This is a genomic window from Myxococcales bacterium (assembly GCA_016703425.1).
Classification (GTDB): Bacteria; Myxococcota_A; Polyangia; order Polyangiales; family Polyangiaceae; genus JADJCA01.
Window position 1 is genome coordinate 749244 of sequence record JADJCA010000002.1, and the last position, 56220, is coordinate 805463.

Consider the following 56220-nt stretch of genomic DNA (forward strand, 5'->3'; position numbering starts at 1 on the left):
ATGCCGAACCACCTAAAGGACAGCGACGTGAGGTGGGCGCTGCGCCATCTGAATGAGTTCGGCGACACCGACCTTTTCCCGCGCCCGTTCGAACTCGGGATCATGGCTGAGAACCAAGCGAAGGTCATTGCGCACGTCCGCGCGCTCGACCTGCCGCAGTACAAGTGGAGCGAGCCGCGTCGCGCACTTGTCCTAAAAGACGAGCTTGCGTTCCGTTCCGCCACCCAACTCGATCCGTTGGACGCGGTCGTCTTCGCTGCCCTGATCCGGCACGACTGCAAGCGCCTCGATGCCCGTCGTGGCGACGATCATGAATCGCGCGTGTTCAGCTACGGCGTCGAGCCTCGCGCCGACGGCCAGCTCTCTGGGAAAGATCGCTACCGGGAATTTTGGCAGCGGAACGCGGAACTCGCTGCCGAGCACGCTGTGGTGCTCACGACGGACATCTCGATTTCTACAATCAGATCTATCACCATACGATCGAGCAGGGCTGAGGACGCCGGCGTGTCCAGCGACGCGTTCCACGCGTACGTCAACTTGCTGAGGAAGAGCAGCGTGACCACGTCGCGCGGCATTCCGATCGGGCCCCATGGCGCGCACTTGCTTGCGGAGGTTGCCTTCGCCAGCTGGATGATCTCCTGGTGCAAGCGGGGTTTACGTTCACGCGGTTCGTCGATGACATCCACGTGTTTTGCGCCTCCAAGAAGGAAGCCCGGCTGGCCCTCTATCAGATGGTGCAGGTTCTCGATCTTGTAAAGCTGCAGCTGAATCGAAGGAAGACCAAGATTCGAACTGCGACTGAATTTCACGTGGCAACGGTGCTCGCTCTCGCCGACGAGCCCATCAATGCAGACGAGGGCGAGATCATTGCCGAACTCGATGACGCCGCGGAGGGCTATGCCTTCGTGCCGCGCCGGGTGATGACTCGGAGCTGATGGCGGCGCTCTCGCCGCCGCGCGTGATCGGCATCGTCGAGGACTACCTCGACGCCGATGACGTCGACTTCATTCGGCTGCGGCGATTCTTCCGACGGCTCACGCAAACGTGCGAGCCATCGCCGATCGACCTGATCGTGTCCCGCTTCGCGGAGCTGGCTCCGGCCGTTGCCGATGCCATCCGTTTCCTGCGCTACGCGCTGCCGTTCTACTTCGGAAACAAGGCTGCTCTCGGAGCGAAACTCCTCGACGTTCTCGAGGACCCGGTCATCGCGACCAATCCGTATCTTCGTTTGGTCGTGTTGAGCCTCTTCGCCAGCGTCGCCGGAATTGAACCACCTTACGAAGCTGTTCGAGATGTTCGACTCCTTCGACCCGATGGCACGTCGAGAGGTCATCCTCGCAGCGACGAATGCGGTCGCCGGCGCCTGGCTACGAAAATTCAAGTCGCTCGACAACCAAGACCCGTGGGGTCGACGGGCCGTGTTCCTCGCGTCGTCGACGTGGCCGGAGGACGAGCGCCAGCACTGGAAGAGGAGCTTGAAGGGGTCTTACGGGTTCTTGGACCAGCTGATTCTCGACAGCCTCCCGACCAAGAACGCGGCGAAGGTTGCGAAGCGCCGGATCGCGAAGCGGCCGAAGCGGATGGGAGTCAGCTGAGATGCCCATCCAGATCAACCGGCAGATCGTCGCGCGCTCACGTCGAGGCGACCCGGGCCGAGACCGAGGGGCGAGACGCTGGACTCGAAAACGTACGATCCGAAGAACTGGCCGGAAGCTGCGAAGGACATGGCAGCGTTCGCGAATCATCTTGGCGGCGTCATCCTCTTGGGCGCCGACGAGGACGCCCAGGGCTCGCCAATGCTTCTGGGCCTGCCGCCGGAAATTGTTACCGTCTTGAGCGAGACGTTCTACGACGCCGCCCTGAAGCGGTGTCGGCCGAGCACCCTCATCTCCTGCGCACGGATCCCATGGGACTGCGCGCGCGAGATGCTCGCCGTGAACGTTCAGGCCTACGCGGGCGGCATCGTTGGCGCCCAGTTCGGCACGCAGAACAAGAACGGCAAGTGGGACGGCGCGAACGCGTGGCGTTTCCTGAGACGAGTTGGAAAGACAACGTCGACCTTCCGCTGGAGCAAGCGACCTGCACATGTCCGCGCACGCGACGAGTCGCCATCCTGCTATCGCAGATCTGATCCGGACCAAGCGGATCAAACTCGGCGTCGGCGACCCCACGTACATCCCGGACGCCGCGAAGCTTGGTGATTTCTCGATCGAGGAGAACACGGTTCGCGTGACGCTCGTCGGCGCGCAGCCGTTCGGCGCAACCGTGCACGCGGTCCCGTTCGAGGACATCGGAGCCGTGTGGAAGGACGTGGACGGAACTTGGTGCGTTCACGTCGCTGGGAAGTTCGAGCACATCATCTTCCGCGATAACAGCCATCGTGTGCTCTACCGGTCGCGCGCGGCGGTGCAGCCGTGTCCGACATTCCCTACACCGTCTTCGACCGCGAAGACGGTCGCGTCGATAAGTACAAGCGCAGCTGGGGCTGGCGACAGAAGCGCATCCCGCCCGAGCATGCGAAGACCGCCCGCGACGCAGACCGGTGGGCGGACGCGTTCGTCGCTGAGATCGCGCGCATGCACGCCGCGCCGGGAACGTGTCCGACGATTCGCCAGCGCGCCGAAGACTGGCTGAAGCTCCGCGATGCGGACCCGAAGCTGTCGAAGTCGATCCGCTCGCAGAACGCATCGAACATGCGGCTTCACATCCTGCACTATCCAGAGATCGCGGACGTGCCCGTTGACCAACTCGGCGTCGGTGCGCTGCGCACGTGGCTCCGCAAGGTCCGCGACAGCGGCAAAGTGATCGTGACGTGGAAGGGCGGCGACGACGGCAAACGCGTCGCCACGCGCAAGCGCACGGGCGAGCCGCTCGCGCCCTATTCGACGCGCAACGTCTGCAACACGCTGTCCGCGTTCTTCGAAGACGCGCTCGCCGAAGAAGTGGCTCGTCGGCGTCCCGAGCAACCCGATGCATCACCCGGGAGGTGCGGCGCAAGATCCGGGTACGACGCTGGCGAGCGCCGGGACCGTCGTTCACCTCTCGCGCTCCGAGGCTCTCGCGCTCCTTGCGTGCGACACCGTGCCGGAGCAACGTCGCATCCGCTACCTGGTAGCGCTCACGAGCGGCATGCGCGACGGGGAGCTTGCTGGCCTGGTGTGGAGCGACGTCGACCTGGACGCGGCGACGGTGCGTGTCACGAAAGCGCTCGCGACGAAGGGCGAGGACGGTTGGGCCACTCCGAGCCGCACGAAGACGGATGCAAGTCGGCGCGTGCTGCCGCTCCACGTCGACGCGGTCGCAGCGCTAACCGCGTGGAAGGAACGCGGGTGGTCGCGGCACACGGGACAGCCGCGTGTCGACGGCGCGCCGGTCTTCCCCAACGAACATGGCGAGGCGCACCGGCCCGCAAGCGCGAAGCTCCTTCGAGCCGACCTCGAAGCGGCCGGCCTGTCGTCGCAGTACCAAGGCGAGCACGACTTCGACTTCCACGCGCTGCGCCGGACGTTCTACACGTGGCTGCGGGCCGAGGGCGCGGAGCGCGATACTGTCGAGATGCTCATGGGCCACGCCGGCGGCAGCGTCGGCGAACGCCACTACGGCGCGAAGGACATCGAGCGCATGCGTCGCGTCGTCGCATTGATCGTTCTGCACGCGACGCCGCCCGCTCCGACTCCGCTGGTGCCGAGTCCGCCGCCCGCGCCGACGCAGACCCTTGGTGCAAACCTTGGTGCGGCCGTCGCGGTCGCTCGCGCGCGGAAAGTTCTAACTCTCCGACATCATGGGGCGCGCCCGGGTGGACTCGAACCACCGACCAACGGCTTAGAAGGCCGTCGCTCTATCCAGCTGAGCTACGGGCGCGTGACCACGCTCGTATCACGGCACCGGGGCACCGACCAAGGGTCTCCCGCGTGCGCGCCCACCTGCACGTCGGTCGAACCAAGGGCACGGAAACGTGCTTCGCCCTCACTCCTCCACGCTCGCATACGTCAGCGGGCCGGCGCCGTGGTCCACGAGCTTCGCCTCGTACCAGGGGCGACGACGCACGCCGTAGAGCCCCGCGGTGCCCACCGCGAAGACCAAGCCGAAGATCCCCACCGTGAGGTTCACGCCAGCGGCCTTGCCCGCTTGCCGGAAGACGCCGCCCGGGTCGACGATGGCGACGACGTCGCCCTTCTTGATCTTCGAGCAGTAGCGCAGCTCGACCTGATCGGTGAACGTGTCGCCGGCGTTCGGCTCTAGCGTGAGCTCGCAGCGCGGATTCTTCCCCGAGAGACGCTTCACCTCGACGGCGACGGCCGTGGACGGCCTCCCCGCCCAGCGGCACGCGTGATAGCTGAGGTCCAAGAGCCCCAAGAAGAGAGCGAGTCCGAGGAAGGCCTTGCCCCGCGAAGCGGTGTGTCGCACTCTCCGCGCGGAACCGCTCGCCCAAGGGTTCGGTGGAGAGGAGCATCCGGCCCTTGGATGGCGCACGAAGCACGAGCTCCGCCGGCGCATCGCGATAGGCACCTGCGTCCGACCGGCCAACGGAGATCAGGTCGCCAACAACCCAGACGCGCTCGCCGTCCACGATGCGCGCGTGGCGTGTGCGCCGCGCGGGCCGCTTGCCGTGGACCGTCGTATGGTCGAGGCGATCGACGAGCAGCGCCTCTTCGTTCGGCTCGACGCGAATCTTCTGGCCGCGGTCGTCGACCAAGACAAAGGGCGCCACGGCGGTCTTGCGGCTCACCTCCGTCCACGTGTGACTGACGACCCTGTCGCCATCCTTGGACCGTTGCTCCTTGCCCTCCTGCATGATGGAGACCGTCATGGCCTCCTTCACATCGGGCGCGAGCTCAACGACGCCGTGTGCGACCACGCCCGGCCCCGGGACCAGTGGCTCGGAGGTGCTGCGCACCGAGGCATCGGCGAGCGCTGCGCGAGCGGCGTTCCGGCGCGCACGAGTTATCGCGACAGTGGCGAAGAGGAGCGGCAACGCAACGTGCAACGCGAGCACGATGACGTCCGCCGCCGTACCGCTCACGCGCGAGTAAGGTTCGACGACGACCGGCTCGAAGGAGACCATCCCGGCAGCCTACGCTACGGCCAAGGAAGAGGGTGCCTGGCAGGCCCGTCGAACGCACTCACGAACTCGCGCCAGCGCACCTCACGCGCTCAGCCGGTACACCATCTCGCCATTGACCATCGTCACCTCGATGACCATCGGAGGCTCGGGCGGGTAGATGCGCGCTTCCCACGCCTTCCGCGCCTCGCTCTCGTGCTGCATGAACGTCGTCCGCTCGCTGACGCGGACCATGCGCTCCTCTCGGGAGGTCACTTCAGTCGGGCGGGCGGCGTGGACGGCGTTCATCGTGTTCATCGGGAGCTCCTTGGCTTGGGTCACCGCGTCGGCGACGAAGTCCTCTTTGCAGCCGCTGGGCCAAGAAAGATCCAGCGTCAATGCGCCCTTTTGTTGCGCCTCGCCGGCGCATGCCGACCCGGCGACGTCCGAGTTGGACCGTGGGCGTACAGGGCTTCGCTGGGGTCGGGCAACCGCTCGCCAAGCGGTGCGGCAGGTCCTTGCCGGATCGGCCCCGCCGGGCGGCGGGGCAGGCCGGCGACCTCAGAGCTTGCGAACGAACACGAAGGCCGCCAGGCACATCTCGTCGAGCGTCGATTCGCCGAGGCGCACAGCCTGAGGCACCGTCAGCGACTGTTCACGCAGGCCGCGAACGAGCTTGGGGTTGCCGAGCGTGTTGTCGTACGTGCAGCGCACGAGCAGCTCGTCGCCGGGCCGGACCTTTGGCAATAAGTCGAGCGGCGCGTCGTACTGGTAACCGCGCTGCCAATCAAAGTCCCACTTCGGCACGTGCAAGAGGCACTCGTCGACCTCTTCGCCGGCGGCCGGCGAGACTCTCTTCACGCTCACGCGCTCGTCGACCCCGACGAAGTGCATGTGCGCGCCGACGTTGAGGACGCCAAGCTCGCCGACGTCGAGGCCCCGAACCTTTTCAGGTACGCGAAACGACATCGTCTCGGTATGGCCCTTCGCTTCTGCGGGAATGAGAAACTCGGGCGCCGTTGGGGGATCGTTGGGACCCGACATCAAGCCGCCCACGAGCCCGCCGCCGATGTCGCCCACGGGCTTTTCGAAATTTCCAATCAATCGCGACACCACCACGTACGCCGGCGGCGTGTCGGAGAGGCGAACCTGAAACGCCGTCGCGTCCGGCGCCGGCGAGGCGTTCGCGTGCGGGTGGTAGTGAACCTGCATAATGAAGCGCGTCCCCTTGGCCAGCGGCAGCGCCACCCCCGCGGGATATTCGATGGGGAGCGCGCCCGGTGCCCAAGCGGCGACGAGCGACGCGCCGTTGACCCGCGGACCACCGAAACATTCGTATTCGTCGGCAGGGACGGCGTCGGTCTCGGCGATGGCGAAGGCCAACGCGTGGTGCACGACGGAAGCGTTGCCCGGCACGAAGTGGACCCCCGTCAGGTAGCGATTCTCCGTGATGCCGGGGTCGAGCACGAAGCAGCGCAGCTCGTCGCGCTCCTTCGTGAGATCGAGCGCGTGGGGCGCCTTTGGCGCCAAGGACAGAGCCCCTTCGAGGCCGACCGCTGGCGGTACTGCGGCGGGCAACACTCCGGTGCCCTCCTTCGTGCCGGTCTCCGCCCAGCGCCGCAGCAACGCGACCTGACCCTCCGACAAGCGCGGATCGTCTTTGAAGGGATGTTTCGGTTTGCACTCGTCCGTCGTCTTTGCCCCCCAAGGCGGCATGAGCCCCGAAGCCGTGGCGGCGGCGATGCGCGCCGCCATGGGGGCCGCGTCGCGGTACGTGACGAGCGGGAACGGAGCGATGCCACCCGGCGCGTGGCAACCTTGGCAACGCGCGCGGAGGATCGGCGCGACGTCGCGGACGAAGGTGACCTCGCCTTCGGACGCTCCCTTAGCAACGGGCTGCGCGTCGGAGTAGCAAGCCGCGAGGACAACGAGCGGCGCAACGCCGGCCAGCCATTTCATGCGCCTCTCAGTGTGCGTCGTTTCGAGGCGCCGCGCCCCTACTTTTGCGTTAGGTCGCATGGTCGACCCCGGCGGTTCATGCGAGAGTGGAGGCGTGCGAAGGAGTTGGGTCTTCGGCTTGCTTTCGTTGGCGTTCGCGTCAGCCCCGGCGTGCGGCGCACGAACGGCTCTCACCGAGCCAGAAGCACTACCGGCCAACGACGCTTCTTCGATTCGGCCCGACGCGCGCAGCGACGGCCGCGCCGATGCGGCGACGGCTGACGCGCTCCCTGGCCTCGACGGAGCAAGGCGCGACGGCTCCATCGTCTGCGCCGACGCGGGCACCACGTTCGTTTACATGATTTCCGGTGACCGAGAGCTCTTCACGTTTTTCCCTCCCACGCGCGAGGTCCGAAAGGTCGGAGACATCGCGTGCCCGGGAACGACTTCGTTCCCCGTCTCGATGGCCGTCGACCGCAACGGGTTGGCGTACACGTTCTTCGAAGACGGCACGCTCTGGCGCCTCTTCACCGGCAACGCTCAATGCTCTGCGACGAGCTACGCGCCTCATCAGCTCGGCGTCGATCCGCGGGGCATGGGCTACGTCGCCAATGGCCTCGAGGACGAACTCTTCGTGAGCGACTCAGAGCAAGGCTCGGAAGGCATCGGCACCATCGACACGAAAGCGATGAAGCTCTCGTGGATCGGCCGCTATTCGCCGCCCGTCGGCCGTTGCGAGCTGACGGGCACCGGCGACGGCCGCCTCTTCGCGTTCTGCCTCAACCGCACGTCGGGTTCGACCATCAACGAGATCGACAAGACGACGGGCACCATCATCGCGTCCGATGATCTCGTGGTCGGTCGCCCAACCAACGGCATGGCCTTCGCGGCGTGGGGCGGTGAGTTCTGGATCTTCACCGCGGGACCTTCGGAGTCGGCCATCACCGAATACGATCCGGTCACGAAGGTGGAAACGCCGATCGGGACGATCCCCGCAAACATCTACGGCGCTGGCGTGTCGCCCTGCGCGACGCGCTAGAGCCCAAGCCGCTCGGCCGACTCAGCCGGGCGCGACGGCCGTGGCCGGAAACCAGTGCTGCGCGCCATTCGACATGGCGCATAGGTAGTGACCGTTCTGCTCTTGCACGATCGTCGCGGGGTAGCGGTTGCCGTCGGGCGCCGCGACTTGAACCGGCGCGCCGGGCGAAAAGCCGCCATATTGCGGCTGCTGCGGCGGCGCTCCGTACTGTTGCTGCGGCGGCGGCGCTCCGTATTGCTGCTGCTGCGGCGGCGCTCCGTACTGTTGCTGCTGCGGCGGCGGCGGCGCTCCGTATTGTGCTTGCAGGTGGCGCTCCGTATTGTGCTTGCGGATCGTAGCCACCCAACTGGGGAGACGGAGCCCCCGCACCGGCCGCGAGTTGCGCGAGTTGGCCCGACGTCACCAGCGTAGGCACGCCTTCGAAGAAGGCCTTCGTGCCGGCGATCTGCTTGAACCACGGCGAGATGCGGAGCGTCTGCTTCTTGCCATCGGCAAGATGGAACGTCATCGAGCGGTTGTTGGCGAAGCCGCTCACGGTCACCTTCTGGATGGCGCGCGCATCGAGCTCCTCGACCCCCAAGTTCATGGGCTTCGGCCCGCCGGACCAGAAGCTCATCTTGGTCCGAACGAGAATGAGGCGGCGGTTGGTGAGCACGACGAAGTAGGCCTTCGTCATCAAGAACAAGAGCAGACCGCCGACGAGCAGGAGCTGCATCATGAGGCCCGGCTGACGGCGCATGTACGCGACGTGAAGGACCTGCTCTCCGGGTTGCAGGATCTGCGGGAGCTGGCTTTGGAGGTATTGGTCCTGGGGCGTCATGGTGGCGCCACGCTATGCGGCTCGTCGCCCAACGTCCATGAGCGCGGCGCTCCACCGCGCAGAGTGGCAGGAAGGAGAGCCGCCGGCCATTGCCGTCGGGGCCCCCACGCGCGCCTTGCGGGCCAGAGCGAGCCCTTCCGAAGCCATTCAAGAATTGCGGGGAGGATTCGTGGTTTTTCCGGTGCGGCAAGGCGCAGGCGCATTGGGCAGAGGCGCGCGCCGAGCTTGCGGGTGCCAAAATGCGTCGATTTCTGCGGTGTTACCCGATCAGGGTCGCGTAACCTGGTGACGCCATGAGGGATGCCTTCGACGACCTGGCCTCCCGTGAGCTTGGCGGCGCCGACAAGGAGCTTCTCGCGCTCGCGGTGAAGCTCGGCCTCGCCAGCGTCGACCCGAAGCGGCCAACATTTGCACCCTGCATGCTTTTGTGGCCGTCGAAGATCGTCATCTCGACGACCGGCAAGGCCATCCTCGAGTCGAAGCCTGTGGCCGAATGCGTCGCGTACCTACGCGAAGCGCTGAGCGCGACGCCCGACGTCACCGGCTACGCCATCGTGACCGACGCGCGTCAGGCGGCTTCACCAAGCACATCAGGCACATCAGCAGCCGCATCAGCAAGCGCGCGCCAAGCGGAACGCATCGACATCGAGCTCGGCTCTACAAGCGGGGGCTTCCGCGTCACGCAAGCTCATGACAACGGCGCCGCGGAAGGTGAGCCCAATGTCTACGACCTCTTCACGAGTCCGCTCTTGACGTTGCCTACGGCTGCCGAGCTCGAACTCGTTGGACAAGCCTTTATCGTGGCAGAAGATTTTCAGACGGTCGGAGAGCTGCCCATCGCCCTTTTGGCCGATGAGGAGCCACCGACGCTGCTGCACCTCGAGCAACCGGACGGACCGGTCGATGCGGCCGCGGCCCTCTACGCCCTCGCCGAACACGTCTACGAGAGCTACGACCCTTGCCTCTACTCGCTGGCGTACGCCGCCGGCCCCGACGGGCACGCCCGCACGCGCGTCGAGGTCGGCAACGACGCGCGCGCGTTCGTCTTCGAGCAGCGCGAAGGCGCGGGCGGAGACGACGTCACGCTCAAGCTGGTGGCCCGCTCGGCCTCGCTTTGGAAGAAGCTCGCGTCGCTTCGCAAGAGCGCTCGCCCCTGACGCTGACCGTGTGTGTGGTAGCGTGGCCACCCAGTGAGACTTTGGCCTGCGGCCACCTCCCTTCTTGTATTGGCGCCCTCGCTCGCCGCGTGTTTTCTCGTGGTGTCGCCACCGGAGTTCGGCGCCCAGTGCTCGCCGACGCCAGCGACCGACGAGTGCATCGCTTGCCTTGCTGCGCGATGCCAACCGCAGCTCGATCGCTGCTGCGGGGAACGGGACTGCGGCGGCGCCATCTTGGACATCGAGGCATGCGCAAGGAGCCACGACGCGCGCTCGTGTGGCGCGCTTCGCACGCGAAGCGTCTCCTCCGATGCCGATGAGGCGAAGCTCGCGAGCTGCGCCACCACCCAGTGCGGAGGGTTCTGCATCGAACGCGTTGGAGAGAGTCTCAGCGACTGCCGTGAGTCGCGATACGGGGCCACGACGTGCAGTTGCTCTGTCGGCGGCGCGACGACGGAGCTGATCTGCACCGAGCGGACGTACCCGGGAACGGTCTGCTGCAGCTCCCCCGGCTGGCCGGGCCCGTCGTTGTCTTGCCAGTGTCGGCCGCTCGCGTGCGCCCCCACGGCGGAGGGTTGCTCCTGCTTCCTGAACGAGTACGCCACGGCGGGGCAGGCCGCGTCTTGCGGCGGCGGAGCAGGCCTCACCTGTTGCGCCGTCGATGACGCGTGCAGTTGCCGGCCGCGCCCCTGCGCGCCGAACGAGCGAGAGGTCGAGCGATGCAGCATCGCCGACGTGGACTGCGCGCCGCCCCTCCTGCGCGTCGCCTCGTGCGCGGTGCGTAAGCTGTAGGCACGAGGACCGCACCAGGCGAACGGCCGCCTCGCTTCAGCGAACGCGCTGCGCGTTGTTGTCGAGCGAGCTGGCGAAGAGCACGAGCCGGCCGACGGTAAACTCGATGGGTTCGCGATCGACCTCAAGGACGTTGCCCGGCGCGGCCGCCGACACGCCCACGGCGTTGTCGACGAGGCGGCTCGATTTCACGAGCGCGTCACCGCCGAGGAACGCCACCGCCGAACCTTGGCAGCGGCGCACGAGAACGCGCTCGGCCGAACAGCGAGCGTCTTCAATGACGAGTCCGTTGCCGGTGGGGCGTTTGGAGACAGCGACGGAGGCTGCCGTGTCGATGAGCGTGCGATCCAACGTGGCGACGGCATCTTGCCCGACGTAGACGCCCGTGCCTTCTGCCCCGACAACCGCCGACGCGACGAGCGCGAGCGTCGCGTGGTCGCCCACGTCGATGGCGCGGCCGCCATCGCCTTCGACAGAGAGTGGCTCCGCGTCTCGGTAGCGCGTGCCGGCGACGAGGGATCGCGTCAGGCTGAGCGACGAGCCGGGGCCGACGCACGAAAGTCCGAGCTGTTGGGCCCCCAAAAACGCGCTGTCTTCGGCGGTCACGCGGGCTGCGCGGATCCCCTGCACCGCTTGTCGCCAAGGCGCCTCAGCCGGGTCCGACACGATGACGGAGCGGACCAGGGAGAGCTCGCCGCCGAGGACCGTAACCCCCGTGTCGGCCACGTGCGACAGGCTCGCGTCTTCCAGCTCGATGCTCGCCCCTTCGCGTGCGACAAGGGCACCGCCCACGGGATCCGTTTGCGAAAGCTCGCTCTTGGTGATGCGAAGACGAGCCGGGGGCCCCGGCTTCTTCGTGTCGGAGCGCGTGCCGGCCTCCGCCGCGCCTAGGATCCCGCGGCCGGTGACGGAGCTCTCTTCGATCTCAACGAGTGCCCCGGCGGTCGCGAAAGCCTCCATCGCGTCCTTCGCGGTGTCGGTTCGGCCACGAATGAACGACCGCCGCACGGTGGTGTGGCTGTCGGGATCGACGGCGTACGCGCCCGACGCGTGACCCGAGATGACGCCGTCTTCGAACTCCATGCGGCTGCCCTTCGTCGCGGCGACGCCGATGGTGACCGTGCCGCCGGCAACGCCGACGCCTACGACGCTGCTCGCGCGAATGACGATGTGTCCGCCCTCATCGGCCGACGCGCCGATGTCGTTGTGGTCGAAGAAGACGCGTTCGGCGACGGCCTTCGCGTCCGTCGGCCCCACGCGCAGGCCGATGCCTGCGCCGCGGATCGTCACGTTGGAGAGCGTGAAGGTTCCGCGCCCGATGAACCGCACACCTTTCGGATGCGCCGTCGACGGCTTGAGCACCACGCGCGAGGCGCAGCGTCCGACGAGCGTGATGGGCGTGTACTGATCGAACGTGTCGTGCTCGCCTTCGTCGAGGGCCACGATCTCGCCGCGCTTGGCGCGCTCGAGGGCCGCGGCGAGGGTGCCAACGACATTGCCTGAAGGTGTCTTTCCGGGAGATACGACCCAGTTCGCGTTGGGCGGCGGAAAGGGGCGCCCGCAATCGTCGTCGACGGCAACACAGGTGGTCTCGCCGGGGCGCGCCATGGTGCCGTTCGTGCACGGCTTCGCGGGACCGATGGCGGCGATGCGGAAGCCGTCGGCGTCGCGTTGAAAGCCGTTCGGCACCGCGGCGGGGCCAACGTTGGCGCAGGCGCCTCGCTCCAGCGAGGGCATCGTGCCGGGGCCACACTCGGTGGGAGCCGTGCCCGGCGTGCCCGACGCTGTGCCGCCGGTGGATGGCGAGTTCCCGGAGCACGCGAGGAGGGAGAGCGCCACGAGGAGCAGAGGGGGGCCCAACCAAACTCGTGACGCCATCGGCCCGCGGCATAGCACGGGGGCCGCTTCGCGCCAGAAAGGCCCCTGGCCGTGCGCCCGCGTCGACGTAAATCACGCGACATCGAACCGCCCTTCGGCTCCTACGGAGAGACATGGGAAGACGGCACTCACCACGCACCTTCCAGGCCCGCGGCTCCAACCTGTCGATCGGGGTCTGGATTCGCGGCGCGGCGACGGTAGCGGTCGCCCTCGCGTGCTTGGGATGCGAGGCCGTGAACCTGCCTCCGCCGCGGGTGGCGTTTCCGTGGCAGGGCATCGCGGACGTCGCGGGGCCATCGCCGCACGTCCCCCTCGCAGCACCGGCGATGCCGTTGCACGGTGAGCGAGGCCGAGCCGCGCTCCCCTACCCGACGTCCTTCGCCGTTGTCATTCGCCCCGACGGTTCGATTTCGTTCCCGCAACACACCTCTGCAAAGCTCCGCGGCGCGAGTGTCGTTGCGGGCTCGACAGTCCTTGCGACGCTCGACGACGCAGGCAACGTGACCGGTGCTGGACTCAAGCGTCGGTACGCCTTCAACGAGAAGGGCGATCTCGTCGACGACACAGGGCGCGGAGTGCGACTCGCGCCCGACGGCCGCGTGCGCGGACTCGGAGGCAGCGTTCGCTACACGGAGGTCATGGCGTGGGTCCCGGAGACGCGCGGCGAGCGCTGGGACTACGTCGGGTGGAGAACGCTGAGCATCTTGTCGCTGCTGGTACTCGAGAACCTCATGCCCGAGACGGTGGGCCTCACGACGACGACGAACGCCAACGTTCCAGCACCGGGACACGCACGACCTCGACGCTAGGATGGCCACGAGACAGCGACGCACGAAGATTCCAATGGGCGCGGCCCCCTTTTCTCCTCGCAACACGACTCACACCCCAGGACGACGTTTGGTGACCGGATAGGCCGCTTGCGATGGGCGATTCCAGGACTACGCCCAACGCATGACCAAAACGTTCGGCGTCTTCGGGCTCGTCTTGGGTGTGGTGGCTTGCTCCTCGGGCGACCACGACATCGCGCAACTCGGCGAGGACGAAGGCGAGCTCTCGAGCAAAGCGTGCGTCGGCGCCGCGTGCCCGTCGCTCCTCCAGCTCCGAGCGCTCTTGCGCGGCGGACTCGCGACCAAGGGCGACACCCTCTATTGGCTCGCGGCGAGCGGTCAGAACGACGTTGACGGCTACCCCATCGACGAGCTTCAGAGCTGCCAGGTGCCGGCTTGCAGCACCATCGACAAACTTCGCCTCGTCTTACCCGACGGGAAGTCTATTGGTGCAAGCTCGCTCGTGGCCACCAACGGCGGCGTGTTCTTCCGGGGCGACAAACACGGCCAGGCCGACGACAGCTTCTTTTTGACGGACGGCCAAACGATAAGCGAGATCTACTCGTCGTTCGACACACAGCACGATCGGTACGCCGTCGACGCCTCCGGCCTCGCGATCCTCTCGCGCGATCGCCGCACCGATGGGTGGGCTCGCAGCAACATCAGGCACTGCGCCTTCGTGGGAGTGTCGCTGGCAACGGACTGCGCAAACTTCGCCCACAAGAACAACAACTACGTCCTCGACCTGGCGCTCTCGCCGTCACGCCTTCTCCTCACGCGCGGCACGGGTGTCGTTTCGGTGGAGCGCTCAACGCTCGCCGGTGAGCGCCGCGAACCGCTCCAGGGCGACGGTGGCATCTCGCTGTTCACCCTCGGAGAGCTCACCCTGAGCGCACAGCTCACGGTGACCAGTAGCAACGGGAAGGCCGTCCACAACACCACGATTGAACACGGCGGCACTGGCAGCTTCGGAGTCGTGGTGCCCGGCGTCTTGCGCGGCTCCACGTCGACGGCCACTCACTTCTACGTCGCTACCCACGGCGAGGGCGACGTTTGGGCAACGCAGAACCAGGGCGTGGTCGCGCGCGTTTCGGCGACGGGCGCCAAGAAGACCATCGCGACCCAGCAGAACGCGGGCGGCGTCGCTGTGGCCGGTAGCAAGGTCTACTGGCTCGATCGCGACGTGACGAACACCGGAGAGGATTGGACCGGGCTCGTGCGCTACGCGAACAAGTGACGCGCAACGGAGCCACCCGGTAGGCGCGGCGCCGGAGCGCAGGCGCCCTGCCGGGTGGGTGGCGGCAGACTACTTCGTCTTCTTGTTGTTCACGGAGCCAACGGCGCTGGCCTTCGACGTCGCCGCCGCCGCCTTCTGGTTCTTGTTCGCCGTGTCTTGCTTCTTGGCCTTGTCTTTGGCCTTCGGAGATTTGTCGCCCATGGAGGTCACCGCTTTCGATTGAGTGGAGCCGCGAGCGTACGCGCAATGGTCACTTGGCATCGGAATCTCGCTCAGGCGTTCGCACCGACACGTGCTCCTTTCGCCCCTGTCGTTGCTATCGGCTCGGTGCGTCCTGCGCGACGTCCGACGTCGTCTTCGCGGCCGATCGACGCAGGCACGCCACAGGCTCGCCGGCCCGGACGCAGCCAGGCGTCACCGCATTGCAGGAGCGCACGCACCGCCAACCCATCGGCTCGAGCGTGCACGCTAGCCATTCGCAGCCGCACTCCCCCACGTTGGCGAGCGTGCATTCCTCTGCAGTGGCCACCGAGCCGTGGTCACAGGCAACCAAGAGCAAGGCGGCCAGAAGATGCGGCGGCGCGCGGAACAAGCGAACGCGGAGCGCGTGGCCAAGCGCGGTGGCTGCGGCGCCAACTCGGTTGCGGCTGTCGTCGCAGAAGCGACGATGGGTCGAACGGAGGTGCATGCGAGCGTCGTCGGAAGCACGCGGCGTACCACCGCGAGCCAAGCGAAAGTCGCCAGCCGAGCCTTCGAGCTACTTGGGCGCCTTGTAGATCACGCCGCTGTCGTAATCGTTCCAATAGAGCGACGTGGCGTCGACGGCGAGGGCTGACGAGGTGTAGCCAAGGCCCCCGTAGAGCGTCGTCATGGCGACGGAGGTCGTGCCGGCGCCGTCGACGAGCCCCTTCTGGATCGACGCGCCGTTGACCGCGCCGACCATGTAGTAGAAGTTCACTCCATCGGCCGCGATACGCGGATAGGCGGCGCCGGTCGCGTAACGGCGCAGCGCGCCACCGTCGAGCAGTACGCTCTCGATGGGCAGGTTGCCGCTGATGCCTTCGACGAAATAGACGCGATGGCCGTCGGTGATGAGGTTCGTCGGGCCCGTTGCGTAGAGGCTCGTCGCGATGGGCAAGACGCCGCCGTCGCCGAGCGAGATGTCGATGCGACCGGTGTTCGACGGGCCGTGCTCGCCGATGTAGAGGGTGGCTCCCGACGCGACCACGCCGCTCGCATAGTTCACGATGGTGAGGGTCGCTCCGCCGCCATCGCTCGGCACCGCGGCCGAGACGGGCACCCGCCCAACGCGGCCGCCTTGTTCGCCCCAATACACGTACGTACCGTCGCTGGTGAGCTGCGTTGGCGCGCCGAGTACGAACTGTTCGGCGATGCGCTGCGGCGTCGTCGAAGCGTGCGCGACCTTGTAGAGCTCGCCGCCGCTCGTCGCGAAGTAGAAGTTCGTGGCGTCGGCGGTGATCAGCGAAGCAGAGTAGATTGAAGGGATCGTGAAGGGCGTGACGGCGCCGCCGCCAACAGGGACGCGTCCTACGCCTCCCGAGTATTGACTAAAGTAGACGTAGCCGGCCGCGACTAGCATGTTGTTGATGGCCGGGGTGCCGGTGGCGAGCGTGACGTAAGGGCCGGCGTCGACGGGGCCCGCTTCGTTTGCGTCGACTGAGGGGCTCGCGTCGCTTGCATCGACGATGGCGACGGCAGCGTCGCTGCCGTCGGGCCCGCTGGCGTCGACGCCGAGGGTAGCGTCGGACCCGGCGTCCTCAGCGGCCGCGTCGGCGGCGGTATTGCGATCGGGCACGTCCACGTCGGCGAGAGCCGCATCAAGGCATCGGCCGTCGAGGCACGCGGGCCCATTCGTCGTGTCGTCGGAGGTGCAGCTCGCAAACGCGAACGCAGCCAGGCCAGGAAGGAGCCAAAGGGCCTTGGGTGAGATGAAGCGCATCGTCAGAGGCTACCGACCTCCAACGCTCACCAAAGTGAGCATTTCGTTTGTGGGCGCGGGCCCGTGTGGCGCGCGGCTTGCTTCCCCCCAAGCGTGCTCCTCAGCGTCCAGCGTTTCGACATCGACGATCTCGGCGTGCACCGCCGCTTTTGGGGCGTCTACGCGCGAGGCTTCTGGATTCACCTCGTCCGGCAAGTGCACATGGGCGCCGACGACGACCTCATTCCGCTCCTTGGTCACGGCCGCCCGACCGAAGGGACCAACCTCGTCAGCGTTGCGCTTGAGGGACGCGGACTCGTGGGGCGCGCTGGGCATCCAAAGGTGGAAGCGGCGCCGGGTCTGCTCTTCACGTTTCCTGGACGCGCCAGCAGTCGCGTTCGGCTCGAGGCAGATGACGTCGAGTCGTTCTCGATGAACGTCGAGACCACGAACGAACATGGCCCACTGGGCTTCGATCGAGGGCGAGTTCACCCCGAAACGATGCACGCCGTCGCCGTCAACTTGTGCACGGCCATCGAACGCGCGTGGCAGGCTCCCTCGCTTGAACCGTTGGTTCATGCGGCGGTATTGGAGCTCTTCGCGCAGCTCAGGGCGGAAGGACTCCCCATGCCAAGAGAGCTCGTGCCTACACCGGTCAGCGACTCGCTCCGGCGACTCGGACGCGCCGTCGACCTGGCCCTTTCGCAGACCGGCAGCCGCGCGATGCTCGTCGACGTGGAAGGCGCGAGTGCGCTGTCGGCGCGCACGCTGCAACGTGGCTTCGCGTCGCTGTGCAAGCTGTGGGGGCAGCGCGAAGAGTCGTTCCGCGCACACGTTTCACGCACGGTATTGGCGCGGGCCTCCTGGGCGATGACGCACCCTGATGCGACGACCGAGCGCATCGCGCGCGCCGTGGGGTTTGCCTCACCGAACGCCTTTTGCCGCGCGCTCGCCCAAAGGGGGATGCCCTCGCCGGGTCTCGTGCGACGGCGATTTGCGGCGCTCGGATGATCACAGCCCGCCGCTGAACGATGGCGTCGTCGCCACTTTGGGGCCCACCTCTTCAAGGCGGATGTCGCGCACCGAGACGCTCCCCGTGGGGCCCGTCATGGCGAAGCCAAAGGCGAAGCGGACCGCCTCGTCGTCTACGTCGAGGACAATGGAGACGTCCGCCCAGCCGCTTGTTCCTTCGAGCCGCCGCTCCGCCATGTTGTCGATGGTCCAGCCGGTTGGGGTGTCGATGCGCAACCAGAGGAACGCTGACTTCACGTCGTCGGTCTGCAGCTTGGCGCGCAACCGATACCGCCTCCCCAGGATGTCGTCGCCGATGGGACGCGTGACGGTGGCGGCGCTCCAGGTCGCGCCCGTGGCCCCGGGACCTGCTGCGAGGGTCGCGACATCCCCAGAGGGCGACGTCGTCAGCGTGTAGTTCGAAGAGATCCCTGACGGCGCCCACAGATCGCTGATGTGGAGCTCGCTCGCCGGAACGGTGAACGACGGTCCAGGCGTGACGGGTGACGCGGACGCGTCCGGTGCCGCGGAGTCGGGCCCCGCGTCGTCTGAGCTTTCCGCGGTAGCGCTGAGCGCGGGGGAAGCCGGCGCGCCGGAGGCTTCGGGGGCAACGTCATCGCGCGCGCTGCAACCGAGGAAGAAGCCGAGGGAAGCGAGGACCGCGAGCCTTGTGGGATGCATGCTCCGTCTGTAGCGACACATGGCCCGGCGTCGATGATCCGGATGCGACACGCACGCTCGACGCGTTGAGCCCTCGAGGGACCACGGGCGGCGCGCCGACCGCCGAGCGGTCACCGCTGAGACAAATTGACACACATGCGCTATCAACGAGGGATGCGTCGTTGCGTTGGACCGTCGGTGGTCGCGGGGTTCGCTTTCACGATGGCCGCGGCGTCGTGCGCCAGCAGCGGCGGTCGATTCGCGACGCTGAGCGACGCGAGCTCCGACGCCCCTGTCGCGAAGGCCGATGCCAAGGTCCGCGACGGAGCAAGCCTCGTCGACGGCGAGGACCCGCCGTTGCCGTTCCCAGACCTGGACGCGGGCCGCGACGCGGCTGACGCGAAGGTGCCCCCGAAGCCCGACGCGTCCGCGGAAGCCGGCCCGGTTGCCGGTCAATGTTTCGACACGGGGCTGGGCGCGACGCGCGCCATCGTGAAGCCGACTGCCGGACAGCTCGTGATCTCCGAGTGGATGCCCAACCCGACGGCCGTCACCGACGCGAACGGCGAATGGTTTGAGCTCCACGCAACGGCGAATTTCGACCTCAACGGCGTGCAGGCAGGAACGACCTCGCTTGGCGCTGCCTTTACGTCGGCGAACTGCGTGCCCGTAACGTCAGGGCAGTTCGTTCTCTTCGCGCGAAACGCAACGGGCGCTACCAACGGGCTCGGCACCGTGACCGTAGACGTGGTCACGACGGTGAGCCTTGTCAACGCGAGCGGCACGTTGATGATTGGCGTCGACGGAACCGTGCTCGACACCGTGACGTGGGCAAACACGACCGCCGGCAAGTCGATCATGATCGATGGCAGCAAGGTCCAGTGCATCGCGCCGGCCGCCGTCACCGCTTACAACGCGACAGACATCGGAACGCCGCGCGCGGCCAACACGGTGGCGTGCCCGTAGCGGCGCAGGGGCCTGCGTGTTGCTTCACGATCGCCAGTGCGGGCCTCTCGCTGCCGTCGCTTCGCTGGGGTAGGCCCACCAGGATTCCCAGCGCCGCCGAGCTGCTCGCGGCGAGGCGCCGAGCGATGCGCACAACTGACCGCGCTGGGGTTCACCTGGTCAAGGCTGAGTTCATTGTCCAGCCCATCGCGCGGCCGCGCGGGGCGTGCACCCTTCGGCGCGAAGCGCCGCGTTGTGGCGTTTCATGTGTCGTCGCGAGTGGTGAGTTCAGGAGAACTCGATGCGGGCACAGCTCGTGCCTCTCGCAGCTCATGATCCACGACGACGAGATTGGCGAAGAGCTCTTGGCTTGGGTGTGTGGCGGCGAGGTCGGAGCGGTCTCGCAAGCGATCTCCGAGTCAGAGTTCGGCATTGACCCGCCGCGCATGGCCATCAGCTGGGCGGGCCGCGAAGCCAACGCGATGTACGACAACGACTACGTCCCCGGCGCCGGCGACGCACCGGAGGCTAGCTCGCCGGTCAGTGCGGACGTCGGCTGGGTCGACGCCTGGTACGACGCGGAGCCCGCGAACAGCGACGCCGCGTTCGACGACGAGCCATTCTTCAGGGGTGCCTACTGAGCGACGTTGAGCTTGCCCTTCACCGACCGCTCGCGCCAACGAGCCCATCGGCGCTCAGTCGAGCTCGAAGGGAGCCGTCGACGGCGTGAAGGCCGCCGTGTAGCGCGCCACGCTCGAAACTCGGAGTTCGTCGACGTAGCCAGTCGTGTTGTCCGCCAAGAGCAGCAGTACGTCGGCCGGGGCACCGGCCACGTTGGGCCCGGGCGCCGGCGTGACACTCGCCTTCTCAACGCCGTCTACGAAGAGCCGCAGCGTCGTCCCCTGCCGCGAGACCGCGAGGTGGTGCCATCCGGCCCCGAATCCTGTGATCGCCGCAGCGAAACCGTCGCCCAAGGGCGGCGAGCCCACGCTGTTGTGATTCTGGAACGTGAAGGAGATGTCGCTGAAGAAGTCCTTGCCGATGCCAAAGAGCCAGGTCGTGGGGGCGTCGTCGGTGACGAGGTAGACCGAGCCGCGCGCGGGCCACGAGACCGGATACCACCAGTACTCGAGGGTGAAGGCGTCGGTGCCAAGCACGAGATCCGACGCGTACGGAATGCGGAGCTTCATGCCCGGTCCGGAGAAGTAGGCGCTGCCAGTGCCCATCTTCTTTTCGATGGTCGATGTGGCGAGGCCAAAGGTGGCCAAGACGGCGCGACCGCGCTCCTCGGGGAAGGCAGTGCCGGCGTTGACGCCATCGAAGTGCATGAGCACGAGCGTCTTGTATCGCTCGCAATGACCCGTCGTGCAGATGCCATCGGCGCAGTCCTGATTGACTGAGCAGGACGCGTTCGCCTCGCACTTCTTGGCGCACCCACCGCCGCAGTCGACGTCGCTCTCGGTGCCGTTCTTGACCAAGTCGCTGCACGTCGCCGCGACGCACGTCGTGAGGGTGCACACGCGCGATGCGCAGTCGGCGGGCACGCCGCAACTCGCTCCCGTCGGGCAGAGGCCGCAGGGGCCACCACAATCAACGCCAACCTCGGAGCCGCCCTTGACGCCATCGCCGCAGGTCGCGTGACGGCAGACCCCGTCTTGGCAGACGTTCGTGCGGCAATCGTTTCCGACGGAGCAGGCGAGCCCCGTTTCGCACGGTGAACAAGCCGCGCCGCCGCAGTCGATGGCCGTTTCGGCTCCGTCTTTCTGCCCGTTGGTACAGGTGCTCGCCACGCAAACGCCGACGGCGCAGATCTGCGACGCGCACTCCGCGAAGGAGACGCACGTCGCGCCGTTGGGCTTATTCGTGGCGCTCGCTGCGTCAGCGTCGGCGCTCGAATCCGCGGCCGCGCTGTCGGCCGCGCTGTCCGCCGCCGGGGCGTCGCCCTGCGCCGCGTCGTCGGCGCCGCCGTCCGGCAGCGTTGCGTCGAGGGTGGCGGCGCCATCGCCGACTCCGCCATCAGGCGCTCCTGCTTCTCCCGACGCGGTGGACGCGTCGGGATTTCCGCCGCCGGCCGCGTCTTCCGCCGCGTTCTCCGTCCCGAGCAGCGCCCCCTCGCCGCTCCCGCACGCGGCAGCGCACGCTCCCAGGAGAAGGGCGACGACGACAGCGTGATGGGCGAACGCAGAGCGGACCAGCATGCGCCGATGGTAGTGAGCCGCGCTTCGATTTTCGATCAAGAATTCAGGCGGGGACGCGGCTTCGGCGCACGCCGTGCGTGCATGAGCGATGCGTCAGTGGTCGACGCGAATGCTCGCCGAGTTCGCGGCTGTAACCGACACGGCGCCCACGGCCACGAAGAACGTCTTGCCGCTGGCGTTAGGGACGTCGACCGATGGTTCGACCTTCTCGGCGCTGCAGCCGACGACGACGGCCTCGCTGCATTCGGAAGACGAGAACACCGTCACGACGAAGGCGTCGGCATCGACGGTCCCGTCGACGGACACGTTGGTGTTGGCCTTCGTGCCGGTGAAGCGGAACCACTTCGTGGGGATCGCGGTGAGCGGTCCACAGGGATGAACGAAGGTTGTGCCCGGCGAAAACGTCGTCCGAAAGCCGGCGCGCTCTTGATCGTAGGGGTCCCAGAACAGCGGCGACGCGCACGACGAACCGTCGCCGCCGCCGGCGACGCATTCACCGCCCACGCAGAGCGACGCATCGCCGCATCGGTTGAAGCAGCTTCCGCAGTGCTCGGCGTTCGCGCCACGGTTCTTGATGCACGCGGCTCCGCACGCGGCGCCGAAGGGGCACGCTTGCGAGCTGGCGACGCACTTGCCGTCAACGCACGAGCCGCCGGAACACATCGTCTCGCAGTTGCCACAGTGCGAGTAGTCGTCTTCGACGTGGGCGCAGACCGCGGGCTTGCTGGCGCCGCACGCGACAAATCCGGCGCGGCACCCCGCCGCCGGCGTGTGCGGTTCGGCACCGGCGCCTCCTGCCACCGGCGCCGGAGTGACCGCGGCCCCGTCGGACACAGTGACGCCGCCGGCACCGCCATCGGGGCCGACGCCGCTCGGCGAAGTGCCACCCCCGGAGCATGCAGCAACGCCGAAGGCCACCACCCCAGAACAGAGAACCGACGCAAGGCGGAGGCGCATGGGCTCCTTATACCCCGAGGACGCCTAGGTTCTCCCCAAGAGCCGGCACCTTCGGCTGAGCCCTGGCCTCGAACGGGCGGGACGCGACCGCGTCTTCGACACGCAGCTGATCTCGACGGTGAGCCTGGGCCACTCGTGGTGATCGACACGGCGCTTCAAAAGGCACTGGCGACGCCTCCCGCAGGCTAGGCTCGCCCGATGAAGACCTACGCCATCACGGGCGCGAATCGCGGCATCGGACTTGAACTCGCGCGCGCCCTCGTCGCGCGTGGCGATGCGGTCGTCGCGCTCTGCCGCTCCTCGTCGAAAGAGCTCGAAGCGACGAAAGCGCGCGTCTTAGACGGCGTCGACGTCTCGAGCGACGCGAACATCGCAAGCGTCGCCGAGCGACTGAGCGGCACGCGCGTGGATGTCCTCGTGAACAACGCGGGCATTCTGGAGCGCGACACCCTCGACTCTTTCGACCATGCGTCGCTCCTCCGCCAGATGGAGGTCAACGCGCTGGGGCCCCTCCGACTGACGCGGGCGCTCCTGCCGCTCATGCAGCGCGCGGGCAAGGTCGTCGTGATCACGAGCCGCATGGGCTCCATCGCGGACAACGGCTCCGGCGCTTATTACGGCTATCGGATGTCGAAGGCCGCGGTGAACGCCGCCTTCGTATCGCTGGCGCGGGATCTTGCGCCGCGCGGCATCGCCGTCGGGATCTTTCACCCGGGAATGGTCGCCACCGCGATGACCGGCCAGAGCGGCATCCCCGCGGCGGAGTCGGCCAAGGGGCTCGTGGCGCGCATCGACGAGCTCGACGAGGCGCGCTCGGGGAGGTTCTTCCACCAGAACGGGGAAGCGCTGCCCTGGTAGGCGCCGTAGGTCCTAGCGCTAGTTGTTGAGGGCGCCGGCGTTGATCCAAGCTTGAACGAGCGTGAGCTTCGTCTTTGAGAGCTTCGCGCCGCCAAGCGGCATGCCGCTGCCGCAGTCGTTTGTGTGGGCGAGCTTCCGATAGAGCAGGCTGGCGTTGGCATCGCCGGGCACAACGCGCGTTCGCAGACCGTCATTGCACGAGCCGGCGCCGCCCGTTCCAGCTTTGACGCCGACCAGGTGACTGTAGGCCGCTGACTTGGTCTTCATGTCGAGCCCAGTGACGTGCGTTGGCCCGTGACAGCCCACGCATGAAACGCCAATGACCTTCGCGTAGACGTCCGAGAAGGTCGGTCCCGCCGGTCCAGCCTCAGGCGCCTTCGCATCTGTCGCAACGGGGGTGGCGTCGGCCACCGCGGAAGCATCGCTCGGCTCTTCCTCCTCTTCCTCTTGCGCGACGTCACCGGTCGCGTCCTTCTTCTTCGACGCGTCCCGTCGGCCCGCATCGAGGGCGTCGTCCACGTCTTCATCCTCGTCAACGGCGGCGACGTCGGAGCCGGCGAGGCCCGAGGGGCGCGCGGCGACGGCGTCGGCCGAACAGGCAGCGCTAAGGGCCAAGCCCGCCATCAACGCGGACGCGAGCGAAAGCGTAGTGAGGGATCTCATCGGCGCCTCAACCACAGCTGACCGTCACGACGTGGGAATGCCCGAAGGCGTCCGTGGAGGTGATCTTGACGCTCTTGTTCGCGCGGATCTTCGTAAAGTGGGCAGCGGTCAGCGTGACCGAGTGGCTGTGATCGGCCTGGCCGCCAATCGAGTAGGTCTGCGCGGCGCCGGCCGCGACGTCCTCTTTCGAGACGCGAAGCTCGTGTCCATGATTGAACGAGATGGTCTTGTCACGCGCGTTGTCGGTGCACTTGGCGGCCGCGGTGCTGCCGTCCTTCTTTCGACGCAGCTCCTCCTCGCTCTCGCCTTGCTCCTCATCGTCGAGGTTGTCGCCACTGGGATCGCCGGAGCAACCGCTGAGGTGCGGCAGCGCGAAGAGCGTCCCCGCAAACATCGTCATCGCCCGGAGCGCTTCGCGTCGTGTCGTTTGCATGGCGTCCGTATGGCACGCGAGAGCGCGCCCGGTAGCGCGCCGCCGGAAAGGGAGCCGTGCCAAGGCGGAAAGGGTCTGGTTCGACGGCGCTGTTCAGCAGTGGGACAGGGCTAGGAGGAGGGTGATGACGGTGGAGAGCCCCAGGAAAAACGCAGCCCCAACGAGTTGGAGCTCAGGACTCGGTCCAGTGTCGAGCGACCGGTCGACCCCCACTTGGTCGACAACATAGGACTCGTCGTCCCCGTCTGGCGGTGCGGCGACCATGTCGACCGAGGCATCGCCGAAGAGCGCCGACACGTCGAGCGACGAACGCTCCGAGAATCGTACGGGCGTACGCGCCGTCTGTATCCCGGCCCGCGCCTCCTCGGGGAGCACACGAACTTCGAGAGGCACCTCGGGCACCGAAACCCTTCGGTAGAGCCCAGGCGGAGCCTCGGCTCCTTCGTGTTCGTAGGCGAAGTGGGGCGCGGCAACTGCATCGGCAAGCAGGTCGGCGACGGCACTGGCGGACCAGAGGCCGAGCGTGACCGGGGCGCGCTGCAACGCCGCGCACTGGGCTTCGTCGAGAGGAACCTTCGTCGCAAGGAGCCGTGGGCCGGAGGCGCGGAGTACGATCGCATCGGGCTCAAGCGCTCGCAGAAGCGCGAGCGACTCGCCATCTCGGTAGCCGCGAACGGCGTCGTCGACGGCGAGGACGCATCGTTCTGGCGTCCGGCCTGACGACCCCCGCGGCGCCTGAGATGCGGGCCACGCAGCCGGTGGCGTCGTCGCGAGCTTCTGCGCGATGCATGTCGCGCGGACGAGAAAGGCCGCCAGCGTGTCCGAGGTGACCGCGCCGCTCGGGACCGCACCGCGGCGCCCCGGCGCAAACGACGCGACGTGGCCGACCGAGTCGAGGGCGAACCAAGATGTCGAGTCGAGCTTGGGCATCAGGCAGACTTGACGGCCTCGGGAGCCGACGCGAGAAGCGTACCGCGCCGCGAAGGGAGCCCAAACGGCAAGCCGTTCCATTCGAGACTCGCTCGGGTACGCTTAGCACCATGCCTTGGCGTCGGCCCCGTCGAGTCGTGCCGTGGCTCACCTTGCTCGCCGGGAGCATTGGGACACTTGGCCACGCATCGCGCGCCTCTGCGCAACAGGCGTCCGTTCAACCGGCCGACGCGCCCGCTGCCGCCGACAGCACCCGCGTGCCCATCCACATCGAGGCCGTTGGCTCCGTCCGCGTCGCGAGCGCTGCTGGCGTCGAGCACTGCACGGCTCCATGCACATTGCACGTTGAACCGGGCTACGTCACCCTCAAGGTAGGCGACGTCAGCCAAGAGCTCTTCGTGGAAGGGCCGAGTCGCGTCACGCTGACGGCCGGTGCCCCTGCCGTTCGAAAGGTGGCACTCGTGGCGTTGGTCGCGGGGGCCGTTGTCGTCGTTGCCGCCGTGGCCCTGCCGCTCATCTTTTGCCGGCAGACCCAAAGGGTCGACGCGTTCGGAAGGCCGCAACCGAACGACGATCCTTGCCGGAACCTCACCGATGGCTTCAAGGTCGCCTGGATCTCGGGCGCAGGCATTGGCCTCACAGCGGCCATCGCTGGAGGCATCGTCTTTGCGAGCGCGGGGCCCAAGCTGCGGCTCTCGATCTTGAACCCCGGCTCGGTGGCTCAATGGCCCGTGCTTAGTCCCCTTGCGGGCGACAAGGGCGCAAGCCAGTACCTGCCGCGCGGCTTGGTGCTCTCAGGCGAATTCTGAAGCCACACCGGCCGCGGCCACAAGCAGGGCAAATTCGAGCGCACCGCGCATTTCGCGTTACACGCGGTCTCCCAACCACTCTCCCCTTCGAAGCGCCAGCACGCGACGTGCGCGCACGAAGAAAAGGACCTCTCATGCGCTCTCTCGGTTCGCTCGCCACGCTCGTCGTCGGTACCCGGCCTCGCCTTCCCTTGCGCGCTCGCCCGTCAATCGTGGCGTCGTGCTTGGCGTTGACCTTGTGCGTTCCCGGTTGCGCGAGTGCCGTCGACGACAGCGACGACGGGGCCTCGGAGAGCGCCCTCTCGCGGGCCGTGCCGGCGAAGTTCGTGGTCGCCTCGGCGACGTCACCGTCGTGCATCGGCGCGGCGCCTAGCAACGTGCCGCTGGCCGCCACCGGCAGCTGCGCAGGAACGCCCGAGCTGACGTACCACGCCGCCTCGGGCGCCATTAAGCTCGCGTCCGATCCCACGCAGTGCCTCGACGTTCAGTTCGCCATCAAGGCACCGGGCGCCGCCGTGATGTTTCACCCCTGCCATGGGCAGGCGAACCAAACGTGGCGCGTCGGCAAGCCGCTCGACACGACGGCCCATCTCGCCTCGCCGGTCCGCGTCGAGGCCTACGCGAAGGCTGCGGGCTCGAACTTGTGCCTCGCGTCCAAAGACGGCCGCCTCATCGTCGACACCTGCGGCGCCGCCAACGGCGAGTGGCTCCTTGATCGCCGCGTTGACGGCCGGCTCATGCAGCGCGGGCGCATCGCGACGAGCCTCTTGACGTTCGGCATGCTCGAGTCGAAGGCCTCCGCCGCTACGGCGAGCGCAGCGCGAAGCGACGCCCTCGCGCCGGACGCCGCCGATCTTGCCGCGGAGCTCGCCAAGCGTGTCATGCCCGCGCTCCCATCGGGCGAGGCCCCGCGCGTGCTGCTCGCTCTCGACGACGCGCACCACGGCGAAAACGCCGGCGACGCCGCCGCCATCACGCAAGCCCTCGGCGAGCTGCTCACGCGCACCGAGGCACGCCTCGCCATCGAGGTGCGCCTCGGCGTCGAGATCACCGTGACGAAGATCCAAGCGATCATCGAAGACGAGGTCTCGCGCCTCACCGTCGAGCTGACGGAGCGACGCACAACGATTCGGTTGCTCGTCGCGACGGCGCTCATCATCACGACCACCAAGGCAAAGGTCGAGCTCATCGATGAGCCGGCGACGGGCCTCGCCTGGAGCGACCTCCGCATGAAGGACGGCAAGCTGCCTCACGTGGTTTGGTTGTCGAACCCGGGTCACAAGATCGACGACGAGGTCACCATCGACTCGCTCCTGCGTTTCGCGCAGCGCGGCGGCGGCGTTGTCGTGCAAGGCGACGACGCGGCGCAGGGGACCGCTCGGCTCACGGGGCTCGACCTGCGCGCGGTTGGGCGGAGTCGAACGGCCACGTCTATTGCGGTCAGAGCTACGACAACGGCCTCGGAAGGTTCCCCCTCTCATCGAGGGCGCTGTCGGTGTCGGACCTCGTCTACACCGACGACCTCGATCTCGCGAAGGTCGTCGACCCGCGAGCCAAGGTCCTCGCCGAGGCGCGCCCGACCTGCCAGGGCAACGTGGACCCGCTCCCGGCCGTCGTCTTCATCGACCGGGACGCGCCTAACGCTCGGTGAGAGGACGCGAGGTGCGCCGGCCCCTCCGAAACCTTGCGACACGGCACCGCGGCGAGGCTCCTCTCCTCGATGTCACTCCCCCTTCGAACGGCCGGCACCCTCGTCATTCTCACGATTTCTGCGGCCTGCAGCTCGGGCGGCGGCGGCGGGTTCGCCGGCGATGGCGGCAGCGGCGCGACGCAACCCAGCCCGGGGCCGTCTGCGAGCGGGCCTTCTGTGTCCCAGAGCCCTCAAGCCTCCGATGCCGGCAAGGCGCCCGGCAAGGTCAACTGCGCGGCCTTTTGCGCGAAGGCCGACGCGGAGCTCGCCACCGGTTGCGACACGACGAAGTGCGCCGCGTCATGCGAGGCGCGTGCGAAGGCAGCGGGCAGCGCCTGCGGCGCCGAGTGGACCACGTTCCTCGAGTGCGCCGTCCTCGGCGGCAAGTTCACCTCGTGCGCCTTCAACGGGTCGACGACGTTGTCGCGATGCACCGACGAAGAGTCAGCGTTGAAGAGTTGCCTGGCCCGCCCCAAGGTCTGCATGGCTCACTGCAGCAGCGACGGCGAGTGCAGCGCCTCGTGCCCGTCGGCCCCGAGCGGTGGCGCGAACTGCTGCGACGTGGCGACGGGCACCTGTTACGCGAGCAGCGCCAGCGCTTGCCCGGTGCCAACCCCGTGGGACGCTGGCGTGCCGATGTATTGAGCGACGAGTGCGCGGCTTCCTCCGCGCCTGCGTGAATCCCTGCAAAGCACGAGGTCGCGCTCCCGCACCGGGTGTTCACTCGATCCCGATAGGCCCGTCGACGCCCACGCTGTGCATGCTCGGCAGGTCGAACTTCATCTCGAAGAAGAAGGGGCCGCCGACATCGGCGAGCGATGGCGTGTAAGTGCCGGTCCACTTCACCCAAACGTCGCTCACTGTCGGCGACGGGGTGCTGGTCCAATTCACGCTTCCCGTCGGACCGCCGATCCGGAGCACGCTGAAGTCGGATAACTCAATCGGCTGAATGGAGCCGTCCTCAGGGAGCACGACGTAAAACGACACGGCGTAGGGTCGGTTCTCGACGACGCCCCCGAGCGCCTTCTTGAAGTACAGGTTGAAGAATGTGTTGTTTGATCCGTTGCCGGACCCAAACCACTGTGTGCCGGCGTTCGTCGCGACGAGCGTCCCCGAGGTGACCCAGTTGCCCGCTGCGTTCAGGCCACCGCCATAGGTGTTGGCGCCGAAAGCCTCGTCGAGAAGGAGCACTTGCGGGATGCCGCTGTCCGTCGCCGCGTCCGTGCCAGCGTCGCCGTGCGTGGGCGCGTCCGAACGCGCGTCGGGAGCGTCGCTGTTCGCGTCCGAGCTCGCGCCGTCGCCAGCGCCATCGCTCATGGTGCCATCGCGAGAGCCATCGGCGTCCGTCGAGGCATCCCTCGGGGCATCGCTTACGGCGGTGTCGCTAGCCCCGGTGTCGTTCGCCTCGCTGTCGTTCACCCCGGCGTCGTTCGATGACGCTCCATCTTGAGACATCGAGCCGTCTTGGGCGCCACCGTCGCTCTCGTCGAGCGGCGGAATGACGACGTCGCGTTCGTCGCCGCACGCGGCGAAGAGACTCAGCGTAGAGAAGAGACCGACCCAGGCTCCGCGGCGCATCCGTCGATGCTAAGCGATCTTGTCGCGACGGCTTGTCGCGTCGCTCAGTAGCTCGAGACGAAGACCTCTTTGAGCTCGACCTTGAGGAACGGCTGTGAGCCGGCGTCGCTCTTCTTCGTGCCCTTTGCGTCCTGCTGGGTCTCGAGCGTGGACTCCATTTCGGGGACCGACGACTCCTCCTCGGCGACGTCCCCGGTGCACCCGGCGACGAAGGAGACGAGGACCGAGGCGACGAAGGCGATGTGCTTGGCGTTCATGAGGATCAGCTTCCTTTGCGTGTGACGTCCAAGGAGCACGGGCCATGCCAGGCGCGCTCCGCATGGATCCGCGAACTTGCCGACGGCGTGGGGCGCGCGCGCACAAGAGCGCGCACGGCCCGCGCACGCGGCACATCAATCGCTCGTGGGCGGCGGTGCCTTTGCCAGGAGCGCCTCGAGCCTCACGCGCCCCTCTTTGGAGAGTGTCTGGCCTCGCACCGCGAGCGCGCGCGTCACGATCCGAAACACCTCGACCTTAACCTTGCGGCTCGGATCGGCGTCGAGGACGCGGTGGAGCGCTGTGGCGTGGCGCTCGACGATGCGGAAGCCCATCGCGTCGACGGCCCCCTGGCGCACGTTCTCGGACTCGTCGTTCGTAGCGGCGAGGTCGAGCATCGGGTCGGCCTCACCGAGCGGCAAGAACCTGAGCGCCTGCACCGCAGCCTCGCGCACCGACTCGTTTTCGCTGGTCAGCGCCTCCTTGGCTAGCGGGAGAACCTCGAGGCTGCCGCTGTTGCCGAGCGCGTGGAGGAACGCGACGCGCTCGTCGTCGTCTTTGGCGCCGCGGACGCCGTGAACGAGCTCACCCACAAGCGTCGCGTCGCCACCCAGCTCGCGCGCCACGTTGCCGAGGGCCAGCGCCGCGCTCGTACGCACGTCACGCGAGCCGTCGCCCATCGCCTGCACCAGCGCGTCGCGCGCCTCGGCGGCGTGAGGCCCCGCGAAGGCGAGCTGCGTGGCGGCTTGCGTACGCACCTCGACGGACAAGTCCTTTTGGTTCGCGATGGCACCGATGGCACGGACCGCCTCCGGCGTCTTGGCGCTTGCGAGCGCCGACGTGAGAAGCTGCGCGTCTTTCACCGAAAGCTTGCCTGCGAGCGCGGCTGCGCTCTCCGCATCGGTCGGCGTGAGGCGAAAGCGCGCCGCCATCTTCTCGGCGAGCACGGCGCGCGGTGCGTCGCCGTCCGCGCCGCGCGCGTCGGCGAGCATGTCCGTGAGTGAGCGTTGTGCGACGAGGCGCTCGTCGGCGAGCCGCGCGGAGGCGCCATCGTCGCCGGTGCCGAAGGGCCCCACGAGCGTGAGCCCGCTCGCTTCGCGCTCGAAGCGGCCGGCAAGGGAACCCTCGAAGCGGGTCCCCGTGAGCTTCATGTCGAGCTCGAGCCGCGTTTGCGCCGTCGGCATGTCGTCGCCGAGCGAGGCGACCTTGTTCTCTTTCGAGGAGAGCGCCACGACCCAACCGCTAAGGTCGAGCTGGGCTGTCGTCTCGCCGTTCGTCTCGACGCGCGCGCTCTTGTCGGCGCTCTCCACGCCGCTCGCTGTGGCGACGCGCGTGTAGCGACCCTTGGTCTTCGTCAATTTTCCGTTCGGCGCCCGGGTGTACGAGGCCTGGTAGCTGCCGTGAATGTCGTCCTCGTCGGCGGCGTAGGTGGCGTCAGGCCGTGAAGCGATCTGCGCCTGCCCCACGACGCTGCGCACCATGTTTTGCGCCATCGACGACAGCCCGCGCGCGAAGGCGTAGCCCCGCACGCGGCCGTCGGCATCGGCCGACACGTAGAACGGCTTCTCGAGCTCCTTGGCGAGGGCGGCGGTGTCGGCGTCGTTCATGGCCACCTTCACGTCGACGAGCTCACCGAAGAGGCGATGTTGCTCTCCAACAGCGCCCACGTAGGCGAGACGGAGCTCCGCCGTCAGACCGAGCTTGACGGTGGCCGACTCGGGCCTCGCGCGATCCGTTGCTTTGGCGAGGAAGCCAAGCTCCTGGCTCATTTTGACGGCGTAGACATGAAGGAGCCCTGGCGCTTCCGCGCGACCGCGCACGGCGGGAGCGTCGTTGTGGACGAATGCCGTGGGCGCGGCGCTTCGCGCAGCTTCGTGCTCGCCAGCGGAGGACGAGAGCCCCCCGCCGTGGCATCCGCCGGTGATGGCGATGACCGAGCCGGACGCGATGGCGAGGGCCAAAGCGCCGAGGGTGAGCTTGCGCGAAAGAGCCAGGGTCTTCATGAGATGCGTTCCTTGCAGTGACGAGTGCGTGTGCGAAGCGAGCCGCGCCTCAGAGGTCGGTGCACATCCAGGGCTTGGAGTTGCAGTAGATCGGCAACGGCGGCTCCTCGTCGCCGGGGGGCGGAGGCGGCGGCGCTGCGCAGTCGGCGCTGCAGTTCGTGTACGTCTCGCCCGACGCGCAGACTGCGTCGCCGCAAACGGGACGCACGATGGGGTTCTGGCACGCGCGCATGTGAACGATGGGATAGGTGCCTTGGTAGAGCGGGCTCCAGCTCGCGAGGTTGAGCCTCCACGTCTTGCCCGGCACGTGCGCCCAGGCGTCGACGCGGCCCGAGAGCGACGTGAGCTGGAGGTCGGCGTCGAGCGAATAGGTGACGTTGTTCGGCGCGACGACGGCCGCCGCGCGAGCCGGCAGGCCGGCCTTGAGCAGCGAGAGTGTCCCGGTAACGCCCGCGCTGGCCAGGAACACGTCGATGCTCGCGCTGGCGACCGCGAGAAGTTCGGCGTTCGGGAGCGTGTCGACGGACAGCGTGCTGGTGGCGTATTGCGCGTTGTAGTTGATGCCGAGGTTGCCCTTCACGGCGCCCGTGAACTTGACGGGCAACGGGCCGAGCCAGATGGTCTTCGACGCCGAGAAGAGCGACGCGTTGGCGAGCGACTCGGTGCCCGAGAAATTGCCAGTGACGGACCTCGAACGAACGTTCACGCCCATGAGGCGCACGTAGTAGCTCGAGGTGCCTTGGCTCCCCGTCATCGAGGCTTTGCCGCTGATGCGCGCGACCTCGTGGTCGGTGCCGAAGACCGTGACGTAGCCGCTGAGGAGCCCCTCACCGGTGAACGAGTCGCGCTCGTTGCCACGACCGGCGCGGCTCGAGAACGTCAGGCCCGCGGAATAGCCGGCGCCGAAGGTGCCGTTTCCGAATTCGTCTTGCTTCACGTAGGCGCGGTCCCAGTCGTAGGTCGCCTGGGCCACCGGGCAGTTGGCGCTGCTGATCGGCTGAGCGATGAGGACCGGCAGGGAGCCGAGGCCATAGGCCGCGTGCTTGAGCGTCGTCGTGTCGTAGCTGCCGAGGTCAACGACGGTGTCGGCGACAACCACGGAGGTGTTGCCGGCGAGGGCGGCGCCCTTGGTCTGGGCGTGGGCAGTGCTCGGCGCGAAGCCGGCGGCGAGCCCGGCGGCGGCCACGACGAGGGGGGAGAGGTGAGCGGCGACCTTGCGGACGCCGGGGTGGAGGAGTGAGCGGTTCATGCGGCCCCGTTCAGCAGGCCCCGTGCCGGCCACAGCGCGTCCGTTCTCCCACCTTTCCAGCGGGGCGGCTGACGCGCGCGCGCGCGACCGCGCTGTGTGCGCTCGCCGCTTCGACGATCTGGCGAGGTCCGCGAGGTCTGGTAGCTTGGCCCGCGATGCCGAACTCGGGCCACACGACCATCAAGGGGCCGACGCCGCGGCGTCGCGGCGAGGACGAAGAAGGCGAGGAGCTCCGCCTCGCGCTCGTCGTCATTTGGGCTGGCGAGGAGCCTTCTCGCCTGGGCGAAGCGCTTTTCCCGACAAGCGGCTCGGTCTTTGGGCGAGGCCCCGCCGACGACGACGGCGAGCCACGGGTGGGCTTCGTTCGGCAGCGTCCGGAGAAGAACCTGAAGGGTGCGCCCTGCGACAACCCGTTCCTCTCAAGGCGGCACCTTCGCTTCGACGTGAGCCTCGACGCCATCGAGATCCAGTGCGTGGGACACCGGCCGCTTCGCTTCGCCGACGTCGAGGTGCAATCCGCGACGGTTCGCGAAGGCGACATCGTCGAGATCACCGACCTCTACGCGTTCCTTTGCGTGCGGAGGCCTGCGTTTCTTGCGGCCGGCGGTGATGAACTGGCGCCCGTTACCTTCGGCGAAGCCGACGCCTACGGCATCGTGGGCGAGAGCGCGCCCGCGTGGACCCTGCGAAACCAGGTCTCGTTTCTGGGCAAACGCAACGCCCACGTCCTCGTGACGGGCTCGAGCGGCACCGGGAAGGAGCTTGTAGCCCAGGCCATTCATCGCCTCTCGTCACGCGCCAAGAAAGACATCGTCTCGCGCAACGCCGCGACCTTCCCGAGCGGTCTTATCGACGCCGAGCTCTTCGGCAACCTCGCGAACTATCCCAACGTCGGCATGCCCGAGCGCCTCGGCCTCATCGGTCAGGCCGATGGCTCCACGCTCTTCTTGGACGAGATCGGGGAGCTGCCGAGCGAGATGCAGGCTCACCTGCTCCGCGTCCTAGACGGCGGCGAATACCAGCGGCTCGGCGACCCGAAGCGGCGCTTCGCGGACATCCGGCTCGTGGCGGCCACGAATCGAGCCCCCGAAGAGCTGAAGGAAGATCTCGCGGCGCGCCTCGCGCTGCGCGTCCAGGTGCCCGGCTTGGACGACCGGCGCGAGGACATCGCCCTCTTGGCTCGCCACATCCTCAAGCGAACGGCGGCCCGAGACGCCGAATTTGCTCAGCGATTTTGCACAAATGGCGAGCCTCGAATCACCAGCGAGCTGGTCCGGGCCCTCACTCAGCACAGCTTCGCAACCCACGTGCGCGAGCTCGACGGCGTGCTAATGAGAGCCGCCGGCAGCAGCTCGAACCGGAAAGGTGGGGAGGAACTGGATCTCACGAAGGAAGTCCGCACCGTGTTGCGACCCGTCGCCCGGCCCGCCAACCGAGAGGTCGGGGCTGACGAAATCCGGGCCGCCTTGGCCCGGCATGGCGGGGTAAAAGACAAGGCATGGCGAGACCTTGGCCTCGCGAGCCGGCACGCGCTTCACCGACTCATGAAGAAGCTCAACATCGACGACTGAAAGCTTGCGGCCAGCGTTTCCCCTACTTTCGTAGGCGGCGCGGCGGCGACGAACCGACTAGTCTCAAGCCGCTTCACAGCGCGCGCCCGCACGAAGCCTGTGCGCGCGCGCCTACGAACCAACGAACCCGCCCCAATTTTCGCCGTTCGACACGGCACGACCATTGCCGTATCAGGACAAGGGAGACCAAGAAGCCATGACACTGCGCTCGCTACTCGTACTCGTTCCCGCCCTCGCCCTCGTGGGGCTCAGCGCCTGCGCTACCGAGACGGCGCCGGACGACAACCTCGAGACCACCCAACAAGCCTTGTGCAACAGGGCCGATCCGACGGCGTGCCAAGGGGGCGATGGGCTCGGCGAAGTGAGCCAGGGCGAAGTCACATCCTTTAGCTGCCCCTGCGGGACGGTGGCGCCCGGCGGCGGCTTCTATTCGATCGTCAATGGGCAGTGCAAGATCCTCTCGAAGGCGTGCTGCCCGAACCCGAAGACGGGCGCCACGGTGAACTGCCCGCCCGGCTACATGATCAGCGTCTACAACCCGTGCCGCTTCAACGCGACGGCTCCGTACCAGCGCTGCAACCAGTACGGCCAGTGCTGGTGCTCGGCATACCCGTGACCGTCTGAGGCTTCGTGAGCGCATCTGTGCTTTTGAGGTGGGCCAGCGCTGCAATGGCGCTGGCCTTGCCATTGGTGCTCGCTGCGGCGTGCAGCAGCGACAAGACGGAGACCCCGGCGACGGCCGCGGCGGAAGCGGGCCCCGACGGAAGCGGTAGCGGCGATGCGAGCGCGTCCCTCGACGCCGACGGCGCCGTGGCGTGCACCCTACCGGGGTCGTACGGGTCGCGGTCCTGCAACGCGTGCATGCAGTCTACATGTTGCGACGTCATTGGTGCTTGCGAGAGCGAGGCCACCTGCAAGCCGCTCCAGAAGTGCGTCGTCGATTGCCTCAACGTCCCCGACGCTGGCGGCTGCCGAACCGGGTGCCTCGCGCAGTACCCCGACGGCAAACCCACCTGGCTCAAGGTTGAAGCGTGCTGGTTCAACGACCCGCCCAAGTGCGGCGTCGCCTGCACGTAGGAGCCTTTCCACCGTGGACCCGCTCAACGTGGCACCGGTGCTCCCGGGCGAGACGCTCGCGGGGAAATACCGCGTCGAGCGCGTGCTCGGCAAAGGCGGCATGGGCATCGTGGTGGCGGCGCGCCACCTCGAGCTCGAACAGCGCGTCGCGATCAAGTTTCTGCTGGGGGAGCGCGCTGAATTCTCAACCGAGAGGTTCTTGCGCGAGGCCCGCGCCGCCGCCCAAGTCAAGAGCGAGCACGTCTGCCGCGTCCACGACGTCGCGCGCCTCGAGAGCGGCGAGCCCTACATCGTCATGGAGTACCTCGAGGGCACGGACCTCGCGCAGAAGCTGAAGCGGGAGGGCCCCCTCTCAGTTTCAACGGCCGCGACGTGTGTCATCGAAGCGTGCGCGGCGCTGTCGGAGGCGCATGCACAACGCATCGTTCATCGCGATCTGAAGCCGGCGAACCTGTTCCTCGCAGAGCGGGCCAACGGCACGACGTGCATCAAGGTGCTCGACTTCGGCATCTCGAAGCTACCGGATCTGAACGACATGACCGCGACGTCCACGATGATGGGCTCGCCGCTCTACATGTCGCCGGAGCAGATCGCCTCCTCGCGAGACGTCGATGCGCGCGCCGACATCTGGAGCCTTGGCGTCATTCTGCATGAGCTCGTCTCGGGCGAGCCGCCCTTCGCCGCCGACACCATGATTCAGTTGAGCGTGAAGGTTCGCGAGGAGCCCGCGCCGTCGCTGAGCGCGAGCGTCAAGGGCATCAGCCCCGAGTTCGACGCGGTCGTGGCCAAGTGCCTCGCCAAGAAGCCGACCGATCGCTACGAGAGCGCCGCGGAGCTCGCCGGAGCCCTCGCGCCCTTCGCAGGCGAAGACGGCGCGCACCTGGCAGCGCGCCTCATGCGCATGCACGCCGCCGACCCGGCGCTCCGTCCGACCAAACACGGCCAGACACCTCCCGCGAGCGTGCGCTCCGGCGAGGTTCGCGATGAGCCCCCGGCGAGCCGCGAAGGCGCAGCCCTTGGGGTGACACCGGTCTCGGCGCCCCTTGCGGGGCAGGTCACCTTTGCGCCGCTCAACACCACGGCCGCGCGAGTGGCCAAAGGGAAGAGCACTAGCCGCTGGCTCCTAGCCCTTGCGGCGTCGGCGCTCGCGGGCGCCGCGCTCTTCGCCGTTCGCGGCCGGACGGGTGACGGCGATGCGCCTACGTCGGCGACCGCATCGACGGCGAGCGCCACGCTCAGTCCATCCACGACCACGATGACGCCGGAGGCTCCGTCCGTTGCCCCGCCCGCGAGCGCGTCGCCCAAGGACGCCCCCCGCACCACCACGAGCGCTAGCGCGCCGAACACAGTCCTGCCACGTGAGGCGACGCGTCCTCCGCCGCGCGCGCTCGCCGCAAGAGCAGCGGCCCCGTCGACGGCGTCCGCACCAACAGCGGAGGCACCTTCAGCGCCGACAGCGGGGGCCACGGCCACGACACCGACGGCGACGCAGCCCGCGACGCCCGAGACGACAGGACGGCGCAAGCGGCCGCTCGACCGAAGCGATCCGTTTTGACTACGAGGAGCCGCGACGGCGACGCCGCGCACCAAGCGCGAGCGCGACCGCCGTCGCGAAACCCGAAGCGCTTGCGCGGCCCGCCGTGGCGAAGGGCGAGGCGAGCGCACATCCATCAGACACCGGGGCGTCGGCCGCCAGGGCGAGACACAAGCCATTTTCGCAGCGACGCCCGCTCGCACAAGCGCGCTCGGCCGAGCACTTCGCGACGCAAGTCCACGAGCGACGGCCATCGAGCGAAGCGCACTCGGCTGTTGGCCCGCATGCCGACGCGTCACGACAGAACGCGCCTTCGCCGGCCGCCGTTGGAAAGAGCGACGACGCCCATGATGGCGGCACCGCTTGGCTCTTCTGCGCCGCATCGAGCACGGTCTTGGCGATGAGCCACGACCACACGTCCGTTCGTTCGAAGACGCCTTCGGCGCACGTTTGCTCGAGGTTGCCGCGCGAGAGGACGCCAAAGACGAGTTGCCGCTCAGCGAGCGTCCACGCGCCCGCGCCGGAGTCGCCGCTGCAGGGCCCGCTACCGGCCGTGAACTCGAGCGCGTCGATGACGCTGAGGTCCGACCCGCACGCGTAGCCGGCCTCGCCGGGTACACACTTCACGGGAATGTCGGCTCTTACGCGGCGCGTCCCGTTCTGATTTCCCGCGGCATCGACGGCGCCGAATCCGCTCAAGCCAAGCACGCGCTGTTTGGCGACCTCGTGAAACGTCTCGACGCTCGTGGCGATGCGTGCAGGCGTCGCCTCCGCTTCGCCGACCGACGTCTCGAGAACGAGCAGCGCGACGTCGTTGCCGCACGCCTTGGTCGGTTCAGGGACAACGACGCGTTCGACCTTGTGCCAGCCTGATCCGGGCAGAACCCAAGGCGTGGTTCCAACCCATAGCTGGCCGCTCGGGGGCCCAAAGTCGACGTCGCAGTTGCCCAGGGCCGGTGGCGCGGGCCCCACGCAGTGGCGCACGGTGAGCACGACGTCGGGGCTGACGAGCGTGCCCGAGCAGCGCATCTCCGGCGAACTCGGTCCACCGGCGACGACGGAAACGGCGAAGGTCGTGGTGCGGTCGAGCGCGCCACCTTCGACGGCGCGCGCTGGCGACGACAGCAGCAGAGCCACAGCGAGAGCGGGCGCTCTCAAGACACCGCATCTCAGTCGCACGCGTAGGTTCCCGTCACCGCCCCCGTCGCGTCAGCGAAGACGACGCCCGCGTTCGTGTTGACGAAGAGCTTGCCGGCGCCATCACGACCGAAACAGAACATGGTGCGGTCGGTGCGCACCTCTCGCTGCTTCGTGTCCCAATCGAGCGTCGACCACATGCCCCGAAGGTTGATGCTGCCCTTCGCTGAAAGCAGCGCGAGCGCGGTGCTCGCCTGCCCCGGCCCCACGTCGATGACGCTGCCCGAGACGAGGCTCTCGAAACCGGCGGAGATGTGCGGACCGTCGAGGAGTGACTGCTGGCTCGCCGAGGCGACGGCGTAGACGAGCGCGTAGAAGGCTTCGTAGCCGCTGTGGTTCGAGTCGGGCTGCTGGTTGTTGTACTCCTGCCGGTACCGCAAGATGTACGCGTTAACGTTCGCTTCGATCTCTGGCGAGATCGCGGGCCTGGTTCCGCTGAAGCGCTTTCGGAGCTCGTCGTTGAGACCGATGACCGGCTCGTAGGGCGTCACCTCGTGGCTCAGGTTCGAGAGCACGTAGTACGGCTTCGGCGCCGCCGCGGGCCACTCGTCTTCGATGGTGCGGACGTAATACGTCGGGAAGTCCTGGCCCATGGCCACGACGATGACGTGTGGGCGCTCGCTCGCGAGCTTCTGCGCGTGGCCGATGTGATCCACGGTCACGTCGCGCGGGTTCTCCGCTTGGACCGCGACGAAGTTCGCGCCGTTCGCGAGGGCGCCCTTCCCGTTGAACGTGACGGCCGCGCCGAAGGACTCGGCGTAGGCCTTCGCTGTGGACGTGCCCTCGGCGAGGCTGGCCACCTTGATGGTAGCGCCCGGTGCGAGACCGAGATCGAGCCGAATCTTCGTCTCGAGCTGTGCGACCCGCCACGCGGCGAGCTTGCCCTCGGGTGCGATAGGTGGCTGCGTGCGCCACACAAGAGGACCGTCGGGCGCCTTCACCTGCGAGTCCGACGACACGAGGACCACGTTCTTGCGGGCCGCCTTCTCGGCGACGCGCGCGACGTCTTCGGCGGTGGTGACGAGGACCGCTTGCGCGCCGACGACGTCGACGAGGTGATCGAACATGGCGCTGGCGTGCGCTGTGTCGTCCCAAGAGTCGCAATGCACAACGGCGAGCGGCCGCCGCTCGGTCCCGACGGTCAGGCCGAGGCCGATGCTCTCGGATAGCTCGGTGAGGCCGAGGTTCACTCCACGGATGTAGCGCTGGATGTACGGCACCTTGAGAAGTGACTTGTTGTGCTGAAGAACGCTCAGCGGCGAGAGAACGCCGAGGACGATCGCGTTGGGGTTGTCCCAAGCGCCGGCCACCACGGGGCAGTCCTCGTTCTCCCAAGCGACGCACGGCTCGCCGGCCCGCTTGCACACCGATGGCCTTCCGCTGTTGTGCTGCGTGCAAAGCGCGGTGGAGACGCAGCCGTCACCGCCATCGGCACCGACGGGCGTGAAGTTGGCGCGCGGGATGACGCAGAAGCCGTCTTGGCAGACGCGATTGCGGAGCGAAGGACGACCGTCGCAGTCGGCCGTGGTGCTGCACTGGCGTGGCTCCGCGGTGTCGAGCAAAAGCGTGCACCCGGCGAGCGCGAGCGCCGAGGCCACGGCGAAGAGGCGGTAGGCGGGTGCCATCAGAACCCCACCGAGAACGTGGCGCTCCGCGCGCCGAGGCGGACCGCCGGCGTCGTCGGCGCCGCTCGGCCACGCAGGGTCAGGTAGAGCGATACGCCGGCTCCAACCGCGGTCGCGACCATGAGCGCGTCGGTGGCGATGGCGAGACCGTTGACCAAACTGCGCTTGCGTTCGAGATCGGCGCCGGCCTCGGCGGGCGAGCCGTCGATGGGGGCTTCGAGCTTGTCTTCGTAGCTCTTCGCAGCGCCGTTCGCGGCGATGCCAAAGCCCACGGTGCCGGCGGCCAGGGCGCCGGTCGCGATCCACGCCCCTACGGCAACGCCCGACAGGCCGTCGTTCGCGACGACGACGTCGGAGGTCGCCTTGACGAGCTCGAGCTCCACCACAGCGGCGTCGCCGCCGGCGAGTTTGACGACGCGCGTAGCCGTGGAAAATCCTGGACGCTGGGCTGAAATACGAAGCGAGCCCGCGTCGACCACGGCGCGTTCCAAGGGCGCGCGCCCCAGCGGCTGGTCGTTGAGAGTTAGCTCGACGCCCTCCACGTTGGCGCGCACCGTCAGGGTGCCGACGCGCGTGCGGAGCGTGGCGAGATCGCCTTCGACCTCGGCGCGGCGCGGCACCGGGATCTCGGCGCCACCTTCCTTGAGGTAGCGCTCAAAGGCCGCGAGGGCTTTCGCGTATTCGCCCAATTGATAGTGAACCTGCGCCGTGTTGTAGAGGACGCGGTAGCTCGGATGGAGCGCGTAGGCCCGCTCGAGCTCAACGAGCGCGAGCCGGTAGTCGCCCTCGTCGAAGAGCTGAATGCCGCGACGGTAGCGGGCGCGCGCTTCGTCGGCCGCCGCGTCGGAACCTTCGGCGCTCGGCGGTGCTTGCGCTGGCGGCGCGGCCGGCGCGGCCGGCGCGGACAGGGGCGCAGGCTCGTCGGCCGCGAGCGCGGGAGCCGCCACGAAAAAGAGCGTCGCGGCCAGCGAAGCCACTTGCCAGTCGGACACGCCCCGCACGCTTCGACCCGTCATCCAGCCCTTCCCAACCGTTCAACGAGCGCAACGAGCGCCGTCCGACTCGACACGCCACACTGCTGAAAGAGCTCGTAAAGGTACACCTTGACGGTCGACTCCGCGAGCCGCAGCTCGCCCGCGATCTCGCGGTTGCTGAGCCCCTGGCGAACCAACTGCGCGAGTTGGAAGCCGCGAAGCGTGACCCCGAACCGCTGCTTCATGCGCTCGTAGAGCTCGCTGTCGCGAACCAGCTCTTCACGCAGCCACAGGAGGACGCGCGCCGGCGCGGCGTTCTGCACGACGGCCATGTCAACGTGAACGCCGCCGATACCGATGCCGCCCGGCAAGGGGAACCGGTCGCTGCGCGCCCCGTCGGCCCCGAGTCCTTCGAGCGCCTCTGCGATCATCGACGGAAGTCTGCCGAGCTCGGTCGGGGCGAGCCGCTCGAGGAGTCTCCCGGCGCGGGGCGTCGAGAAGATGATCTCGTTGTTCGCTCCGCAGACCAGGAGACCTTCGTCGCTGCGCGCGAGGCTCATCAGGATGATGGCGCGCCACGCGCGTGCGTCGAGTCGGTCCGCGGGGTCGTTCATCGTGAAGTTCATGGCGATGGGCCGGAGCATCATCGAAAGGCGAGGCTGCGAGCCGCGTGCCACGAGCGGCGTGCCCGCGAGCGCTCGCGTCCCTCGACGTGGGCTCATGCGCGCGCGTCGGCCTGCGCGCGCGCGCGCGCTCCGGCTCGGTCCGGTGCGCCTCGCCCTGCGCGGTCCTATCCGGCCCGAAGTGGCACAAAAGCCATTCAAGTACGGGGACTTTATGGCGATCGAGCGGGTCGAAACAGCGCGAGGAAGAAGTTCGCCTGGACGACGTACACCGACATGTCACACCCACCGACCTGGAGGTCTTCCCATGAAGCTCGTTTCGCTCACGCTCGCTCTCGCCCTCGCCGCGCTCGGCACCATGGCCTGTTCTTCGGCGCCGGAAGAGGAAGCGGTGGGCAGCGACGAGGCCGAAGGCGAGCTCTCCGCCGCAGGGCAAGCGGTCGTGGGCGCCTACGTCAACGAAGGCAGTGGGGCTCTCCAAGCGCTCGTCATTAAGGCCGACGGCACCTTCTTCGCCGACGTCGACAACGGCATCCGTTGCGTTCGGGCTCCCTGCCCGGCGACGACGCGCGTCACGGGGACCGTGAAGGCCGGCAAGAAGACCGTCACGCTCAAGGCCAACGAAGACCTCGAGCCCACCGTGGCCTCGAACTTCGGGCGCTTCTACTACACGCTGTCCGATCCGAACCTTCCGTCGGTGCCGTCGCTCACGCTCACGAAGGGCGCGAACACGCAGGTGCTCACGGTGAAGACGTCGTATTGCGCGGCGAACAGCGATTGTTACGGCCAATCGATGATCGTGCCGGCCTGCTTCCCGCTGTCGTTCACCTGCGTGAACAACGCCTGCAACTTCCGCTGCAGCCCGCCGCCGATGGACATGTGCATCGGTCTCGACCAGACCGACTGCCTCGCGAAGCCGAGCCTCTGCAAGCCGAAGTTCGGCCCGTCGAGCTGCACGCCAGGCCCCAACCCGCGATGCACGCGCGACATGGTCTACAAGAGCTGCGAGCGAAAGTAGGCTCTTCCACTCTCAAGCGCTCGCCGGCGGCGACGGAGCAGAAGCACCGCCGCCGCCAAAAGCGTTGTTGACCACGACGGCCGTCCCGCATCGGGCGCCGCGACAGCGCACCCGGTAGACGATGCGGTTGACATCGGGGCCGGCCCGGCAGCGTCCGCGGGCACACCTGCGTCCGAGGCCCCGGCGGACTGGGGCGCGGTTCCGCCGGCCCACACGGGAAGCGGGTACTCGCCCGCGCTCGCGGCTTCTTCAGCGCCCGCCACGAGGAACTCTTTGAAGGCGTCGGTGCGCGTGAAGGTGGCCTCCGCGCATCGCGTCGCCGTCTCCGCCGCGCGCGACAGAACGCCAAAGGTGACGGGCGCGCTCTCGAGGCTCGCCTGCTCGATAGCGCTACCGCCCGAGTCGCCCGTGCAGACGCCTTCCTTGACGACGAACTCCGCTGCCGTGATGTCGTAGTCCGCGAGCGAAGAGCACGGGATCGTTTCGTCGCCCGGCGTGCACACGAGCGGGATGTGTTCTCGCAGGTGGCGCGTCCCCTCGTCGCTCCGACCGGGGCCCGTAATCCCGTAGCCGATGGCCGCGATCTCCGTCTGGTAGCGAGGATGCTCGGTCATCGAAAACTCAACGGCCGGCGTGATGGGCACGGCTTCGTCGGGCGACACGACGTCCGCGAGCAAGAGCAGCGCAATGTCGTTGCCGCAGAACTTCTTCCCCGAAGGCGTAAGCACCTTCGCCACCGCGTGGAAGGCCGACGCTTGGCTGGCGACGGCGTCGGTCGTCACGCGGAACGAGGACGGCATCATCGGCGCGCCGAACGTGTCGACGTCGCAATCGACGACGTCTCCGCCGCCGGGGCTCACGCAGTGGCGCGCCGTGAGGACCAAATTCGGTGCGATGAGCGCTCCCGAGCAGGTCTCATCGTTGGTCACGATGGCGACCGCAAACGTGTGCATCCGATCGACGCTGCCGCCTTGAATGGCGCTCTGCGCCGTGCTGAGCCGCGCACCCTCCCCCGCGTGCGACGTCGCCTTGAAGGCGCAGCCGACAGAGGCGACGCTGGCAGCGAGTGCGGCGAGAGCGAGGGCCGCTAGCGGAAGACGAGACTGCACGGGAGGACCTCGTAGGACGCGACGGCGGGCGTTGCCCCAACGACAGCGCGGCGAGAGCGTTCGCGCGCGCGCCGTCGTTGAGACGTTCGCTCAGCCGGCCATCTCGGCGGCCATAGCCTTCTGGTAGGCCGGACGCGCAGCGCAGCGCTTGCTCCAGGCCTCCACGCGCGCGTACGCGCTGAGGTCGAACTTCATGTGGCGTAGCCAATCGGTGAACGAGTTCACGTGCGTGTCGGCGAGCGTGTAGTCACCGAGCAAGAAGTCCTTGCCGGCGAGCGCCTCGTCGAGGATGCGCAGGCAGTTGTGCGTCTCCGCCTTGCCGGCCTCGCCGGCCTTCGCGTTTCGCTGGTCCGCTGGATACCACTCGAGGGTGTTGCTGGTGAAGCGACGAACCGCATCACCCAACGTCACGTTGCACCACACGATCCACTTCATGGCTTCGGCGCGCTTGGGGCCCGGCGCCGGATAGAGCTTCTTTTCAACGCCGAACGTCTCGCCCAAATACATCGTGATGGCGGCCGACTCCCAGATGGGCGTCCCCTCGTGCACGAGCATCGGCACCTTGCCGTTGGGGTTGAGCTTCAAGAACTCAGGCTTCTTGGTGTCGCCTGCCTTGAGGTCGACCTTGACTCGTTCGCACGGCACATCGAGTTCCGCAAGAACGAGCGCGGTCATGGAAGCGGTCGACATGGGGGCGTAGAAAAACGTCATGCTCATGGGGTGTCCTCCGTGGAAGCGACGCTTGTCCCGCGGCCGCCGCGCGGGGTCAACGGTAGGGGCCTGACGCTGCCGGCCAGAGCGCCGTTTGACATTTCGTGAAGTCGCGTCATTTTGACCGGGCCATGTTCACGCACGCGTTCCTCTAGGACGAAGCCCCGCGCTCCCTAGCCCGAGTCGACCCGTGAGCGACGGCTCGCGCGAACGCGACTTCGAGACGGCCCGAGTTAGGTCGCCGAAGAGACGTCGTTGCGTAGGCGCCCCGCTGGTGTCGGCTCTCCGCTGAACGGCCGCGTCGCGGAGCGCCCATGGGCCGCATCGCGACGGCTCGCGCCGTTCGAGTCTGTTGCTCGCCCCCCCCCCGCGCGACGCCGCCGGAGAACGTGATCATGTTAAAATTCAGCTCGAATCCCATCGCGGAGCACGCCGAAGTTCCCCTCGCCGACGACGGTCGATGGGAAGAACTGGTGGCCCATTGGCGCTCCCGCAACGTCGGTCGCGAGGCGCCCAAAACCGAAGGCGGGAGCGACGTCTACGTCGTCTCCGTCGCCACCGAACGCGAACGCGATCCGCACGCCATCGAGGCGCAGCTCGCCGAAATCGTCAGCCTCGCCGAGAACCAGGGCGATCGCGTCGTGGGGCGGGAGTCGTGTCACCTGCCGAGGCCGCATCCGCGGACGCTCCTGGGCAAGGGCAAGGCGGAACAGATCGCGGCCCACGCGCGCGCCTCGGGCGCCACGATGCTCGTCCTCGACGCGGAGCTGACGCCGTCTCAGCTCCGCAACCTCGAAGACGCCATGCTCATGCCGGTCTGCGATCGCGAAGCGGTCATCCTCAACGTCTTTCTCAAGCACGCGAGAACGCGGCGGGCGCGCATTCAGGTGGAGCTGGCGCAGCTCGAGTACCTGAAGCCGCGCATTCGTGGGGTCGGCATCAACATGGACCAGCAAGCCGCCGGCATGGGCAACGCGCGCGGCCCCGGCGAGACGGCGTCGGAGCTCCTCGTGCGCAAGTTCGAGACGCGCTCGGCCGAGCTTTCGCGAGCGCTGCGCAAGATCGCCACGACAAGCAGGACGCAACGGCGAGGGCGGGACGAGTGCAAGCGCGCTGTCTTGGTGGGCTACACGAACGCGGGCAAGACATCGCTCATGAACGCCCTATCAAAGGCGGACCTTTCGGCCCGCGACATGCCCTTCGAGACACTCGACACAACGTCGCGCTGCCTCACGCGACACGGCGGCGATGTGTTGCTGAGCGACACCGTGGGCTTCATTCGGCGCTTGCCAGAACGACTCCTAGCCAGCTTCGAGTCGACACTCGCAGAAGTCGCCGAAGCGTCGCTGCTGGTGCTCGTGGTCGATGCGACCGATCGCGAGCGCACGGAGAAGCTCGAGACCACGGTGGCTCTGCTGGAGAAGCTTGGCGCCGCCGACGTGCCGCGCTTGTACGTCTGGAACAAGGCCGACCAACTCTCGAACCGCGACGACGGCCTCAACGACGGCCCGCTCGCCCGCATGAGTCAAGAGCACCCGTGGCTGCTCGTAAGCAGCCACAACGCGGCCGACATGGTGGGTCTTCGGGACAAGCTCCTCTCCGCCGTTCGCGCCGATGAGCAGAGCACGACGGTGCTCGTGCCATACGGTGCCGGCGCCGTCCTATCGGAGATCTACCGCACCGCGCGGGTGCTCTCGAGCGAGGCCACGAACGGCGGCCTCATGGTCACGCTCCAAGGTGGAGCAGCCGTCATGGCTCGCGTGCGCGCGAGCCTCGAGGAGTGGACATCATGACATCACGAACCAAGAGCCCCACGGGACCCCAGTCGCCCCTGCTTCACATGCGGGGCGCGACGCTCGCACTTCCCAGCGGCCGCGTTCTCTTCGAAGGCCTCTCGCTCTCCTTGTCGCGCGAGCACGTCGCGCTCGTTGGGCGCAACGGCGTCGGCAAGTCGACGCTCCTCGCGGCCCTCTCAGGCGCTGTACCGAACGAACGCGTGCGGCGCGCGGGGCGCTCCCATTTCGTGCCGCAGGCGTTAGGTCCTGGTGGCAGCGAGCACGCCTTGCTCACGCCGGGTCGCGCGGCCGCGCATGCGTCGCGATTCGCCGCCGAGTGCCGCGCTGCGGGCGTCGAGGCATGGCTGCCAGAGCGCCACGCGAACGAGCTGAGTCGGGGCGAGAGGCAGAAGCTCCGGCTCATCGAAGCGAAGCTCTCGGGCGCAGAGATTCTCCTCCTCGACGAACCGACCGATGACCTCGATGTCGTTGGCGTGGCCTGGCTACGGCGCTGGCTTCGCGCCTTTCGCGGCTGCCTGCTCGTCGTCAGCCACGACCGCCGACTGCTCCAGGACTTCGAGCATTTCTTCGTGGCGCGAGAATCCGGCTGCCGGTACTTCGCAGGGACGTTGGCCGAGCTCGACGCCGAGCAGGCGCGCGAGCACAAGGACGGCGAAGCGCGCTACCTCCGAAACCTCCATTCCCTCGCGTCACGGGAAGCGCGCACGCTTCACGTGGCGCGTCGCAAGGCGCGGAAGAAGCAATTCGGACGTTGGCGTGAGCTCAAGCGCGCGACCTCGCGAGCCCGTCTGAACCAAAAGCGCGACGACGCGCAGGTCTGCCACGGACGGCTCGCGCAGCTCCGCGAAGCCCGCATCGCGGCGGTGCGCGACTGGACCAAAGGGACGCGGCGGGCGCTCGAGGTACGCATGCCGCTCGCGCTGAAGGCCCCCGTCTTGCCGGAACACGACGGCTCCCCAGTACTCATGCTGCGCGATGTCTCCGCGACGGCCCACGACCGGACGCTCTTCGCAGGGCTCGATCTGGCGGTTGTGCGCGAACGCGTCGCGGTCGTCGGCCCGAACGGCTCGGGCAAGACGACGCTGCTTGAGACCATGCTCGAGCGACGCGCACCGAGCGGCGGCCGCGTTCGCGTCGACCTCGCAAAGGTCGGTGCCATCGCGCAAGGGGCAGCCGATTGGATGCTGGGCGAGTCGCTCGCGTTGCAGCTCCATCACGAACACCCGACCAAGGAGCTGGCGAAGGTGGTGGTGGCGCATCGGTTTCCGCTGGCGCTAGCCGAGCGGCCGCTTCGTTCGCTGAGTCCCGGCGAGCGCGTGCGGGCGGCGCTCATCTGTCTCTTCGAGCGCGAGCCGGCCTGCGAGGTGCTGGTCCTGGACGAGCCGACGTACGCGCTCGATGGGCCAGGACGGCGAGCCCTGATCGAAGCGCTCGCGGCTTGGCCCGGAGGGCTTGTCGTGGCGAGCCACGACGAAGAGTTCCTGGAGGCGGTCGCCTTCGACCGCGTCGTGACCCTCGGAGATGGGTCCGCTCCGGGTCCGTCACCGCGACTGCTGGACGAGCTTCACGGGGATGTTGAGCGTTGACCCCGTGCCGCCAGGAGCCGCGAATGAGGCGCCGCGCACGGCGCGCTGAAGGCACGTGACGACGTCGGCATCGAGACCCGTGTTGTCTCGCGCGTCGGCGGCGAGCACCTCGCCGTTGGCTGAGACCTTCGCGGAGATCATCACCGCGCCCGACATCATGGGGTTCACCAAGAGTCCCTTGTCGTAGCAGCGCCGGAACTTGGCCTTGAGCCCGGCCACGACACTCTCGGCGTTGCCGATGGGGACGCTCATGGCTGGCGCGCCGACGCGCGCTTCGCTCGTGGGACCGCGCACGTGACCCTCGTCGCCCGCGGTGCCTCTTGAGGCCACGTGAGCCACGGCGATGCGATCGAGGCCGCTGGCCTCGGCGCCGGGGTTCACGACGGCGCCACTCGCCGTCTGAATCTCTTTGCCCGTCTGGCTTACGCCCGACGCGGAGCGCGCCGCATCCGACAGGTCAGGCGCTGGGATCTCGCTCTCTCGAAGCGTAGCCGCGACAGCGGGTCCACCGGTGAAGGCGCCGAGGAGTTCGACCTCGATCCGCGCCGCCGCGGCCGAGAGCGCCGCCGCCTGGCGCTCCTTCGCGCCAGACGCCGCCCTCGTAGGTGTTTCGATGTTGCGACGAGACGCGACGCGCTCCGACGTACGCGGCGCCGGCTCTTGCGCCGACGGCGCCACGTCGGATGGAGCTTTCACCGTCTCGACGTACGGCGGCGCGACAGCCTTGGTTCCATCGACGAGTCCGGTGATGGAGATGTCGTCGGCGAGCACAGGGTCAAGCCAGTCGGAGAGCATCGCTCCAACGAAGCCGAAGTGAACGAGGAACGAGAACGCGGCGACAATGGTGAGGTTCCAGTCAATGCGCGCTGCGAAGCCTCCTTTGACCGAGAGTGGGAGCTCGGGACGCGGCGCTGCCGGCGGCGACGCCACGAATTGAAAGAGCAAGGTGAGCGCGCCGTGCACCACCTTGCCGCGCGCGTCGTCGGTCAGCGTCAGCGAGCGCGGGGCATCGCGGCACGCCAGGTCGACGACGCCACCCTCCAGCGCCACGCGGCCGTGCATGCCGCGCGCGACGTTGAGGCGGTAGCCATCGCCGACGCGTTCGAAGAGCGGAAAGACCTCCTCCATGTCGGCATGCGCCTCGTCCACGAGAAACATCGCCCGTTCGCTTACGCCGATGGTGACGGTGGCGCGCGACTTGATGACGCGCTCCTCGACGATGCGGCCCCCGCGCACGACGCCGATGCGCAGAACGCGCGGTCCGCTCGCGACGTGAGCCGCGCGCATGACGGCGGTCATGCTTCCGGTCCGTCGCTTCGCAGATGCGGACGGGGAACTTTGGGGCGCGAGGGTCATGGCACGAGACGCGGGGGACCACGCCCTCCTCCGGCCGACCGACGGCCGAACGAGCAGAGCTGGGCGTGGCGAACCGGCTCTGAAGACAGACAACGCTCCGCCGCCGAAGTTCCGGCAAAACGCCCCGCTGCGCGACTCTGCTCCGCCGCTCGGATCGGCTATGGACCGAGGGCATGGGGCCTCGGGCGTTCGCGAAACCGTGGCGGATAGTGTCGAGCGTGCTTCCGGTCGTCGCAGCGCTGGAATTGGCCTGCGCACCGGCGAGCCTGCCGCCGGTGCCGCAGATCATGGTTGTGGCCGACACCGATCTCCCCGTGCCGCTCGTCTCGCGCCTCCGCGTCGACCTCTATCGCGAAGACGGCACGTGGTTCGAGTCGCGCGACTACGCGAGGCCCGACCCCCGTGACTGGCCCGCGAGCTTCAGCGTCTATGCCGATGACGATGGGCGAGATCATCTCATCTGGGTGCGCCTCCGCGTCTATCGCGACGGAGGTGAGATCACGTACCGCGGCGAGCGCTTTCGGCGATGGGACACGCCCTTCTCGTCCCGCGAGACGAGCCTCGAGCCGCGCCTCCTTCAAGAGGGTCGCGATGTCACGCCGCTCTTGGTGCCGGCGCCGCTCGAGACCGTCGACCGCCTGCTCGCGGTTCGCATCGGGCCAAAGAGCGCCGGCTCCGTCTACGTGCTCCTGCAAGGCACATGCATCGGCACCATGGCGAGGCTCGGCCCGGACGGACGTCCGCGGCTTGGCGAGAGCGAATCATGCGTCGATACGGAGAAGACCTGGGCGAAGGTGGCGCCCTCACCGCTCGCGCCAAGAGGCGCGGCGGCGGTCGCGCCACGCGTCGGCACGTGGCTCACCTCCACGTGCCCAAAAGACGACGGCTCCTCGTCGCGGGTCTGCATCCCTGGCGGCGCCACGCTCTTGGGCAGCGAGGGTGAAACGGGCGAGGCCTTCCAAGCCGACGGCTCCGCGAGCCTCCCCATCGTGCGGCTCTTTGGCGTCCACGGCTACGCGCTCGACCGCTACGAAGTCAGCGTGCGCCGCTTCCGCGACGGCATCGCTCGCGGCTACAACGGCCCACGGCCGTCGCAAGACCAACCACGCTGCAACTTCAAGGACGCGGCCGGGAGCGTCGACGAGCTCCCTGTCAATTGCATCACCTGGGACGCGGCGCGTGCCTTCTGCCAGTTCGAGGGCGGTGATCTTCCGACCGAGGCGCAGTGGGAGCACGCGGCGAGCGTCGCGGGATTTCGCGAAAAGAGCGCGTTTCCTTGGGGCCCCGAGTCGCCCGAGTGCAAAGACGCCGTCTACGAGCGCGACGACGGAGACCTTCGCGTCACGCGCCAATGCGCGGCTCTTGGTGTCGGACCACAGCCCGTGGGCGCCGCGGCGCGTGACGCGACGCCGCTCGGAGTGCGCGACCTCTTCGGCAGCATGCAAGAGTGGACGCGCGACTACTTCGAGCGGTACCGAACGACGCGCTGGGCTGCGATGCCGCTCGTCGACCCCGAGTGCAAAGACGACGACGAGAACAACCGCTCCGTTCGCGGCGTCTCCTGGAACACGACCGCGAACATCACCTCGGAGCGTTTCTTCGTGGGTCCGTCAGCCTCCGGCATTGGCCTCGGATTTCGCTGCGCGTATGAGGCTCCGCGATGAGGCGTGCGCTGCACAGCGTTGCGTTCCTGCTGGTCGCAGGGTCCGCGACTGCCGGCTGCTTAGAGGAGCTGCCTCCGACCGGCCAGATTGTGTTGCACGTCGAGACCGACGCCACATTGGCCTCGGAGCGCTCGGCCGGTGCTCATCCGGCACTCTTCGATCGCCTTCGCGTCGAGTGGTTCGAGCCGGGCAAGGACGCGCCTTGCGATGGGTGCCTGCGTGAGTTTGCAGCCACGCAGGAGGTCTTCCTCGAAGACCGCGCATCGACAGGCTTCGTTCCGCGGCCCTTCGTCTCTGGCTATCGCGCGCGAGCCACGCTCTATCGCCACGCCGGCGTCGCCGGGCCCCGTGCCACGTCATCGATCACGACCACGCTCGAACTGCCCGCTGTCGGCGCCGACGGGATCGCCCATGTCTGGGCGGCGCTTCGCACGGTCGATGTCGGCGCCCCCCGAGGTGCGCTCGACGCGCCGCTCTCAGGCGAACGGCCATCAAAGGCCCTTCGACCCGGCACCTGGGACGACGACGTGCGACGCGAGTGCACCGAGCCGCCGGGCCCCTTCGAGGCGTGCGTTCCCGGCGGTGGGTTCTTCATCGGCTCGGCGTCTCACCCCATTGAAGGGCGAGAGCATCTCGTTAAGGTTTCTCCCTTCTACGTCGATGTCCACGAGGTGACGGTGCGCGAGTTCCGACGGACGCGCCTGGCTCGGGAGGGTGATCCGAGTCCGCGGACCGGGTGCAACTTCTCACCGGCGGCCGGCGAGTGGGACGACCTTCCCATCAATTGCATCAGCCACGGCATGGCGGCCGCGTATTGCGAGCGCATCGGCAAGAAGCTCCTCACGGAAGCGCAGTTCGAGCGCGTGGCCACCGGACTCGGCGCCTTCGACTACCCCTGGGGCCGGAGCCTGCCGGAGTGCGGTGACGCGATCTTCGCACGCGACGACGGTGCATCGATTGCAGAATACAAAGCGTGCGTTTCACTCGGGGTCGGCGCCACGCGTGCGGGCGCTGGCGCGCTCGATCGGCTCGCGCTTGGGGGAATTGAGATCACCGACCTCGCGGGGAACCTGTCGGAGTGGATGCTCGATACGTACAACGACGAGGGCGACCCGTGTTTCGCCTCCGGCGGGCTGCTCGTCGATCCCGTCTGCGCCGTCGCCGGCGCGCGCGTGAAAGGCGGCCACGCCGTGCGCGGCGGAAGCTTCGCCACGTCGGTGCTGAGCCTCCGCGGGAGCACGCGCACGGCCGGTCCGACCGACGACACCGGTGCGAAGTTCGTGGGCCTTCGCTGCGCCCGCAGCGAGTGAGCGCGATGGTGCAAACAGACGGCGAAGACGGGAGTGCGTTGGGAGTCTTGCCCGATCGCGAACGCTGTACACTCCGCGCCATGAACGCGTCGCGCTCGCCGCTTGGGCTCACGGTCTTGCTCCTCGCGGCAAGCCTCGCGGCCTGCGGCGCGCGAACGGGCGGTCTCGACGACGACTTGGCGGCAACGATCTCTTCGACCTCGACCGATGCGGGCGCGACGCCGAGCTGCAAGCGCCCCAAGCCGACGGGCACCCTCAAGTCGTTTCTCAGCTTTCCCACCGCTCGCCCGGGCGCCGTGGACAGCGTGACATCGGCGGGGCTCGGCGTCGCCGCCGATGGCCAGCTCTTCTACGCCTACCGCGGGGCCCCCGGCGGCGACGGAGGCGGCGTGTTCCAGGTCTCGTGGCCCACGAGCGCAGGTCGAATCAGCGGCGACAACCCCGTAAACGGACTCGCCGTTTCAGGGCCGAGCCGTGTCTTGTGGACCGACAGCGTGGGCCTTCAGCAGTTCGCCCGCGTGGGTCCGCAGGCGGGACGACCGGTGCTGGCGCGCGCTGGCATCGTCACGCCGCGGATCGCGGCCGATGGCGCCTTCGCCTACGCACTCGTCGATGGCGTGCCACGGCCCCGCACCGGCGGGCGACTCGTTCGCGTCGATCTCACGACGGGCGACGAGCGGGTGCTCGCGGAGCTGAGCGACACGTTTCGCGGTGTGGGCATCGCTGTCGACGACACCCGCGTGTATTACGCGCAAGACACCTTCGACTTTTTGTGGAGCGTGCGAAAGGACGGGAGCGAGAGCCGACCCAAAGCCGTGCAGACGGTGGCCGGCGCGCCCACCGCGCTCGCCGTGCGAGGGTTGGCCTTCGATGGGTCAGACCTCTTCGTCCCCATGTCGTTCACGTCGGGCCTCAACGCGTGGCAGATCGCCGCCACGGGGCGAAGCTCCACGCCTGGCGTCGACCGGCGCACGATTCCCGCCGTGGGGGGCATCGAAGGAACGGTCACGGCCGTGTTCGCCGATCGCTCGGGCGTCTACGCGGCGCACGTCCCGATTCGTGGCCAGAAGGGCCCCGCGTGGATCCTCGAACGTTACTGCCCTGACGGCTCGTTCCACGTCGAGCTAGCGCGCGGCGACGGCGTTGTTTCACACATCGCCGCCGATACGACGCGGCTCTACTTCACCATCGACCAACAGAGCGGAGCGCCGGGCGAGGCACCGAACCACATCCACGCGCTGCCGAAGTAGCGGCCGAAGTAGCGCGGGTTGCGCGGACCGGTAAGCTGCAACAGTGACTCGACCTCGATGCACGAGCGTTCGTTGCGTTGCCGCGGTGTGTCTCCTCGGCTGCAGTCCGCCATCGGCGCTTCCCACCGAAACACCGCCGACTCGTGCGGCCCCCGATGCTGCCGAGTCCGCGCGGGCTCAACCTCAACGGCCGGAAGAGACGCCGCCCCTGCCGCCCATGACCGAAGCCGCCGCCCCAGAGGTGGAGGTTCCGGCGCCACCGACGCGCAGCACGGTAACCAAGCTCCTTTGGAGGCATGAGGCCGCCTTGGAAGACGCGGGTCGACGGGCAAGCGGCGCGGCGCCGGCCCTGTCGGTCACATCGTCGGTCGGCGACTTTCCCATCATGCCAATCAAGGGTGTGCCGTGGAAGAAATCGAGCGGCAACGACGGGATCCCTTCCTTCGACAAGGGCCGCGCCGCCGGCGCGCTCTCAAGTGTCTCTCTTTCTGCGTGCGTCTCCCGAAAGCAGGTCGTCGTCGATGTGATCGTAGTGTGGGAGCCGAGTGGCACGCTCACCTCGATCGAACTCGGTGGCGACGCTCTCTCTCAGGCCGAAGAGGCCTGCCTTGTGCGACACCTTCGAGCGTTACGCATTGCCGCTTTCGCAGGCACCACCATTCGGGTGCACAAGCGCTATCGCACCGACTAGAGGACGCTTCGCTTGCCTCAGTAGCGGCACGTCACCGTCTCGAAGACGATGTTGCACGTGGGGTTGGCGTTGACGAAACAGCCTCCGCCTGTCGCTCCACACTGGTTGGCCCCGTCGGGCCCTTCCATGGTGGTGAAGGTCGTTTGGGTGGCGAAGCCCTTGGCGACGCAGATGGCCGTTGCGGCGTTGGGGTCGGCGACGCCGCACTCACCAGCGGCAGCGCTGCAGTAGCCGTTCACGCAGCCCGTCGGCCCCCGCACATCGACGACCTGCGGCGTCACGCACACGGCTCCCGAGCGCACCAGCACGCCGCCCAAGCAGTTGACGGTGACAAAGCCCGTGTCGGTCGGCACCGAATCGGTCAGCTTCTTGGAGGCGTCGGGGGCCATAAGGCCGCCGGAGGTGACCGAACACGTTCTCACTCCGACGGTCCAGGTGACAAGCTGCGTGGGGCAGTCCGTCGCGCGGGCATCGGCGTTCGCGTCGTCTTGCAAGGGCGCGCTGTCGCCCAAGGCGGCGCCATCGTCGAGCAGGACGCTCGAGTCCGACTCCGCGTCGGAGGCGGAGACTGCATCGGGAACGCCGGCATCGCCCAGCTCGACGCCAGCTTCGAGCTGCGCCCCGTCATTCGGCTCGCCGAGCGGACGCTCTTCGATCCCGAGCAACGTGCCGCATCCTGCCACGGCGAGGGCGAGGGCGAGGGCGAGGAGAGCGACCTTTTGCGGCCCGCGCATCGACACATCATGAGCCAAGGGCGGCCGATGTCGAGAGGTTGCGTAACCTCCCCCCTTGCCGGCGAACACCGTCACGAAAAGTTTCCTGCGAAGCGCGAGCCCGCGCTCGCCTTGACGGAAGGCGTGTGGCCCGCTTTTCTTCGAGCCGTGGGCCTCTTCGACTTCCTTCGCGCGCCGAGCGCCGACGACAACGATCTCGTCCTCCTTCGCGCGGTCCGCCGCGAGATGGGCGCGGCGCCAGAGGACGACGCGAAGATCGTGGCCGCGGTGGTGGGGCTCTTGGGCCAGGTGGCCTACTGGGACCGGCCCTACCTACCGGAAGAGAAGGCCCCCATTCGGAATGCACTCGCGCACGTCGATGAGCTGTCACCCGGCGGCATCGAGAACATCTTACGAACGCTGCACAACTCGATCTCCAAGATCGCCGAACACGAGGCGCGTGAGTACGCCCGCTTCTTGAAGGAGTTGGCCGACCGCGACCTGCGCCTCTACGTTCTGGACCTCCTGCTCGATGTGGCGGCGGCCGACCAAAACGTCAGCGTCGCCGAGATGAGCCTCATTCGCCGACTCACTGAGGCGCTCGGTCTCTCGCAGGCCGAGTACAACGCTTCGCAGGCCCGCCACGAGGCACACTTGGCCAGTCGCCGTGTCTGAGCGTCAGTATCGCGCGCCAGCCGCAAGGGCCTCCTCGATAAACGCGACGTGCGCGGCGGCGTCGACGTAGGTGGCTCGCGTTTCGGTGCAGGGCGCTCCCGCGTAGACGACCTCCCCGACGAAGAGGCCAACAAGCGTCGGGCGGTCGTCGTCGGTGGTGCGCAGGAGCGCCGCGCCGAAATCACCGTCGACGTGGCAGAGTGTTCCGTGAGCGCTCTGCACGTCGATGCGCTCTGAGGTTTCGCCCTCCAAGCGCCCTTCGTCGCATACCGAGGTCGAGAGCCGCCGCGAGGGGGCGTAACCGTAGCCGTCGACGTCGCGATTGCCGTACCCCACCACCGTAAGGTCGCATCGTCGCGAGGTGGAGCGTGCCGAGGAGGCGCGCGCGTAGCGGACGCCCATGCCCTCCGGAGTCAACGCGGTCTCACCGAGAAGGACGTAGGCGAGGCGTGCGTCGTCGACCGCGGACGATTCCTCCACCACGTCGGCGACGGGAACGCGCGAAGACGCGCCGTCGCGCAAGGCATCCTTTGGCCATCCCAGGCCGAAGTACCCGTGACCGACGTCGTGAGCTCGAACGCAAGCGAGCGAGGTGACGGCCACGCGCGGCGCCAGCAGCGTGGCCGTGCAATACGCGCTCTCGGAGTAGCGCGCCGCGAGGTATCCAACGGCGGGCCAGCGGAGGTCGCCCCCGACGGCGGTGCCCTGAAGCGCCCCCTCTTCCTTCGTGGAGCCGAGGCCACCGTCCACCGACCCGCAGCCGAGGACCAACATGGAAGCGAGCGCGATGGGTCGAAGTGCCGTCATAGGCGGGGACTCAGCACGACGCGTGC

General features: G+C 68.0%; 56 protein-coding genes, 1 tRNA gene and 1 pseudogene. 30 read left to right on the forward strand and 28 right to left on the reverse strand.

The window, feature by feature from the left end; genetic code table 11:
* The first annotated feature begins 27 nt into the window (after positions 1 to 27).
* Both IPG50_09520 and IPG50_09525 read left to right on the forward strand, forming a co-directional pair.
* Positions 28 to 756 carry a hypothetical protein gene (locus tag IPG50_09520; GenBank protein MBK6692429.1) on the forward strand — a complete coding sequence of 243 codons (729 nt, stop codon included), beginning with the start codon at positions 28 to 30 and terminating at the stop codon, positions 754 to 756.
* Complete coding sequence (locus IPG50_09525) at positions 642 to 935, forward strand: hypothetical protein (GenBank protein MBK6692430.1); 294 nt, start codon at positions 642 to 644, stop codon at positions 933 to 935. Before IPG50_09520 ends, IPG50_09525 begins: the two co-directional genes overlap by 115 nt.
* Here the strand turns inward: IPG50_09525 and IPG50_09530 are convergent.
* Positions 896 to 1333 carry a hypothetical protein gene (locus IPG50_09530; GenBank protein MBK6692431.1) on the reverse strand — a complete coding sequence of 146 codons (438 nt, stop codon included), beginning with the start codon at positions 1331 to 1333 and terminating at the stop codon, positions 896 to 898. The two genes, IPG50_09525 and IPG50_09530, sit on opposite strands and share 40 nt — an antisense overlap.
* On the opposite strand from IPG50_09530, the gene IPG50_09535 reads away from it, so the two are divergent.
* The 3 genes and pseudogenes from IPG50_09535 to IPG50_09545 all read left to right on the forward strand — a co-directional run bounded on the left by IPG50_09535 (position 1314) and on the right by IPG50_09545 (position 3588).
* Positions 1314 to 1595 (forward strand): hypothetical protein, encoded by a 282-nt coding sequence (locus tag IPG50_09535; protein ID MBK6692432.1) that lies wholly within the window; start codon positions 1314 to 1316, stop codon positions 1593 to 1595. The genes IPG50_09530 and IPG50_09535 overlap by 20 nt on opposite strands.
* Positions 1596 to 1724: 129 nt before the next feature.
* On the forward strand, positions 1725 to 2201 hold the full coding sequence (locus IPG50_09540) for a hypothetical protein (GenBank protein ID MBK6692433.1): 477 nt from the start codon (positions 1725 to 1727) through the stop codon (positions 2199 to 2201).
* Positions 2202 to 2970: 769 nt separating this feature from the next.
* Positions 2971 to 3588: pseudogene (locus IPG50_09545) on the forward strand (tyrosine-type recombinase/integrase).
* A gap of 199 nt (positions 3589 to 3787) precedes the next feature.
* Here IPG50_09545 and IPG50_09550 read toward each other — a convergent pair.
* The 4 genes from IPG50_09550 to IPG50_09565 all read right to left on the reverse strand — a co-directional run bounded on the left by IPG50_09550 (position 3788) and on the right by IPG50_09565 (position 7000).
* Positions 3788 to 3861, reverse strand: a tRNA-Arg gene (locus IPG50_09550).
* 105 nt (positions 3862 to 3966) lie between these two features.
* Positions 3967 to 4407, reverse strand: coding sequence for a hypothetical protein (locus tag IPG50_09555; GenBank protein MBK6692434.1), 441 nt, complete (start codon positions 4405 to 4407; stop codon positions 3967 to 3969).
* Positions 4408 to 5146: 739 nt separating this feature from the next.
* On the reverse strand, positions 5147 to 5440 hold the full coding sequence (locus IPG50_09560; GenBank protein MBK6692435.1) for a hypothetical protein: 294 nt from the start codon (positions 5438 to 5440) through the stop codon (positions 5147 to 5149).
* A 162-nt stretch (positions 5441 to 5602) separates the two neighbouring features.
* Complete coding sequence (locus IPG50_09565) at positions 5603 to 7000, reverse strand: hypothetical protein (GenBank protein ID MBK6692436.1); 1398 nt, start codon at positions 6998 to 7000, stop codon at positions 5603 to 5605.
* A 94-nt stretch (positions 7001 to 7094) separates the two neighbouring features.
* Here IPG50_09565 and IPG50_09570 point away from each other — a divergent pair, with 94 nt between their 5' ends.
* A complete protein-coding gene (locus IPG50_09570; protein MBK6692437.1) occupies positions 7095 to 8018 on the forward strand; it encodes a hypothetical protein in 924 nt (307 codons plus the stop codon).
* 21 nt (positions 8019 to 8039) lie between these two features.
* On the opposite strand, the gene IPG50_09575 is transcribed toward IPG50_09570, so the two are convergent.
* Positions 8040 to 8360, reverse strand: a complete 321-nt coding sequence (locus IPG50_09575) for a hypothetical protein (GenBank protein MBK6692438.1) — start codon at positions 8358 to 8360, stop codon at positions 8040 to 8042.
* Between the two features lie 92 nt (positions 8361 to 8452).
* Between IPG50_09575 and IPG50_09580 the strand changes: the two genes are divergently transcribed.
* The 3 genes from IPG50_09580 to IPG50_09590 all read left to right on the forward strand — a co-directional run bounded on the left by IPG50_09580 (position 8453) and on the right by IPG50_09590 (position 10787).
* Positions 8453 to 8683 (forward strand): hypothetical protein, encoded by a 231-nt coding sequence (locus tag IPG50_09580; protein MBK6692439.1) that lies wholly within the window; start codon positions 8453 to 8455, stop codon positions 8681 to 8683.
* A gap of 448 nt (positions 8684 to 9131) precedes the next feature.
* Positions 9132 to 9995 (forward strand): hypothetical protein, encoded by an 864-nt coding sequence (locus tag IPG50_09585; GenBank protein ID MBK6692440.1) that lies wholly within the window; start codon positions 9132 to 9134, stop codon positions 9993 to 9995.
* A 33-nt stretch (positions 9996 to 10028) separates the two neighbouring features.
* Positions 10029 to 10787: a hypothetical protein gene (locus IPG50_09590; GenBank protein ID MBK6692441.1), complete on the forward strand. Its 759-nt coding sequence runs from the start codon at positions 10029 to 10031 to the stop codon at positions 10785 to 10787.
* Between the two features lie 36 nt (positions 10788 to 10823).
* Here IPG50_09590 and IPG50_09595 read toward each other — a convergent pair whose 3' ends face one another.
* Positions 10824 to 12665 carry a hypothetical protein gene (locus IPG50_09595; GenBank protein ID MBK6692442.1) on the reverse strand — a complete coding sequence of 614 codons (1842 nt, stop codon included), beginning with the start codon at positions 12663 to 12665 and terminating at the stop codon, positions 10824 to 10826.
* 113 nt (positions 12666 to 12778) lie between these two features.
* Here IPG50_09595 and IPG50_09600 point away from each other — a divergent pair, with 113 nt between their 5' ends.
* Complete coding sequence (locus tag IPG50_09600; GenBank protein MBK6692443.1) at positions 12779 to 13474, forward strand: hypothetical protein; 696 nt, start codon at positions 12779 to 12781, stop codon at positions 13472 to 13474.
* Positions 13475 to 13616: 142 nt separating this feature from the next.
* Complete coding sequence (locus tag IPG50_09605; protein ID MBK6692444.1) at positions 13617 to 14729, forward strand: hypothetical protein; 1113 nt, start codon at positions 13617 to 13619, stop codon at positions 14727 to 14729.
* Positions 14730 to 15486: 757 nt separating this feature from the next.
* Here IPG50_09605 and IPG50_09610 read toward each other — a convergent pair.
* Positions 15487 to 16689, reverse strand: a complete 1203-nt coding sequence (locus IPG50_09610) for a hypothetical protein (GenBank protein ID MBK6692445.1) — start codon at positions 16687 to 16689, stop codon at positions 15487 to 15489.
* A 93-nt stretch (positions 16690 to 16782) separates the two neighbouring features.
* Between IPG50_09610 and IPG50_09615 the strand changes: the two genes are divergently transcribed.
* Positions 16783 to 17679: a hypothetical protein gene (locus IPG50_09615; protein ID MBK6692446.1), complete on the forward strand. Its 897-nt coding sequence runs from the start codon at positions 16783 to 16785 to the stop codon at positions 17677 to 17679.
* On the opposite strand, the gene IPG50_09620 is transcribed toward IPG50_09615, so the two are convergent.
* Complete coding sequence (locus IPG50_09620; protein ID MBK6692447.1) at positions 17680 to 18360, reverse strand: hypothetical protein; 681 nt, start codon at positions 18358 to 18360, stop codon at positions 17680 to 17682.
* Positions 18361 to 18513: 153 nt separating this feature from the next.
* On the opposite strand from IPG50_09620, the gene IPG50_09625 reads away from it, so the two are divergent.
* Together IPG50_09625 and IPG50_09630 are read left to right on the forward strand one after the other, a co-directional pair.
* Positions 18514 to 19305 carry a hypothetical protein gene (locus IPG50_09625; protein ID MBK6692448.1) on the forward strand — a complete coding sequence of 264 codons (792 nt, stop codon included), beginning with the start codon at positions 18514 to 18516 and terminating at the stop codon, positions 19303 to 19305.
* Between the two features lie 311 nt (positions 19306 to 19616).
* Entirely contained in the window at positions 19617 to 19925 is a 309-nt protein-coding gene (locus tag IPG50_09630) for a hypothetical protein (protein MBK6692449.1), read from the forward strand.
* Positions 19926 to 19979: 54 nt separating this feature from the next.
* On the opposite strand, the gene IPG50_09635 is transcribed toward IPG50_09630, so the two are convergent.
* Together IPG50_09635 and IPG50_09640 are read right to left on the reverse strand one after the other, a co-directional pair.
* Positions 19980 to 21482: a LamG domain-containing protein gene (locus tag IPG50_09635; GenBank protein ID MBK6692450.1), complete on the reverse strand. Its 1503-nt coding sequence runs from the start codon at positions 21480 to 21482 to the stop codon at positions 19980 to 19982.
* 93 nt (positions 21483 to 21575) lie between these two features.
* Positions 21576 to 22439 (reverse strand): hypothetical protein, encoded by an 864-nt coding sequence (locus tag IPG50_09640; protein ID MBK6692451.1) that lies wholly within the window; start codon positions 22437 to 22439, stop codon positions 21576 to 21578.
* Between the two features lie 198 nt (positions 22440 to 22637).
* Here IPG50_09640 and IPG50_09645 point away from each other — a divergent pair, with 198 nt between their 5' ends.
* On the forward strand, positions 22638 to 23297 hold the full coding sequence (locus IPG50_09645; GenBank protein ID MBK6692452.1) for an SDR family oxidoreductase: 660 nt from the start codon (positions 22638 to 22640) through the stop codon (positions 23295 to 23297).
* Positions 23298 to 23315: 18 nt separating this feature from the next.
* Here IPG50_09645 and IPG50_09650 read toward each other — a convergent pair whose 3' ends face one another.
* The 3 genes from IPG50_09650 to IPG50_09660 form a co-directional block, all read right to left on the reverse strand.
* Positions 23316 to 23960 (reverse strand): hypothetical protein, encoded by a 645-nt coding sequence (locus IPG50_09650; GenBank protein ID MBK6692453.1) that lies wholly within the window; start codon positions 23958 to 23960, stop codon positions 23316 to 23318.
* Between the two features lie 7 nt (positions 23961 to 23967).
* A complete protein-coding gene (locus tag IPG50_09655) occupies positions 23968 to 24393 on the reverse strand; it encodes a hypothetical protein (protein MBK6692454.1) in 426 nt (141 codons plus the stop codon).
* A gap of 93 nt (positions 24394 to 24486) precedes the next feature.
* Entirely contained in the window at positions 24487 to 25323 is an 837-nt protein-coding gene (locus IPG50_09660; protein MBK6692455.1) for a hypothetical protein, read from the reverse strand.
* Positions 25324 to 25433: 110 nt separating this feature from the next.
* Here IPG50_09660 and IPG50_09665 point away from each other — a divergent pair, with 110 nt between their 5' ends.
* Positions 25434 to 26132, forward strand: coding sequence for a hypothetical protein (locus IPG50_09665; GenBank protein MBK6692456.1), 699 nt, complete (start codon positions 25434 to 25436; stop codon positions 26130 to 26132).
* A gap of 344 nt (positions 26133 to 26476) precedes the next feature.
* Here the strand turns inward: IPG50_09665 and IPG50_09670 are convergent, their stop codons facing one another.
* On the reverse strand, positions 26477 to 27385 hold the full coding sequence (locus IPG50_09670; protein ID MBK6692457.1) for a hypothetical protein: 909 nt from the start codon (positions 27383 to 27385) through the stop codon (positions 26477 to 26479).
* A gap of 242 nt (positions 27386 to 27627) precedes the next feature.
* Between IPG50_09670 and IPG50_09675 the strand changes: the two genes are divergently transcribed.
* Together IPG50_09675 and IPG50_09680 are read left to right on the forward strand one after the other, a co-directional pair.
* Positions 27628 to 27783 carry a hypothetical protein gene (locus tag IPG50_09675; protein MBK6692458.1) on the forward strand — a complete coding sequence of 52 codons (156 nt, stop codon included), beginning with the start codon at positions 27628 to 27630 and terminating at the stop codon, positions 27781 to 27783.
* A 69-nt stretch (positions 27784 to 27852) separates the two neighbouring features.
* Positions 27853 to 28467, forward strand: coding sequence for a hypothetical protein (locus IPG50_09680; GenBank protein ID MBK6692459.1), 615 nt, complete (start codon positions 27853 to 27855; stop codon positions 28465 to 28467).
* A gap of 75 nt (positions 28468 to 28542) precedes the next feature.
* On the opposite strand, the gene IPG50_09685 is transcribed toward IPG50_09680, so the two are convergent.
* From IPG50_09685 to IPG50_09700, 4 genes are all read right to left on the reverse strand, one after another.
* Entirely contained in the window at positions 28543 to 29400 is an 858-nt protein-coding gene (locus IPG50_09685) for a hypothetical protein (protein MBK6692460.1), read from the reverse strand.
* Positions 29401 to 29444: 44 nt separating this feature from the next.
* Entirely contained in the window at positions 29445 to 29657 is a 213-nt protein-coding gene (locus tag IPG50_09690; GenBank protein ID MBK6692461.1) for a hypothetical protein, read from the reverse strand.
* A gap of 135 nt (positions 29658 to 29792) precedes the next feature.
* Positions 29793 to 31658: a HEAT repeat domain-containing protein gene (locus IPG50_09695; protein MBK6692462.1), complete on the reverse strand. Its 1866-nt coding sequence runs from the start codon at positions 31656 to 31658 to the stop codon at positions 29793 to 29795.
* Between the two features lie 49 nt (positions 31659 to 31707).
* On the reverse strand, positions 31708 to 32907 hold the full coding sequence (locus tag IPG50_09700) for a hypothetical protein (protein MBK6692463.1): 1200 nt from the start codon (positions 32905 to 32907) through the stop codon (positions 31708 to 31710).
* Positions 32908 to 33062: 155 nt separating this feature from the next.
* Between IPG50_09700 and IPG50_09705 the strand changes: the two genes are divergently transcribed.
* The 4 genes from IPG50_09705 to IPG50_09720 all read left to right on the forward strand — a co-directional run bounded on the left by IPG50_09705 (position 33063) and on the right by IPG50_09720 (position 37110).
* Complete coding sequence (locus tag IPG50_09705) at positions 33063 to 34478, forward strand: sigma-54-dependent Fis family transcriptional regulator (GenBank protein ID MBK6692464.1); 1416 nt, start codon at positions 33063 to 33065, stop codon at positions 34476 to 34478.
* Positions 34479 to 34674: 196 nt separating this feature from the next.
* Positions 34675 to 35094: a hypothetical protein gene (locus IPG50_09710; GenBank protein MBK6692465.1), complete on the forward strand. Its 420-nt coding sequence runs from the start codon at positions 34675 to 34677 to the stop codon at positions 35092 to 35094.
* A 65-nt stretch (positions 35095 to 35159) separates the two neighbouring features.
* On the forward strand, positions 35160 to 35555 hold the full coding sequence (locus tag IPG50_09715; GenBank protein MBK6692466.1) for a hypothetical protein: 396 nt from the start codon (positions 35160 to 35162) through the stop codon (positions 35553 to 35555).
* Between the two features lie 13 nt (positions 35556 to 35568).
* Positions 35569 to 37110 (forward strand): protein kinase, encoded by a 1542-nt coding sequence (locus IPG50_09720; protein ID MBK6692467.1) that lies wholly within the window; start codon positions 35569 to 35571, stop codon positions 37108 to 37110.
* Here the strand turns inward: IPG50_09720 and IPG50_09725 are convergent, their stop codons facing one another.
* The 4 genes from IPG50_09725 to IPG50_09740 are packed head-to-tail and all read right to left on the reverse strand — an operon-like array spanning position 37111 to position 41607.
* A complete protein-coding gene (locus IPG50_09725; protein ID MBK6692468.1) occupies positions 37111 to 38247 on the reverse strand; it encodes a trypsin-like serine protease in 1137 nt (378 codons plus the stop codon).
* Between the two features lie 11 nt (positions 38248 to 38258).
* Complete coding sequence (locus IPG50_09730; GenBank protein ID MBK6692469.1) at positions 38259 to 39911, reverse strand: hypothetical protein; 1653 nt, start codon at positions 39909 to 39911, stop codon at positions 38259 to 38261.
* Entirely contained in the window at positions 39911 to 40927 is a 1017-nt protein-coding gene (locus tag IPG50_09735) for a PEGA domain-containing protein (protein ID MBK6692470.1), read from the reverse strand. Before IPG50_09735 ends, IPG50_09730 begins: the two co-directional genes overlap by 1 nt.
* Positions 40924 to 41607, reverse strand: coding sequence for a response regulator transcription factor (locus IPG50_09740; protein MBK6692471.1), 684 nt, complete (start codon positions 41605 to 41607; stop codon positions 40924 to 40926). Before IPG50_09740 ends, IPG50_09735 begins: the two co-directional genes overlap by 4 nt.
* A 208-nt stretch (positions 41608 to 41815) precedes the next feature.
* Between IPG50_09740 and IPG50_09745 the strand changes: the two genes are divergently transcribed.
* Positions 41816 to 42526, forward strand: a complete 711-nt coding sequence (locus tag IPG50_09745) for a hypothetical protein (protein MBK6692472.1) — start codon at positions 41816 to 41818, stop codon at positions 42524 to 42526.
* Here the strand turns inward: IPG50_09745 and IPG50_09750 are convergent.
* Complete coding sequence (locus IPG50_09750; GenBank protein MBK6692473.1) at positions 42502 to 43635, reverse strand: trypsin-like serine protease; 1134 nt, start codon at positions 43633 to 43635, stop codon at positions 42502 to 42504. The two genes, IPG50_09745 and IPG50_09750, sit on opposite strands and share 25 nt — an antisense overlap.
* Positions 43636 to 43725: 90 nt before the next feature.
* The gene (locus tag IPG50_09755; protein MBK6692474.1) at positions 43726 to 44352 is read right to left on the reverse strand and encodes a glutathione S-transferase family protein; all 627 of its coding nucleotides are present in this window, start codon (positions 44350 to 44352) and stop codon (positions 43726 to 43728) included.
* Between the two features lie 389 nt (positions 44353 to 44741).
* Between IPG50_09755 and hflX the strand changes: the two genes are divergently transcribed.
* On the forward strand, positions 44742 to 46139 hold the full coding sequence (gene hflX, locus IPG50_09760) for a GTPase HflX (GenBank protein MBK6692475.1): 1398 nt from the start codon (positions 44742 to 44744) through the stop codon (positions 46137 to 46139).
* The gene (locus IPG50_09765; protein ID MBK6692476.1) at positions 46136 to 47728 is read left to right on the forward strand and encodes an ABC-F family ATP-binding cassette domain-containing protein; all 1593 of its coding nucleotides are present in this window, start codon (positions 46136 to 46138) and stop codon (positions 47726 to 47728) included. Before hflX ends, IPG50_09765 begins: the two co-directional genes overlap by 4 nt.
* Here IPG50_09765 and IPG50_09770 read toward each other — a convergent pair.
* Positions 47684 to 49027, reverse strand: coding sequence for an AgmX/PglI C-terminal domain-containing protein (locus IPG50_09770; GenBank protein MBK6692477.1), 1344 nt, complete (start codon positions 49025 to 49027; stop codon positions 47684 to 47686). The genes IPG50_09765 and IPG50_09770 overlap by 45 nt on opposite strands.
* 275 nt (positions 49028 to 49302) lie before the next feature.
* On the opposite strand from IPG50_09770, the gene IPG50_09775 reads away from it, so the two are divergent.
* The 4 genes from IPG50_09775 to IPG50_09790 all read left to right on the forward strand — a co-directional run bounded on the left by IPG50_09775 (position 49303) and on the right by IPG50_09790 (position 53999).
* Positions 49303 to 50748 (forward strand): SUMF1/EgtB/PvdO family nonheme iron enzyme, encoded by a 1446-nt coding sequence (locus IPG50_09775; GenBank protein ID MBK6692478.1) that lies wholly within the window; start codon positions 49303 to 49305, stop codon positions 50746 to 50748.
* Positions 50745 to 52058, forward strand: a complete 1314-nt coding sequence (locus tag IPG50_09780) for an SUMF1/EgtB/PvdO family nonheme iron enzyme (protein ID MBK6692479.1) — start codon at positions 50745 to 50747, stop codon at positions 52056 to 52058. The genes IPG50_09775 and IPG50_09780 overlap by 4 nt, the downstream gene beginning before the upstream one ends.
* An 80-nt stretch (positions 52059 to 52138) precedes the next feature.
* Complete coding sequence (locus IPG50_09785) at positions 52139 to 53308, forward strand: hypothetical protein (protein MBK6692480.1); 1170 nt, start codon at positions 52139 to 52141, stop codon at positions 53306 to 53308.
* A 217-nt stretch (positions 53309 to 53525) separates the two neighbouring features.
* Positions 53526 to 53999, forward strand: coding sequence for a hypothetical protein (locus IPG50_09790; GenBank protein ID MBK6692481.1), 474 nt, complete (start codon positions 53526 to 53528; stop codon positions 53997 to 53999).
* 17 nt (positions 54000 to 54016) lie between these two features.
* Here the strand turns inward: IPG50_09790 and IPG50_09795 are convergent, their stop codons facing one another.
* Positions 54017 to 54733 (reverse strand): hypothetical protein, encoded by a 717-nt coding sequence (locus tag IPG50_09795; protein MBK6692482.1) that lies wholly within the window; start codon positions 54731 to 54733, stop codon positions 54017 to 54019.
* Positions 54734 to 54856: 123 nt separating this feature from the next.
* On the opposite strand from IPG50_09795, the gene IPG50_09800 reads away from it, so the two are divergent.
* The gene (locus IPG50_09800; GenBank protein MBK6692483.1) at positions 54857 to 55387 is read left to right on the forward strand and encodes a TerB family tellurite resistance protein; all 531 of its coding nucleotides are present in this window, start codon (positions 54857 to 54859) and stop codon (positions 55385 to 55387) included.
* Positions 55388 to 55390: 3 nt separating this feature from the next.
* On the opposite strand, the gene IPG50_09805 is transcribed toward IPG50_09800, so the two are convergent.
* Entirely contained in the window at positions 55391 to 56194 is an 804-nt protein-coding gene (locus IPG50_09805; GenBank protein ID MBK6692484.1) for a hypothetical protein, read from the reverse strand.
* Between the last annotated feature and the right edge of the window lie 26 nt (positions 56195 to 56220).

Coding starts and splice junctions, on each gene's coding strand:
- IPG50_09535 (MBK6692432.1), top strand. CDS start 1,314: ATGGCACGTCGAGAGGTCATCCTCGCAGCGACGAATGCGGTCGCCGGC.
- IPG50_09530 (MBK6692431.1), bottom strand. CDS start 1,333: ATGACCTCTCGACGTGCCATCGGGTCGAAGGAGTCGAACATCTCGAAC.
- IPG50_09540 (MBK6692433.1), top strand. CDS start 1,725: ATGGCAGCGTTCGCGAATCATCTTGGCGGCGTCATCCTCTTGGGCGCC.
- IPG50_09565 (MBK6692436.1), bottom strand. CDS start 7,000: ATGAAATGGCTGGCCGGCGTTGCGCCGCTCGTTGTCCTCGCGGCTTGC.
- IPG50_09585 (MBK6692440.1), top strand. CDS start 9,132: ATGAGGGATGCCTTCGACGACCTGGCCTCCCGTGAGCTTGGCGGCGCC.
- IPG50_09595 (MBK6692442.1), bottom strand. CDS start 12,665: ATGGCGTCACGAGTTTGGTTGGGCCCCCCTCTGCTCCTCGTGGCGCTC.
- IPG50_09600 (MBK6692443.1), top strand. CDS start 12,779: ATGGGAAGACGGCACTCACCACGCACCTTCCAGGCCCGCGGCTCCAAC.
- IPG50_09605 (MBK6692444.1), top strand. CDS start 13,617: ATGACCAAAACGTTCGGCGTCTTCGGGCTCGTCTTGGGTGTGGTGGCT.
- IPG50_09610 (MBK6692445.1), bottom strand. CDS start 16,689: ATGCGCTTCATCTCACCCAAGGCCCTTTGGCTCCTTCCTGGCCTGGCT.
- IPG50_09620 (MBK6692447.1), bottom strand. CDS start 18,360: ATGCATCCCACAAGGCTCGCGGTCCTCGCTTCCCTCGGCTTCTTCCTC.
- IPG50_09625 (MBK6692448.1), top strand. CDS start 18,514: ATGCGTCGTTGCGTTGGACCGTCGGTGGTCGCGGGGTTCGCTTTCACG.
- IPG50_09630 (MBK6692449.1), top strand. CDS start 19,617: ATGATCCACGACGACGAGATTGGCGAAGAGCTCTTGGCTTGGGTGTGT.
- IPG50_09635 (MBK6692450.1), bottom strand. CDS start 21,482: ATGCTGGTCCGCTCTGCGTTCGCCCATCACGCTGTCGTCGTCGCCCTT.
- IPG50_09640 (MBK6692451.1), bottom strand. CDS start 22,439: ATGCGCCTCCGCCTTGCGTCGGTTCTCTGTTCTGGGGTGGTGGCCTTC.
- IPG50_09645 (MBK6692452.1), top strand. CDS start 22,638: ATGAAGACCTACGCCATCACGGGCGCGAATCGCGGCATCGGACTTGAA.
- IPG50_09650 (MBK6692453.1), bottom strand. CDS start 23,960: ATGAGATCCCTCACTACGCTTTCGCTCGCGTCCGCGTTGATGGCGGGC.
- IPG50_09655 (MBK6692454.1), bottom strand. CDS start 24,393: ATGCAAACGACACGACGCGAAGCGCTCCGGGCGATGACGATGTTTGCG.
- IPG50_09660 (MBK6692455.1), bottom strand. CDS start 25,323: ATGCCCAAGCTCGACTCGACATCTTGGTTCGCCCTCGACTCGGTCGGC.
- IPG50_09665 (MBK6692456.1), top strand. CDS start 25,434: ATGCCTTGGCGTCGGCCCCGTCGAGTCGTGCCGTGGCTCACCTTGCTC.
- IPG50_09680 (MBK6692459.1), top strand. CDS start 27,853: ATGTCACTCCCCCTTCGAACGGCCGGCACCCTCGTCATTCTCACGATT.
- IPG50_09685 (MBK6692460.1), bottom strand. CDS start 29,400: ATGCGCCGCGGAGCCTGGGTCGGTCTCTTCTCTACGCTGAGTCTCTTC.
- IPG50_09690 (MBK6692461.1), bottom strand. CDS start 29,657: ATGAACGCCAAGCACATCGCCTTCGTCGCCTCGGTCCTCGTCTCCTTC.
- IPG50_09695 (MBK6692462.1), bottom strand. CDS start 31,658: ATGAAGACCCTGGCTCTTTCGCGCAAGCTCACCCTCGGCGCTTTGGCC.
- IPG50_09700 (MBK6692463.1), bottom strand. CDS start 32,907: ATGAACCGCTCACTCCTCCACCCCGGCGTCCGCAAGGTCGCCGCTCAC.
- IPG50_09705 (MBK6692464.1), top strand. CDS start 33,063: ATGCCGAACTCGGGCCACACGACCATCAAGGGGCCGACGCCGCGGCGT.
- IPG50_09710 (MBK6692465.1), top strand. CDS start 34,675: ATGACACTGCGCTCGCTACTCGTACTCGTTCCCGCCCTCGCCCTCGTG.
- IPG50_09730 (MBK6692469.1), bottom strand. CDS start 39,911: ATGGCACCCGCCTACCGCCTCTTCGCCGTGGCCTCGGCGCTCGCGCTC.
- IPG50_09735 (MBK6692470.1), bottom strand. CDS start 40,927: ATGACGGGTCGAAGCGTGCGGGGCGTGTCCGACTGGCAAGTGGCTTCG.
- IPG50_09740 (MBK6692471.1), bottom strand. CDS start 41,607: ATGAGCCCACGTCGAGGGACGCGAGCGCTCGCGGGCACGCCGCTCGTG.
- IPG50_09745 (MBK6692472.1), top strand. CDS start 41,816: ATGAAGCTCGTTTCGCTCACGCTCGCTCTCGCCCTCGCCGCGCTCGGC.
- IPG50_09755 (MBK6692474.1), bottom strand. CDS start 44,352: ATGAGCATGACGTTTTTCTACGCCCCCATGTCGACCGCTTCCATGACC.
- hflX (MBK6692475.1), top strand. CDS start 44,742: ATGTTAAAATTCAGCTCGAATCCCATCGCGGAGCACGCCGAAGTTCCC.
- IPG50_09765 (MBK6692476.1), top strand. CDS start 46,136: ATGACATCACGAACCAAGAGCCCCACGGGACCCCAGTCGCCCCTGCTT.
- IPG50_09770 (MBK6692477.1), bottom strand. CDS start 49,027: ATGACCGCCGTCATGCGCGCGGCTCACGTCGCGAGCGGACCGCGCGTT.
- IPG50_09780 (MBK6692479.1), top strand. CDS start 50,745: ATGAGGCGTGCGCTGCACAGCGTTGCGTTCCTGCTGGTCGCAGGGTCC.
- IPG50_09785 (MBK6692480.1), top strand. CDS start 52,139: ATGAACGCGTCGCGCTCGCCGCTTGGGCTCACGGTCTTGCTCCTCGCG.
- IPG50_09790 (MBK6692481.1), top strand. CDS start 53,526: ATGACCGAAGCCGCCGCCCCAGAGGTGGAGGTTCCGGCGCCACCGACG.
- IPG50_09795 (MBK6692482.1), bottom strand. CDS start 54,733: ATGCGCGGGCCGCAAAAGGTCGCTCTCCTCGCCCTCGCCCTCGCCCTC.
- IPG50_09805 (MBK6692484.1), bottom strand. CDS start 56,194: ATGACGGCACTTCGACCCATCGCGCTCGCTTCCATGTTGGTCCTCGGC.